The following is a 55041-nucleotide window of genomic DNA, read 5'->3' as shown; positions in this document are numbered from 1 at the left end:
AGCGGCTCGCCGAGGTCGGCCTCGAGGGCGGCCAGGCGCCGGCTGACCGTGGGCTGGGTGACGCCGAGCGCCGCCGCGGCCTTGCTCAGGCTGCCGGCGTCGGCGATCGCGACCACCAGCTCGACCTCGCTCCATGGGATATGCACACGTGTATAGTACCATGCGCTTTCGCGCAGTTACCATGCGCTCACGCAGGCCCCAGAGTGTGGCCATGCAGCACCTCACCGCCACGGTCCTCGCCGCTGTCACCGTCCTCGCCCCCACCGCCACCGCCGCCGCCGACGTCGCCGACGCCGACGTCGCCGCCGCCGCGCCCAGCCTCCGGGCCGACGTCGAGATCGATCCCACCGCCTACGCGCTGGCCGGCCACTCGCTCCACGTCGGCCTCGGCGCCGGGCACTGGCGGGTCGACCTGGGCAACTTCGCGATGGCCATGCCGGCGTTCGCCCACGACGACGACGGCTTCGACGTCGCCTTCACCGGCTACGGCGCCAAGCTGCAGTACTTCGTCGGCCCGACCCAGCGCGGCTGGTTCGCCGGCGTCGACGCTGGCCTGCTCGAGATCGAGGCCCGCCGCCAGGGCACCGACCTCGCCGCGCGCCAGCATCAGCTCGCCGTCGGCGTCAACCTCGGCTACCGGATCGGGCTGCCGCACGACCTCTACGCCACGCCCTGGCTCGGCGTCGGCTACCAGCTCGGCGCCGATCCGATCACGCTCGGCGGCGGCACCTACGAGCCCAGCGCCCTGACCGTGTTCCCCGCCATCCACCTCGGCTACACGATCCGCTGATCACACCGCCGCGCCCGCTCACACGTCGAGGGGCAGCGTCAGGTGCGCGATGCTCTTGGCGTCGGGGGTGTAGACATGGACCATCGTGGCGGCGTCGGCGGCGACGTCGACGTCGAAGGTGTACACCGCCGGCTTCTTGCAGTCGTAGTCGTCGCCCATGTGCAGCGCGAACGTGGCCTTGCCGGGCGGGACCTCGTAGTCGACGTAGCTGGTGCCGCCGAGGTTCAGGCCCTTCTGGCGGCCCTCGCGGCAGGCCTTGCCGTCGCCGACCTTGAACGCGTAGCCCCAGCTGCCGAGCATCGGCTTGAACGCCTCGGCGTGACCCTGGAACGCGCCGGCCTCGAGCACGACCAGGCCCTGGCCCGCGGCCGGCTTCTCGGCCTTGAAGCTCGACAGGCCCGCCGACGGCTTGCCGCTGTCGTTGAGGGTGAGCGTGTGGCTGTACATCTCGCCGTCCTTGCCGTGCGACAGGCCGCCGAGCTCCTTGTCCCGGGCGTCGGGACCGGCGCCGGCCGGCACGATCACCACCGAGTGTCCGTCGGGGGTCGCGAACCACGGCGACGCGGTGCCGGTGGCGACGTTCTCGGCCAGGCGCACCGGGCCGTTCGTGAACGTCCGCTTGGCCCAGACGTCGACCGCCTGGCCCTTGCCGTCACGATCGACCAGCAGGTTGACGACCCGGACCTTGCCCTTGAACGAGTCGGCGGGCGGCGCCGGCTTCTCGTCCGTGGCCGGCGCGCCGGTCGCGGCGCCCGTGGTGCCGCCGGTCGCGGTCGCGCCGCCGGTCGCGGTCGCGCCGCCGGTGGTGGGCGCCGGACCCGCGGCCGGCTTCTTGTCACCCTTGTCGCTCTTGCCACAGCCAAGCAGCGCCGCAGCGCACACGAATCCCAGGACTTTGTTCATCCGGCCATCCTATCGCGGTCGCCGGCGATGTGACTTCTCGCACAGCCCAAAACAACCGCCCATACCGCCGCGCTCAGTCGTAGCGTCGGCGCCGGCGCTGGCGACCGGGGGAGCGCGGCCGGTCGCCGTCGGAGCCCGGCGCGGGACGCGGGGGCATCGGGCGCGGTGCGCGCAGTGGCGGCGGCGCGGGGCGCGGAGGGCGCGGCGACGCGGGGCGGGTGTCGATGCGGGCCGGGCCGGGCGGCTGCGACCTCGACGGCGGGTGGGGCCCGGGCGCGCGACGCGGATCGCCGCGCCGCGGATCGGGACCGCGGAGATCAGGGCCGCGGGCGTCGCCGCGCCGCGGATCGGGACCGCGGAGATCAGGACCGCGGGCGTCGCCGCGCCGCGGATCGGGACCGCGCGGATCGGGACCGCGGGCGTCGCCGCGCCGCGGATCGGGACCGCGGAGATCAGGGCCGCGGGCGTCGCCGCGCCGAGGATCGGGACCGCGCGGATCGGGACCGCGGGCGTCGCCGCGCCGCGGATCGGGACCGCGCGGATCGGGACCGCGGGCGTCGCCGCGCCGCGGATCGGGACCGCGGAGATCGGGACCGCGCGCGTCGCCGCGCCGAGGCTCGGGACCGCGGGCGTTGTCGCGGCGGGGCTCGGGGCCGCCCGCGCGCGGGTCGAGGCGGCGCGGCTCGTGGCGACGCGGCGGCGGCGGCGGGCGCGGGATCGGCGGCACGAACCCAGGCGTCAGGTAGCGCCCGGTGTACGCGCGCCAGATCGCGCTGGCGTCGGCGGCGCGCACCTTCAGCGCCGGGTCGGCGGCGGCGCAGTAGCGCAGCACGTTGTCGAAGTCGCGCTGGAAGAAGTGCTGGGCGCGCGACGCGTGCGCCGCCGACAGCACCTGCGGGAAGTCGATGATCGTCGGGCCGGCCGCGGCCGCGAGGATGTTGTACGGCGACAGATCGCCGTGGATCAGATCGCAGCACAGCATCGCGACCATCTGGCCGCGCAGATCCTCGTAGATCCCTGCCGCGGCGCTCGGCTCGAGGGCGACGTCGATCAGGCGCTTGGCCGCCTCGCCGTCGGCGCCGCGGACCAGCTCCATCAGCAGCACGCCCTCGTAGAACATGATCGGGCGCGGCACCCGCACGCCCTGGGCGACGAGCTTGCCGAGCGCGGTCGCCTCGGCCGCCTTCCACGCCTCCTCGGCGGCGGCGCGCCCGAACGAGCCGCCGCTGTCCATGGCCCGCTGGGTGCGGGTGTTGCGGGTCTTGCGGCCCTCCTTGTACTCGGCGTTGTTCTTGAAGCTGCGGGTCGCGCGGTCCTTGTAGATCTTGGCGGCCACCACGTCGCCGCGGTGCACGACCAGCGAGATGTCGGCCTCCTTGCCGCTCTTGAGGCGGCCGAGGACCTCGTCGATCACACCATCGGCGAGCAGGACATCGAGCGGCGAGCCCATCGGTTCGACCGTACTCTTACGCCCGCTGGGCCGGCGGCACCAGCGGGCGGCCGCGCAGAAGCGCGCGGCATCCGTGCGCGGGCAGGGCGACGGCGGCCCGGCAGAAGCGCGCCGCCGGGGCTGCGGCGGCCCCGCCGAAGCGTGCGGCGCCGGCGCGCGGCGGGGCTAGGGCGTCTCGCGCAGGATGATCAGGCCCTGGGCGATGTCGGCCACGTAGACCAGGCCGTCGGCGCCGGGCCGGACCCCGACCGCGCCCTCGAACGCGTCGCCGGGCGCGGTGGCCTCGTCCCAGGTGTTGTAGTGCGCGATCTCGACCGGGTGGGTCGGGTCGGCCAGCTCGACGATCCGGATGCCGTCCTGGTAGTGCGAGACGTAGGCCTTGGTGCCGACGATCTGCATGTTGTGGATGCCGACCTCGGGCCGGGTGCTCCAGCGCGCCAGCTCGGTCATGAACGTCGCCGACGCGGGATCGCCGTCGAGGATCCGCATGAACGCGCCGCCGGTCGGCGTCATGCCCTCGTCGCCGTGGATCACGATCTGTCGGCCGCCGATCGTGGCGGCCCAGCTGGCGTGGCTGTAGGTCGTCGCGATGCGCCCGCGCTCGACCGCCGGCTGGTCGAGCCCGGCGCTGACGTCGATCGCGATCATGCCGGCGGTGGTGTTGTTGGCGTAGATCAGATCGCCGACGACGTGCAGGTCGTGGATGCCGGCCTCCTCGCCCGGCACCACCGGCGCGCCGAGGCGCATCGGCTGGCGCGGGTTGGTGACGTCGTAGACCGGCACCGCGTTGGTGTAGGTCGCGAGGTAGAGCAGCGTGCGGTTGCCGTCCGCGCGCACGAACACCGAGTGCGAGTACTCGGGCAGGTCGGCCAGGCGCACCGGCGCGGCCGGATCGGTGACGTCGATGACCGCGGTGACGTTGTCCTGCAGGGCCGAGCAGAACGCGACGACCCGGCCGGCGCCGCGGACCACGCGCACGTCGTTGAAGCCGTCCTGCTGGCCGCCGCCGACGTGGCCGAGGTGGGCCGGGGCGGCCGGGTCGCTGACGTCGATCGTGTCGAGGCCCTCGGGCCCGACCACGAACGCGACGTCGCCGTCGACGACGACGTTGTAGCCGACGATCGCGCGGTCGCCGAGCGCGCCCCAGCGCGCCAGCCCGCCCAGCCGGGTCAGGCCCCGGGCCGGCTCGTCCTTGACCCCGAACCGGGTGCCCTGCTCGGTGTAGACGAGCTCGCCCTGGTCGGTGGTGTAGAAGCCGCCGGTGACCGCGAGCGAGCCGTCGGCGCGGACGCACGCGGTCCTGGCCACGACGTACTCGAACGACGCGCCGAACTTGTAGTACGTGCGCGCGTAATACCGGGTGCCGTCGGACCAGGTGTGGTGCGCGAAGCCGTCGCTGACGTCGGGGTCGTCGGCGGGCTCGCCGAACTGCTGGAAGCCGACGTCGCAGCTGCCCTCGAAGCGCGGGTACGCGAACGTGAACAGCCGGGTCAGGTCGGCGACGAACCAGCGGCCCGGCAGATCGCGCAGGCCGCCGGCGACGCAGTCGGTGGGCAGCGGCAGGTCGTCGGGGCTCGCGAACGGGCCCGAGGTCGGCAGCTCGGCCGCCGGCGGCGTGCAGACGAGCGCCTGCGCGTCGGGCTCGAGCGCGGGGCCGGAGTTGTCGCCGCAGGCGGCGAGGAGGGTGAGCGGGACGAGGAGGTGGGGCAGGCGCATGGCGACGTGGACCGTAGTCGATGTCGTCAGCGATGGCCGCGCCGCCGTCGCTGGCACGGCGTGGCAGGCGCGCGCGCGGTCGAGGCGGGGCCGTCACAGCGCGACCGCTTTCCTGTCCTTTCCTCGTAGCGAGCCAGCCTTGACCCTCCTGACGCGCCGCGGTACACAGCCGGCTTCATCGGGCGCGGACCCCGCGACCCACGCATCAGGCTCTACGGAGGATTCGTCCATGACCGCACTGCCCACCAACGCAACCGAGACGTTCGATGTTGCGATCCCCCACGGCCTCAAGGAGCACGCCGACAAGGCCCGCGAGGTGAACGCCATCTACGGGTTCAAGATCAGCGGCGAGGGCGGCGGCGAGTGGACCGTCGACCTGACCAGCGACCCGCCCACCTGCGTGCGCGGCGACAGCGGCACGGCCCAGTGCTCGATCGAGATCGCGCACGACGACTTCAAGACCATGCTGGGCGATCCCAACGCCGGCATGCAGCTCTACTTCCAGGGCAAGCTCCGCGTCTCGGGCGACCCGATGCTCGCGATGAAGCTGCAGCAGCTGTTCGAGCTCGCCAAGGGCTGATCGCTCACCTGGGGCAGGCCTCGTCGAGGTCGCCCCAGCCGCGCGCCGCGATCGGCGCGCCACCTGCCCGCACCCGCCCAGCGCTTCGACGCGCTGCGGCGTGTCGGGCTGTCCGTGTTTTCGGCGTAACCATGATTGCGGTCGCGGCGTCGGTGCAGGATCGTGTCGGCATCCGGGGCCGCGCGCGCGCGTGGCCATGATCTATTCCGTCCGCAGGAGGCTCCATGGCCACGGTCACGCTCAAGGTCAACGGCAAGGAACTCACCGTCGACTGCGCCCCGCGCACGCTCTTGGTCGAGGCGCTGCGCGAGCACCTGCGCCTCACCGGCACCCACGTCGGCTGTGACACCAGCCAGTGCGGCGCGTGCGTGGTCCACGTCGACGGCCGCTCGGTCAAGTCGTGCACGATGCTCGCGGTCGAGGCCGACGGGGCGGCCCTGACCACGATCGAGGGCATGGCCCAGGGCGGCGAGCTGCACCCGATGCAGGCGGCGTTCAAGGAGCACCACGGCCTGCAGTGCGGCTTCTGCACGCCCGGCATGATCATGAGCTCGACCGATCTGTGCGCGCGCAGCGCGACGACCCCGACCGAGGGCGAGGTCCGCCACTGGCTCGAGGGCAACCTGTGCCGCTGCACCGGCTACCACAACATCGTCAAGGCCGTGCGCGCCGGCGCCGACGGCATGCGCGGAGGCAAGTGATGACCACCACCGGCATCGGCGCCTCGGTCCGCCGCAAGGAAGATCGGCGGTTCCTCCTCGGCAAGGGCCAGTACACCGACGATCTGGTGCTGGCCGATCAGACCTACGCGATGTTCGTGCGCTCGCCCCACGCGGCCGCGGTCATCACCGCGATCGACACCGCCGCCGCGCTGGCCGCGCCCGACGTGCTCGCGGTGCTGACCGGCGCCGACGTCGCCGCCGACGGGCTCGGCGGCATCCCCTGCGGCTGGCTGGTCAAGAGCAAGGACGGCTCGAACATGGTCGAGCCGCCGCACCCGGCGCTGGCCCAGGGCAAGGTCCGCCACGTCGGCGATCCGGTCGCGATGGTGATCGCGACCTCGAAGGCCGCCGCCAAGGCCGCGGCCGGGCTGGTCGACGTCGACTACGACGTGCTGCCCGCGGCGGCGCGCCTCGACGACGCGGTCGCCGACGGCGCGCCCCGGGTCTGGGACGAGGCGCCCGGCAACGTGTGCTTCGACTGGCACATCGGCGATCCGGCGTTGACCGACGCCGCGTTCGCCCAGGCCGCCCGGGTGATCGAGATCGACGTCACCAACAACCGGGTCGCGCCCAACGCGATGGAGCCGCGCGCGGCCAACGGCCACTACGAGACCGCGACCGATCACTACACGCTCTACACCACGTCGCAGAACCCGCACCTGACGCGGCTCCTGCTCGGCGCGTTCACGCTCAAGGTCAGCGAGCACAAGCTGCGCGTGGTCGCGCCCGACGTCGGCGGCGGCTTTGGCTCCAAGATCTTCCACTACGCGGAGGAGCTGCTGGTGCTGTGGGCGTCGCGGCGCGTGGGCCGGCCGGTCAAGTGGACCTCCGATCGCAGCGAGGCGTTCCTGACCGACGCCCACGGGCGCGATCACCACTCGGTCGCCAAGCTCGCGGTCGACGCCAGCGGCAAGTTCCTGGGCCTGCGGGTCCACACCTACGCCAACATGGGCGCGTACCTGTCGACGTTCGCGCCGGCGGTGCCGACCTACCTCTACGCGACGCTGCTGTCGGGGCCCTACGACTTCCCGGCGATCTACGCCGAGGTCAAGGCCATCTTCACCAACACCGTCGCGGTCGACGCCTACCGCGGCGCCGGCCGGCCCGAGGCCAGCTACCTGCTCGAGCGGCTCGTCGACAAGGCCGCGCGCGAGCTCGGCCGCGACCCGGTCGAGCTGCGCCGGCAGAACCTGATCCAGCCCGATCAGTTCCCGTACCAGACCCAGGTCGCGCTGCAGTACGACATCGGCGACTACCAGGCCACGCTCGACCTGGCGCTCGCGGCGATCGATCACGCCGGCTTCCCGGCGCGCCGCGCCGAGGCGGCCGCGCGCGGCAAGCTGCGCGGGCTCGGCATCTCGACCTACATCGAGGCCTGCGGCATCGCGCCGTCGGCGCTGGTCGGCGCGCTCGGCGCCCGGGCCGGCCTGTACGAGGCCGCCAACGTCCGCGTCCACCCGACCGGCGGCGTGACCGTGTTCACCGGCACGCACTCGCACGGCCAGGGCCACGAGACCACGTTCGCGCAGCTCATCTGCGAGCGCCTCGGCGTGTCGATCGACAACGTCGAGGTCGTCCACGGCGACACCGACCGGATCCCGTTCGGCATGGGCACCTACGGCTCGCGCTCGCTCGCGGTCGGCGGCTCGGCGATCGTCAAGGCGCTCGACAAGATCGTCGACAAGGGCAAGAAGATCGCGGCGCACCTGCTCGAGGCCAACGTCGCCGACGTCGAGTTCAAGGACGGCCAGTACCGCGTCGTCGGCACCGATCGGGTCAAGGCGTTCGGCGAGGTCGCGTTCGCCGCCTACGTGCCGCACAACTACCCGATCGAGACGGTCGAGCCCGGGCTCGAGGAGTCGGCGTTCTACGACCCCAAGAACTTCACGTTCCCGGGCGGCACTCACCTGGTCGAGGTCGAGATCGACCCCGAGACCGGCGTGGTCGAGGTGGTCGACGTGGCCATCGCCGACGACGTCGGCGTGATCGTCAACCCGATGATCGTCGACGGTCAGGCCCACGGCGGCCTGGCCCAGGGCATCGGCCAGGCGTTGCTCGAGGAGGCGGTCTACGACGCCGAGGGTCAGCTCCTGACCGGCTCGTACATGAGCTACTGCATGCCGCGCGCGGCCGACCTGCCGAACTTCAAGGTCGGCAACCACGTCACCGCGTGCACGCACAACCCGCTCGGCGTCAAGGGCGTCGGCGAGGTCGGCGCGATCGGCTGTCCGCCGGCGGTCATCAACGCCGTGCTCGACGCGCTCGCGCCGGTCGGCGTCACCGACATGTCGATGCCGGCCACGCCCGAGAAGGTCTGGCGCGCGATCCAGGCCGCGAAGAAGGGAGCCTGACCATGAAGGACTTCGAGTTCCACACGCCCACGACGATCGTCGACGCGGTCGCGCTGATGACGAGCAAGGACAGCGGCAAGTTCCTGGCCGGCGGCCAGAGCCTCCTGCCGGTGCTCAAGCTCGAGCTGGCCGAGCCGAGCGATCTGATCTCGCTGGCCAAGATCCCGGGGCTGGCCGAGATCCGGGTCGACGGCGCCACCGTCGCGATCGGCGCGCTGGTCACCCACGACGCCGTCCACCGCTCGGCCGAGGTCGCCCAGGCCATCCCGGCGCTGGCGGCGCTGGCGGGCGGCATCGGCGATCCGCAGGTGCGCAACCGCGGCACGCTCGGCGGCTCGGTGGCGCACGCCGATCCCGCGGCCGACTACCCGGCGGCGCTGGTCGCGCTGGGCGCGACGGTCGTGACCGATCGGCGCTCGATCGCCGCGGCCGACTTCTTCACCGGGCTGTTCGAGTCGGCGCTCGCGCCCGATGAGCTGGTCACCGCCGTGCGCTTCCCGGTGCCCAAGCGGGCTGGCTACGTCAAGTTCGCGCACCGGGCGTCGAAGTACGCGCTGGTGGGCGTGATGGTGGCGGACACCGCCGACGGCGTGCGGGTCGCGGTCACCGGCGCTGGGCCGGTCGTGTTCCGGGTGCCGGCGATGGAGGCGGCGCTCGCCGCGTCGTTCACGCCCGGCGCGCTCGACGGGATCACCGTGCCGGCCGACGACCTCAACGGCGACGCCGAGGCCAGCGCCGAGTACCGCGCGCACCTGATCGGCGTGATGGCCAAGCGCGCGGTCCAGGCCGCGCTGGCGTGACGGTCCCGGCCTCGGTCACCGAGCTCACGGCCGCGCTGGCCGGTCAGCGGTACCTGACCGACGCCAGCCTGGCGACGGTGCTGTTCCTCGGGCTCCGGCTGGGCAAGCCGGTGCTGCTCGAGGGCGACGCCGGCGTCGGCAAGACCGAGGTCGCCAAGGCCCTGGCCGCGGCGCTGGGCCGCAAGCTCATCCGCCTGCAGTGCTACGAGGGCCTCGACGTCACCTCGGCGCTGTACGAGTGGGACTTCGCCAAGCAGATGCTCGAGGTCCGCCTGGCCGAGGGCGGCGGCGACGCGCGCGCCGATCTGTACAGCGAGCGGTTCCTGCGGCGACGGCCGCTGCTCGAGGCGCTGGCGCCGGACCCGGCCGGGCCGCCGGTGCTGCTGATCGACGAGCTCGACCGCACCGACGAGCCGTTCGAGGCGTTCCTGCTCGAGCTGCTGTCGGACTTCCAGGTGACGATCCCCGAGTACGGCACCGTGCGCGCGGCGGCGCCGCCGATCGTGATCCTGACGTCGAACCGCACGCGCGAGATCCACGACGCGATCAAGCGCCGGTGCCTGTACCACTGGATCGGGTATCCCAGCGCCGAGCGCGAGCTGGCGATCCTGGCGGCGCGCGCGCCCGAGGTGCCGGCGGCGCTGGCGGCGCAGATCGTCGGGTTCGTCCAGCGCCTGCGCGCGAGCGACCTGTTCAAGCTGCCGGGCGTGGCCGAGACCCTCGACTGGGGCCACGCGCTGGTGGCGCTGGGCTCGGTCGAGCTCGACCCGGCCACGGTCGAGGCCACGCTCGGGGTGCTGCTCAAGTACCAGGACGACCTGGCGCGCATCACCGGCGATCGGGTCCGGGCGCTGACCGACGCGGCCCGCACCGGCGCGCCGTGAGCGACGCCGAGGCGCGGGGCCGGCCGGCCCCGACCGGCGCGCGCCTGGCCGCCAACGTCACGCACTTCGTGCGGCTCTTGCGCCGGGCCGGGCTGCGCCTGGGGCCGGGCGACGCGCTCGACGCGCAGCGCGCGGTGGCGGCGATCGACGCGACGGTGCGCGACGAGTTCTACTGGGCGCTGCACGCGGTGCTGGTGCGGCGCGCCAGCGAGCACGAGCTGTTCGACGAGGCGTTCCGGCTGTTCTGGCGCGATCCGATGGGCGCCCACAGCGCGCTGGCGCTGCTGCTGCCGCAGATGAAGACGCCGATCAACCGCTCGGTGTCGCGGCGGCTGAGCGAGGCGTGGCGGCCGCCGGCGCCGCCGAGCCCGCCGCCACCGACCGCGCCGGCGCCGCGGATCGACACGTTCCTGGCGTACTCGTCCGACGAGGTGCTGCGCCACCGCGACTTCGATCAGCTCAGCGCCGAGGAGCTCGACCGGGCCCGGGCGCTGGTGCGCCGGCTCGAGCTCGACGTGCGCCCGCTGGTGACCCGGCGGACCCGGCCCGACGCCCGCGGCCGCGAGATCGATCGTGCGCGCACGGTCCGGACCGCGCTGGCCCGGGGCGGCGCGCTGCTCGAGCTGCGCCGGCGCCGACGCCTGACCCGCCCGCCGACGGTGGTGGCGCTGTGCGACATCTCGGGCTCGATGGGGCGCTACAGCGAGATGGTGCTGCGGTTCCTGCACACGCTGCTCGCGCACCGCGGCCGCGGCCACGTGTTCGTGTTCGCGACCCGCCTGACCAACGTGACCCGGGCGCTGCGGCAGCGCGACGTCGACCTTGCGCTGGCGCGGTGCGGCGCCGAGGTCGGCGACTGGTCGTCGGGGACGCGCCTGACCGCGTGCCTGCGCGAGTTCAACCGCGCGTGGTCGCGGCGGGTGCTCGGGCAGGGCGCGGTCGTGCTGCTGGTCACCGACGGCCTCGACCGCGACGATCCCGGCGAGCTCGGGGCCGAGGTCGCGCGGCTGCGCCGCTCGTGCCGGCGGCTGATCTGGCTCAACCCGCTCCTGCGCTACGCCGGCTTCGAGCCGCGCGCCGGCGGCGTGCGGGCGCTCTTGCCCAACGTCGACGAGCACCGGCCGGTCCACGACCTCGACAGCCTCGACGCGCTGGCGGCGGCGCTCGCGGCGGGCGCGCCGCGGCGCTGACCGCGGCTCGCGGTTCAGCCGAGGGCCGCGACCAGGGCCCGGAACGGCAGGGTCGCGCACGCCTGGCGCGAGCGGAACTGGCGCACGCCGACGAACGCGGTCAGGTCGCCGAGGTCGGTCGCATCGGTGACCGCGTCGACCGCGTCGGTCCGCACGAACCCGGCGAAGCGCTCGACCAGCGCGGCGACGGCGGCGCGGTCGAGGCCGCGCACGCGCTCGGTCATCAGCGACGCCGCGGCCCGGGCCAGCGCGCAGCCGCGGGCCTCGAACGTGACCGCGGCGATCGCGCCGGCGCCGTCGACCTCGACGTGGACGGTGACCTCGTCGCCGCACAGCGGGTTGTCGACCGCGCCGTGGTGGGTCGCGGTCGCCAGCGGCCCGGCGTTGCGCGGGTGGCGATCGTGCTCGACGATGATCGCCTGGTAGAGCGCGCGCGCGTCGGTCACGGCGCCAGCATAGCCCGCGCGGTCGCGATCGCGGCGCACAGCTGGTCGACGTCGGCCGCGTCGCTGTACAGGCCCAGCGACGCCCGGGCGCTGGCGGCGACGCCGAGCGCGCGGTGCAGGGGCTCGGCGCAGTGGTGGCCGCTGCGCACCGCGACGCCTTCGCGATCGACGATCGTCGCGAGGTCGTGCGGGTGGACCCCGGCGACGGTGAACGCGACGACCGCGGCGGTCGGGCGGCCGAGCACGGTCACGCCCGCGGTCGCGGTCAGGCGCTCGACCAGGTAGGCGTGCAGCGCGGCCTCGTGGGCGGCGACGGCCGCGCGATCGAGGTGCGCGAGGTACGCGAGCGCGGCGCCCAGGCCGATCACCGCGGCGATGTCGGGGGTGCCGGCCTCGAACCGGTGCGGCGGCGCCCGGAAGCGCGCACGGGTCGCCTCGACCGACGCCACCATCTCGCCGCCGGTCTGCCACGGCGGCATCGCCGCGAGCAGCGCCCGCCGCCCCCACAGCGCGCCCGCGCCCGGCGGCGCGTAGAGCTTGTGGCCGGAGCAGGCGTAGAAGTCGCAGCCGAGCGCGGCCACGTCGACCGGCAGGTGCGCGACCGCCTGGGCGCCGTCGACCAGCACCAGCGCGCCGACCGCGTGCGCGGCGGCGGCGATCGCCGCGACCGGCGCGATCGTGCCGAGCACGTTCGACAGGTGACACACCGCGACCAGCTTGACGCGCGGGTCGAGCAGCGCGCGCAGCGCCGGCAGATCGATCGCGCCGGCGGGATCGAGCGGCGCGATCCGCAGCTCGGCGCCGCGGGCCGCGCACAGCACCTGCCACGGCACCAGGTTGGCGTGGTGCTCGAGCGCGGACACGACGATCGCGTCGCCGGGGCCGAGCGCGGTCGGGCCCCAGGCCTGGGCCACCAGGTTGATCGCCTCGGTGGTGCCCCGGGTGAAGACGACCTCGTCGGGCGCGCCGCCGAGGAAGCCCGCGACCGCGGCCCGGGCGTCGTCGAACGCGGCGGTCGCGGCCTCGGCCAGCGCGTGGACGCCGCGGCCGACGTTGCCCGCCTGCGCGGTGAACACGCGCACGACAGCGTCGATCACCGCCTGGGGCTTGAGCGTCGTCGAGGCGCTGTCGAGGTACGCGAGCCGACGCCCGTGCGGGCGCTGCGCGAGCGCGGGAAAGTCACGCCGCCACGATGCCGGGTCCGAGGCCACGGGCTACGCTAGCGCAGGTGACCGCGACCGCGCACGATCTCGACGCCGTCCTGGCCCAGGCCGCCGCGTGGCGCGCCGAGGGGCTGGGGGTCGCGCTCGCGACCGTGGTCCGCACCTGGGGCAGCTCGCCGCGCCCGGCCGGGTCCAAGCTCGCGGTCAATCAGCGCGGCGAGTTCGTCGGCTCGGTGTCGGGCGGCTGCATCGAGGGCGCGGTCATCACCGAGGCGCTCGAGGTCATGGCCGGCGGCGCGCCGCGCGTGCTCGCCTTCGGCGTCAGCGACGCGACCGCGTGGGAGGTCGGCCTGGCCTGCGGCGGCAAGGTCGAGATCTTCGTCGAGGCGGTCGCGTGAGGGCGGCGCTCCTGGCCGAGCTGCGGGCGGCCCGCGCCGCCGGCCGCCCGGTGGTGCTGGCGACCTGGCTCGACGGCAGCGACCAGCGGCTGTGCACGCCGGCCGACGCGCCCGCGGCGCTGACGGCGGCGGTGGCCGACGCGCTGCGCACCGATCAGGCGACGGTGCACGACGCGCCGACGCCGGTCCTGCTCGAGCCGCACAACCCGCCGCTGCGGCTGATCATCGTCGGCGCGGTCCACGTCGCCGAGCCGCTGGCGCAGATCGCGGCCGTGGCCGGGTTCGCGATCACGATCGTCGATCCGCGGCGCGCGTTCGCGACCGCGGCCCGGTTCCCGGGCCGGGCGCTGGTGACGGCGTGGCCCGACGACGCCCTCGCCGCGCTGGCCCCCGACGCGCGCACGGCCGTGGTCACGCTGACCCACGATCCCAAGCTCGACGATCCGGCGCTGATCGCGGCGCTGGCGACGCCGGCGTTCTACGTCGGCTGCCTGGGCTCGACGAAGACCCACGCCGCGCGCCGGACCCGGCTGGGCGAGGGCGGCGTCGCCGCGGCCGCGCTCGATCGCCTGCACGGCCCGGTCGGGCTGCGGATCGGCGCGCGCACGCCGGCCGAGATCGCGGTGTCGATCCTGGGCGAGATCGTCGCGACCCTGCGGGGCGCGGCGTGAGGTTCGGCGCCGTGGCCGCGGCCGAGGCCGTCGGCGCGGTCCTGGCCCACACGCTCCACGCCGCCGACCGCGTGCTCAAGAAGGGCACGGTCCTGACCGCGGCCGACGTGGCCGCGCTGGCCGCGGCCGGCCACGCGACGGTGGTGTGCGCGCGGCTCGAGCCGGGCGAGCTCGACGAGGACACCGCGGCCGCGATCGTGGCCGCGGCGCTGGTCGGGCCCGGCGTGCGCGCCGCCGCCGCGCGCACCGGCCGCGCCAACCTGCACGTCACCGCCGCCGGGCTGGTCACGATCGACGGCGCCGCGATCGCCGGTGCCAACGCGATCGACGAGGCGATCACCGTCGCCACGGTCGCGGCCCACGCGCCGGTCGCGGCCGACGAGCTCGTCGCCACGGTCAAGATCATCCCGTTCGCCGCGGCGGCCGCGTCGGTCGCGGCCGCCGCCGCCGCGGTGCGCGGCGCCGTGACGCTCCACCCGTGGCGCGCGCGCCGGGCCGGCCTGGTGCTGACCCGGTTCGCCGACACCGCCGCGGCCGCCCTCGAGCGCACGATCGCGGTGCAGCGCGCGCGGGTCGCGGGCTGCGGCGGCGCGCTGGTGCAGACGCTGCAGGTCGAGCACGACGTCGGCGCGGTCGCGGCGGCGCTGGCGGCGCTGCGCGCCGACGGCTGCGATCTGCTGCTGGCGCTGGGCGCGTCGGCGATCATGGATCGCCGCGACGTGATCCCGGCGGCGCTGGTCGCCGCCGGGGGTGCGCTGGTCCGGCTCGGCATGCCGGTCGACCCCGGCAACCTGCTGCTGCTGGGCGCGCTCGGCGACGCGACCGTGATCGGCGTGCCCGGCTGCGCGCGCTCGCGCAAGCGCTCGGGCTTCGACTGGGTGCTCGAGCGCGTGTGCGCCGACGTGCCGATCACCGCCGCGGACCTGGCCGGGCTCGGCGTCGGCGGCCTGCTCGACGAGCCGGCGGCGCGGCCGTCCCCGCGCTCGGGCGACGCGGCCGCGGCTGAGGCCCCGCGGGTCGCGGCGATCGTCCTGGCCGCGGGTCGCGGCACCCGCATGGGCGGCGGCAAGCTGACCGCGCTGCTCGACGGCGAGCCGCTGATCCGCCGCACCGTCGCCGCCGTCCAGGCCTCGGCCGCGCGCCCGGTGGTCGTGGTCACGGGCGCCGACGCCGACGGCGTCCGCGCCGCGCTGGCCGGCCTCGACGTGACCTTCGCCCACAACCCCGACTTCGCCGACGGCCTGTCGACATCGCTGCGGGTCGGCGTGGCGGCGGTCGCCGCCACCGACGCGGACGCCGCGCTGGTGTGCCTGGGCGACATGCCGCGGGTCACCGCCGCGCACCTCGACGCGTTGATCGCCGCGGCCGCGGCCGCGCCCGCGCGCTCGATCATCATCCCGACCTGCGCGCGCAAGCGCGGCAACCCGATCCTGTGGGCGCGCCGGCACTTCGCCGACATGATGACCCTGACCGGCGACGTCGGCGCGCGCGCGCTGATCGACCGCGACCCCGACCGCGTGCAGCTGGTCGAGCTCGACGACCCGGCCATCCTCCTCGACGTCGACACCCCCGCGGCCCTGGCCGCGGTGCGGGCCGCGCCCCCTGCTCGGAGCTGACCCATGTCCACCCTCACGATCGAAGAGCGCATCGTCATCAACGCCCCGGTCGAGCGGGTCTGGCAGTTCCTGCTCGATCCCGAGCGGGTCGTGCAGTGCCTGCCGGGCGCGACCTACGACGGCGCCGAGTCCGAGCACGTCTTCCTCGGGCACATGAAGGTCAAGGTCGGCCCGGTCACGACGCTGTTCGCGGGCAAGGCCACGATGTCGGAGATCGATGGCGACGGGCACACGGTCAAGATCCTCGGCGAGGGCAAGGACAAGAACGGCGCTGGCACCGCCAAGCTGACGATGACCGGCGCGGTGGTCGCGGTCGACGGCGGCAGCGAGCTGCGCGTCGTCGCCGACGTCGACATCGCCGGCAAGCTGGTGACGTTCGGCCGCGGCCTGATCAAGGCGGTGTCGGCGCAGCTGTTCAAGCAGTTCTCGGCCCGGGCCCAGGCGATGCTCGAGCAGGAGCCCGAGGCCGCCGCGGAGGCCGCGCCCGCGGAGGCCGTCGCCGCGGCCGCGCCCGCGGAGGCCGCTGAGCCCGCGCCCACGGGCGCCGCCGAGGTCGCGCCCGATGCGGCGCCCGCGCCCGCCGCGGCGGCGTCGACCGACGCGCCGACGGGGCCGGCGACCGGCGATGACGCACCGGTCGAGGCCGCGCCGACCGCGGCGCCCGCGCCGGCGACGAAGCCCGTCCCGACCGACCTCACGACCACGGCGTCGCCGTTCCCGGGCCCGCAGCCGGCCCGGTCCATCGCCAAGCGGCCGCCGTCCGAGGAGGCGACGCTCAACGCCTTGCCGCTGCTGGTCCGCGCGATCGGCGCCAGCATCGCTGGCTTCTTCCGGCGGCTGTTCCGCTTCGGCCGCAAGCCCAAGGGGCCCAAGCAGCCTTGAGCCCCGCGCGCGCGGTCACGCCAGCGACGTCATGCACGCGTCGGCGCCGCTGACCTCGAGCTTGCCCGGGGCCTCGACCGCGACCAGCGCCACGACGCCGTCGCGGAAGGTGATCAGCGCGCGCCGGGCCCGCTCGCCCAGGTGCGCCGCCGACAGGTCGGCCTCGAGGCCGAGCGCGCGCGTGAACGCGCCGTTGCCGTCGGCGAGCAGGACGATCTTGGTGAGCGCGTCGTGGGCCTCGCCCCAGGCCTGCATCACCCAGGCGTCGTTGACCGCGAGGCACACGACCAGGTCGACGCCGCGCGCGACCAGCTCGGCGTGGCGCGCGACGTAGCCCGGCAGGTGCTGGCTCGAGCAGGTCGGCGTGAACGCGCCCGGCAGCGAGAACATGACGACGTGCTTGCCGGCGAACAGCGCGGCCGGGTCGACGTCGCGCGGGCCGTCGCCGGTGGCCTGCTTGATCATCACGGACGGGACCGGGTCGCCAGCATGGATCATGAGGTGACCGTAGCAGGGCCCGGCACGACCGCGGGCAGCGGCGCGGCCAGGTCGTCGCGGTGGCGCGTGGCCAGCTCGACGTTGCCGATGTGCGGGGTCCGACGCGTCCGCCGCGGCTGCACGTCGAAGGTCGCGCCGATCGCGAAGTGGCGGTCGACGTAGCGCGCGATCTCGGGCCGCGCCACCGCCCGGGTCGCGGTGACGTGCCGGACGCCGGTGATCGGCGCGCGCGCCAGCGCCCACACCCGCCGGGCGCCGTCCGCGGCCCACACCGCCGAGCGGACCTCGTCGGTGACCACCGTCATCGGGAGCCCGCGCCGGTGACGGTGGCGCAGCCAGTCGAGGTGGCCGATGCGACCGGTCGCCGACGGTCCGATCCACAGGCCCGAGCGCACGACCAGCGTGTTGGCCCGGGCCAGCACCAGGCGCTCGGCCGCGACCCGGGTCCGCCCGTAGACGCTGATCGGCGCGACCGCGGCGTCCTCGTCGTAGGGCCCGGCGTCGCCGCCGAAGACGTGGTCGCTCGAGCAGTAGACGATCCGCGCGTCGGCCGGCGCGTGCGCGAGCAGCAGGCGGGTGCCGTCGACGTTGACCTCGTGCGCGAACCCCGGCGAGGTCTCGCACGTCTCGACGTCGCACACGCCGGCGCAGTGGATGATCAGCCGCGGCCGGGCGACGGCGAACAGCGCCGCGACCGCGGCCGGGTCGTTGAGGTGCAGCCCGCGCTCGATCCCCGCCGGCCAGCGCGCGCGGTCGCGGTTGCCGAACCCGACCACGTCGAGGTCGCCGCGGGCGCACCAGATCGACCAGCCCAGCATCGAGCCGGCGCCGAACAGGAACACCGGATCGGGCACGGCCGCGAGCATACCGGCTACTGCGCCGCGATCGCGGCGTGGCCGGCGCGCAGCACGTACTTCTGGATCTTGCCGGTCGCGGTCTTGGGCAGCTCGTCGACGAACCGCACCGACTTCGGCGCCTTCCAGTGGGCCAGGTTGGCGCGCGTGAACGCGCGCAGCTCGTCGGCGGTGGCGGTGGCGCCGGCCCGCAGCACGACGAACGCGTGCGGCGCCTCGCCCCACTTCTCGTCGGGCAGGCCCACGACCGCGGCCTCGAGCACCGCCGGGTGGCGCAGCAGCACGCCCTCGACCTCGACCGACGAGATGTTCTCGCCGCCGCTGATGATCACGTCCTTGAACCGGTCGCGGATCTCGACGTAGCCGTCGGGGTGGACCACGGCGGCGTCGCCGGAGTGGAAGTAGCCGCCCAGGAACGCGCGCGCGGTGGCCTCGGGGTCCTGGTAGTAGCCGGCCATGACGACGTTGCCGCGCACGACGATCTCGCCCAGCGTGGCGCCGTCGTGGGCGACCTCGTGGCCGGCCTCGTCGACGACCAGCAGCTCGCCCGACGTGATCAGCTCGACCCCCTGCCGGGCCTTGTGGCGCGCGCGCTCGGCCGCGGTCAGGCCGGCGTGCTCGGGCCAGGTCTCGCTGATGCTGATGAACGGCGCGGTCTCGGTCAGGCCGTAGACGTGGGTGATCGTCCAGCCGAGCTCGTCCTCGACCCGCTCGATCGTGGCCGCGGCCGGCGGCGCGCCCGCGGTCAGCACCCGCACGCCGCGCGGCGCCCCGGTCCGGACCTCGGCCGGCGCGCTGGCGATGCCGATCAGCACCGTCGGCGCCGCGCACAGCATCGTCACCTGCTCGGCGGTGATCAGCGCGAAGATGACCTTGGGGTCGATCTTGCGCAGGCACACGTGGCGGCCGCCGACCGCGGTGACGGTCCAGACGAAGGTCCAGCCGTTGGCGTGGAACATCGGCAGCGTCCACAGGTAGTGGTCGGCCGGCGACATCGGCACGTGCACGAGCGTACCGACGCTGTTGAGGTAGGCGTTGCGGTGGGTGATGACCACGCCCTTGGGCTGGGAGGTCGTGCCGCTGGTGTAGTTGATCGAGATCGGATCGTCCTCGTCGACCTCGACCCGCGCGAACGCCGTCGGCGCGGCCGCGATCAGCGCCTCGTAGTCGGCCCAGCCGGCGCGGGCGCCCTCGTACGCGACGAAGTGGCGGACGCCCGGGACCTGATCGCGGATCTGATCGACGAGGTCGAGGTAGTCGGGGTGCGCGCACACGATCGTCGCGCCCGAGTGCGTGATCACGTACGCGAAGTCGGCGGCGGTCAGCCGGTAGTTGACCGGCACCAGCACCGCGCCCAGCTGCGGCACCGCGTAGTAGGCCTCGAGCTGGGCGTGGGTGTTGGGCGCGATCGTGACGACGCGATCGCCGCGGGTCACGCCGAGGTCGGCCAGCGCCGCCGACCAGCGATCGCAGCGCGCGCCCAGCTCGGCGTAGGTGAAGCGCAGCGCGCCGTCGACGACCGCGGTGCGGGCGCCGTGCAGGCGCCGGGCCCGGCGCAAGAACTCGAGCGGGGTCAGCGCGATCTTCATGGCCCGACGATACCGCCACGGCCGGCGCCGCGGTGGTCTACCCTCGCGGCATGGTCCGCACACCGCGTCGAGCGCGGCTGTCGATTGGCGCCGCGCGGCGGATCGCGCTGGCGGCCCAGGGCTTCGATCGGGCGCGGCCGGCCCGCGCGACCGCGACGACCTTGCGGGCGCTCCTGGCGCGGGTCCAGCTGGTGCAGCTCGACTCGGTCAACGTGCTGGTGCGCGCGCAGGAGCTGCCGCTGTGGGCGCGGCTCGGGCCGCACCCGCGCGACCTGCTGTCGGCGGCGGTGGCGCGGCGCGAGCTGTTCGAGTACTGGGGCCACGAGGCCAGCCTGTGCCCGGTCGCGCTGCACCCGCTCTTGCGCTGGCGCATGACCGCGGCGCGCAGCGGCGACAACGTCTGGGGCGCGGTCGCGCGCACGGGCCGCGACGAGCGCGCGCTGTGCGACGACGTGCTGGCGCAGATCCGCGAGCGCGGCCCGCTCGCCGCCGGCGAGCTCGCCGGCGGCGGTCCCCGGATCAAGAGCGGCTGGTGGGCGTGGAGCCCGCACAAGCGCGCGGTCGAGTTCCTGTTCTGGTCCGGGGAGCTGACCGCGACCCGCCGGCCGGGCAGCTTCGAGCGGCTCTACGATCTGCCCGAGCGGGTGCTGCCGGCCGAGGTGCTGGCGACGCCGACGCCGTCGGTCGACGAGGCCCACCGCGCGCTGCTCCGGCGCGCCGCCCAGGCGCTGGGCGTGGCCACCGCCGCCGATCTCGCCGACTACTTCCGGCTCAAGCGGCCGGCCGCGGCGCCGCGCATCGCCGAGCTGATCGAGGCCGGCGCGCTGGCGCCGGTCGAGGTCGAGGGCTGGGCCCAGCCGGGGCTGCTCGACCCGGACGCCGCCACGCCGCGCGCGATCTCCGCCGCCGCGCTGCTCGGTCCGTTCGACTCGCTGGTCTGGCACCGCGAGCGGGCGCTGCGGCTGTTCGACTTCCACTACCGGCTCGAGATCTACACGCCGGCCGCGCGCCGCCAGCACGGCTACTACGTGCTGCCGTTCTTGCTCGGCGATCGGCTGGTGGCCCGGGTCGATCTCAAGGCCGACCGCGCCGCCGCGACCCTGCAGGTCCACGCCGCGTTCGCCGAGCCCGACGTCGACGCGCCCGCGGTGGCCGCGGCGCTGGCGCGCGAGCTGCGTGCGCTCGCGACCTGGCTCGAGCTGCCCGAGGTCCGGGTCGGGCGCCGCGGCGACCTGGCGCGCGCGCTTGCCGCCGAGGTCCGGGCGGCGGTCCCAGCGGCGCGCCGACGCCTGTCCCTGCTGCGGCCCCGGGCCCGGGCGTAAAGAGGGGCATGGCCCGTCCGCGCTACGTCGCGCTCCACGTCCCCAGCGCCGGCCGCCGGGTCGGCGCCGCCGCCCTGCGCGAGCTCGGCGCCTGAGCGCGCATCCTCGTCACCGAGCCAGCCGTCAGAACTGGCCAGCGACCGCGACGCCGAGCTCGTCGGGGCTCAGGCGCGGCACCAGCGTCACGCGCTGCGGCGGCGGCGCGGCCCCAGCGTCGGGGGCCCAGCCACGCGTGATCAGTACGCCGGCGCCGAAGCCGGCCCACATCCCGGCCAGCACCGCCGCGCCGACCACGTCGGGATCGGGCTCGTCGCCGCGGTCGGTGGCGCCGACGGCGATCAGGCTGCCGGCGAAGAAGCCCGCCAGGCTCGCCGCGCCGACCCAGCGCGCGCGGCGATACGACCAGTCGACCTGAGGTGCCAGCACCAGCCCGGCGACGACGCCGGCGTCGAGGCCGATCTGCAGCGCCACCAGCTCCCCGCCGTCGGCGGTATCGTCGCGGTCGAACAGGCCCGACGTCAGCACCGCGCTACCGGCCGCGAGCAGCCCGAGATCGGTCGCGAACATCACCTGGCCACGGGTCAGGTCGAGGCGGTCGCCGACCGCCAGCCCGGCGCCGGCGCCGACGACGGCGCCAGCGAGCACGATCGGCAGCACCTCCTCGCTGCTGTCCGTGCGCCCGAGCGGCCGGAGCAGCAGCGCCGCGTTGGTGACGCCGAGCGTCAGGCCGGCGACGGTGGCGTAGGCGCCCGAGCGACGTACGTGCAGGCCGTCGGCGAGCAGGTAGCCGAGCGCGCCGCCGCCGAGCGCGCCACCGACGACCAGCAGCGACGCCGACTTGTCCCCGCCCGAGTCGGCCCGATCGATCAACGTGATCGAGGTCAGGACGCCGAGCGACGCGCCGACGGCGATCAGCTCGCCCTCGCCGCTCGGCTCCGGCGCCGGCGCCGGCGCCGCGACCGCGACCGGAACCGGAACCGGCGCCGGCGCCGGAGCCGGAACCGGAGCCGGAACCGGAACCGGAGCCGGAACCGCGACCGGCGCCGGAACCGCGACCGGCGCCGGCGCCGCGACCGCGACCGGAACCGGAACCGGAGCTGGCGCCGGAACCGGCGCCGGCATCATCGCGATCGTCGGCGGCGGGCCGGCCCGGAGCTCACTGCAGCGCCCGGTCTCGCGAAACCCGACGTAGCTCGAGTACAGCAGGCCGAGCCCCGCGATGCCGTACAGCGGCGCCACCACGTTGCGCGCGTCGGGATCGATCTCGGCGCGGCTCACGCCGACCGCGCCGATCACCATGGCGGCACCGACGATCGCGTCCGCCACCGGCAGGGCCCGGGTGTCGGTGCACGCGACCTGCGGCCCGGGCGCTGCGGCCGCCGGCGCCCGCTTCACGAACGCCAGCGAGCACCCGCCCGTCAGCGCGACCAGCGCCAGCACCGCGATCGACCTCGTTGTCCCCATGACCAACGGTCGCACGCACGCGCAGGCGCCGTCCGTGAGGCCCGCGTGAGGCCCGGGCGCGACGCCCGACGCCGTCGGTCCTCGCCCTCGGTCGAGGCGGGGCTCACGTCGCCCCGCGCGTTGGTGCGAGCGGTGCGGGCGCGCCCGCGCCGGTTGGGGCAAGATGCCGACGTGCAGCGCTCGCTCGAAGGCATCCGCGTCCTCGATCTCTCCCGCCTGCTCCCGGGGCCGTTCCTCACGATGGTGCTGGCCGATCTCGGCGCCGACGTCGTGAAGATCGAGGACCCGAAGGTCGGCGACTACCTGCGGGTGTTCCCGCCCAGCAAGGGCGGCGTCAGCGGCCGCTACCTCGCGGTCAACCGCGGCAAGCGCTCGCTCGCGCTCGATCTCAAGCAGCCGGCCCACCACGCCGCGCTCCTGCGCCTGGTCGACGGCGCCGACGTCGTCGTCGAGAGCTTCCGGCCCGGCGTCATGGCCAAGCTCGGCCTCGGCTACGATGTGCTGGCGGCGCGCAATCCGCGGATCGTCATGTGCTCGATCAGCGGCTACGGCGCCACCGGCCCGTACGCGCACCGGGCCGGCCACGATCTCAACTACGTCGGCCTGGCCGGCGTGCTGGCGATGGGCGCCGAGGCCGCCGGCCATCCGCCGGCGATGCCGGGCGTGCAGATCGCCGACCTCGCCGGCGGCGCGCTGTGGAGCGCGACCGGCATCCTGGCCGCGCTGCTCGGCCGCGAGCGCACCGGCCGCGGCGCCCACCTCGACATCTCGATGACCGAGGGCGCGCTGGCGCTGCTGGCCGCCGAGCTGGGCAACCTCGACTGCGGCGCGCGGCCGACCCGCGGCGCCGAGACGCTCAACGGCGGCGTCGCCTGCTACGGCGTCTACCGCACCGCCGACGACCGCTACCTGTCGGTCGGGGCGCTCGAGCCCAAGTTCTACGTCGCGTTCTGCGCCGCGATCGGGCGCAAGCCCGACGTCAGCGACCTGGTCGCGCCGCCGGCCCGGCAGGCCGAGATCCGGGCCGAGATCGCCGCGACCCTGGCGACCCGGACCCGCGCCGAGTGGATCGAGGCGCTCGCCGCCCACGACTGCTGCTGCGAGCCGGTGCTCGAGCTCGACGAGCTGGCCGGGCACCCGCTCCATGTCGCGCGCGAGGTGTTCTTCACCCTCGACGGCGGCGCCGCCGGGCCGATCGCCCAGGTCCGCACGCCGCTCGGGGCGCCGACCGCCGCGACCCTGCCGCCGACCCTGGGCCAGCACAGCCGCGAGGTCCTGGCCGAGTACGGCCTGGGCGCCGACGAGATCGCCGCGGTGTGCGGATGACGCGCGCGCGGGCGTGACGGTCGCGGTCCGCGGTCGTATCGTGCGCGCATGATCGACCACGTCAGCGTCTACGTGACCGACCCCGCCGCCGCCGCCGCGCTCTACGCCAAGGCCCTCGCCCCGCTGGGCTACGAGGTGATCATGTCGTTCCCCGACGCCACCGCGCCGGTCGCGGTCGGCCTGGGCGAGAAGGGCAAGCCCGACCTGTGGCTGATCAAGGGCGATCCGACCCAGAAGCAGCACGTCGCGATCCGCGCCGCGACCCGCAGCCTGGTGCGGAAGTTCTACGACGAGGCCCTGGCCGCGGGGGCGCGCGACAACGGCGCCCCCGGCGTGCGGCCGTACCACCCCGACTACTACGGGGCGTTCGTCCTCGACGTCGACGGCCACAACCTCGAGGCGGTCTGCCACGATCCCTACCTCGAGTAACGGTCGGACCTGCGTCGACCGAAAGTCCTGAGGCCCTGCGGCGCCGGTGAGGTCCCGGGGTGGCGACGGGCCCGCGCGAGAGGATAGGATGCCGAGATGGCGCCGGGATCCCGTCCAGCCACGTTGCCCCTCGGCGCCGTGGCCGAGTTCCTGGCGTCGACGACGCTGTTCCGGCAGGTCGATCGCGGGGTCATCGACAAGGTCGCCCCGCACCTGCCGTTGCTCGAGCACGACGCCGGCGCGGTGATCGTCCGGGCCGGCACCCTCGACGGCGCGATGGGCGTGCTGGTGTCGGGGCGGGCGGCCGTCCGGCAGATCAACGCCGCGACCGGCGCGGCCACGGTGCTCGAGCAGGTCCGGGTCGGCGACTCGTTCGGCGAGGTCGCGGCGCTGCTCGGGACCGCGCAGGCGTACGAGCTCGTCGCCGAGGACACCTGCACCACCCTGACCGTCGGCAAGGACGTGATGGCGCAGCTGCTCGGCAAGGTCGCGCCGTTCGCCCACGCCCTGGCGCGCCGCAGCGCGATGCGCTCGGTCCAGGCCTCGGTCGCGGCGCTGCGCGGGGGCGGCGAGCCCGCGCCTACGGTGTCGCCGAGCGGGCGCGACCTGGCCCCGGTGGCCGCGGTCGACGACGGCTCGCTGCGGATCGTCCGGGTCTCGGGCTTCGAGATCAACGACAAGCTCCTGGCGCTGATCCCCAACCGGACGATGGCCATGCACCGGCTCTTGCCGCTCGAGCTGCGCGGCACGTCGCTGACGGTGGGCATGGTCGATCCGTGGAACGGCCCGGTCCAGAACGAGCTGCGCCGGCTGCTGGTCTCGGTCGAGCTGAGCTTCGTCGCGATCTCGGTCGACGACTACAACGAGGCGTTCGTGCGCCTGCGGATCGATCCCGGGACCTCGGGCCGGGTCCAGGTGGCGGCCATCAGCCCCGACTCGATCCAGTACGACCTGAACGTCGACGAGCCGCCCGCCAAGCAGGCCGCGGTCATCGGCGACGAGGTGGTCCAGCTCGCCAACCGGATCATCGCGGCCGCGATCGATCGGCAGGCCTCGGACGTCCACATCGAGGGCGAGCCGACCGCGGTCCGGGTGCGGTTCCGGATCGGCGGCGTGCTCCAGGACTGGGAGTCGCTGGTCGCGGCCTCGTTCGCCAAGGGCCTCGTGGCGCGGTTCAAGGTGCTGGCCGGCCTCGACATCACCGAGCGCCGGGTGCCGCAGGACGGGCGCATCGGCCTGCGGGTCGCGCGCCGCGAGATCGATCTGCGCGTGTCGACGATGCCGACCCTGCGCGGCGAGAAGATCGTGCTGCGCGTGTTCGAGGCCGCCAACATGACCCGGCCGCTCGAGCAGATCTTCATCGAGCCCCGCACGCTGGCGATGGTGCGCAGCGCGCTCGATCGGCCCTACGGCGCGATCGTCGTGGCCGGCCCGACCGGCTCGGGCAAGAGCTCGTCGCTGTACGCGTGCCTGAACGAGCGCCGCAAGGCCCGCCCCGACACCAACACCGTCACCGTCGAGGATCCCATCGAGTACCGGCTGGGCGGGGCGTCCAGATCCAGGTCAACACCGGCGCCGACCTGACCTTCGCGCGGATCCTGCGCGGCATGCTGCGCCAGGACCCCGACGTGATCATGGTCGGCGAGATCCGCGACGGCGAGACCGCGCAGCTGGCGCTCGAGGCCGGCATGACCGGCCACCTGCTCCTGACCTCGATGCACGCCAACAGCGCGATCGCCGCGCTGCAGCGGTTCGAGAACCTCGGCTGCGCTCGGCCGCTGATCGCGCAGTCGCTGGCGCTGGTGCTGGTGCAGCGGCTGGCGCGGCGGCTGTGCCCGCGCTGCGTCAAGACCGAGATCCCGCCACCGCTGTTGCTCGACAGCCTCGCCGCGCGCGGCCTCGTCGACAAGGGCGCGCCCGTGCCGATGCCGCGGCCGGTCGGCTGCGCCGAGTGCGGCGGGACCGGCATGAGCGGCCGGATCGCCGTGGTCGAGGCGTTCGAGTTCAAGGACAGCGCGCGCACGCAGGTCATGGCCGGCGGCTCGCTGGTCGACCTCGAGAAGGCCGCGATCGACGGCGGCGCGCTGTTGCCGTTCCGCCGCTACGCCGGCGTGCTGATGGCCCGCAACCTGATCGCGCCGACCGAGGCGCTCCTGGTCGTGGCCTGATGGACGTGCTGTCGACGCCCGGGGGCATGGCCGCGGCCGGCGGCGTGGTCCTGGTCCTCGTCGTGCTCATGGTCGCCTCGCGGCGCGGCCGGGGCGTGGCCGCGCGCAACGGGCTGATCAAGCGCGGGCGCTACAGCGAGGCCGCGCGGCTGGCGGCCGACGCCAACGATCTGGCGGCCGCGTTCGATCTGTACGTGCGAGCGCAGGAGCCGGAGAACGCCGCCGCGATCGCGATCAAGCGCGGCGAGGTGCGCCACGCCGCCGAGCTGTACGAGCGCGTCGGCAACCTCGAGCGCGCCGCGCACTTCTACCAGCGCGCGAACATGGCGGCCAAGGCCGAGGAGCTGCGGGCCCGGATGGCGCCGACCCCGGGCCTGCCCCAGCGCACCTCGGGTGTGGCGCCGGTGCGGACCCGGGCCCAGGAGCTCGAGGACCGCTACCGCGAGGCCGCCGCCGGCGCCACCAGCGCCGCGGCCCGGGCCGAGGTCCAGCGCCTCGCGCGCGACGCCGCCGACGCGTACCTGGCCGACGGCGAGCTCGCCACCGCCGCCGAGATCTACGCGGACGCCGGGCTCGAGGACGAGGCCGTGCACCTGTACGTCAACGTGCTGGGCCAGCCGGGCCGGGCCGCGCCGCTGGTCGCGCGCCGCGGCAACCACCAGCGCGCCGCCGAGCTGTACGAGCTGGCCGGCGAGCTCGAGCGCGCGGCCACGACCTGGGTCGACGTCGCCCGGGCCTCGCCGCGGCCCGACAGCTTCCTCGAGCGCATCGCCGATCTGTCGCCGAAGGTGGCGCTCGGCTTCGTCGAGCAAGAGGTCGCCGCGCGGCCGCTGTCGAAGGCCACCGCCGAGTGGCACTACCAGCGCGCCAAGCTGACCGCCGCCGGCGGCGACGCCGCGCGCGCGCAGTCGTACTTCGAGCAGCTCCAGGCGCTGGTCGGCCCCTACCGCGACGTCGACGCGCGCCTGCGGGGCCTGGTCGCCGAGCCGGCGCCGGCCGCGCGCGGCGACACGCTGCCCGGGCCGGGCTCGAACCTCGACGCGACCCAGATCGAGCTGCTCGCGAGCCAGATCGCGGAGGCGGCGGCGCAGCAGCTCAAGCGGCGGGTCGAGCTCTCGGCGCTGCCCGAGGCGTCGGCGTCGCCGTCGGTGGTGGTCCGCACCGAGATCCGCGTGGTCGGGCTCGAGCAGGCGCCGTTGATCGCCGGGCTGCTCGACGACACCGCCGTGGCGGCGGCCCGCCACGGCGCCAGCCTCGAGACGCTCAAGCGCTTCACCGGCGGCCGGCCGTGCGACCTCGGCAACATCGAGGTCTACTACCGGCTCGGGCTCTACTACCTGGCCCACGGCGCCTACGAGGACGCGCTGGTCGCGTTCGACGCGGTCGAGGACACCTCGCCGGCGTATCGCGACGGCTGGAAGCGGGCCGAGGAGATCCGCGCCTGGAAGAAGGCGCTGGGCAAGGCCACGCGCCTGGCCGAGAGCGACGCCGCGCCGCAGCGCGATCGCTACGAGCTGCGCGGCGAGCTCGGCCGCGGTGGCATGGCGGTGGTCTACCGCGCCTTCGACACGCTGCTCGGGCGCGACGTCGCGCTCAAGTTCCTGTCCGAGGAGCTGTCGACCCAGACCGGCATCCGCGAGATGTTCCAGCGCGAGGCCCGGGCGGTCGCCGCGCTCAACCACCCCAACATCGTCACGGTCCACGACACCGGCTACCTGCAGGGCCGCGCGTTCCTGTGCATGGAGTTCGTCAGCGGCGAGTCGGTCGAGGCGCTCCAGAACCAGGGCACCGGCCTGACGATCATCGAGTCGTTGCGGATCGTCACGCAGGTGCTCGACGCGCTGACCTACGCCCACGGCAAGCAGATCATCCACCGCGACATCAAGCCGGCCAACATCATGCGCACCCCCGAGGGGCTGGTGAAGCTGATGGACTTCGGCCTGGCCAAGTCGCTGGCCGAGGGCAAGAAGCAGTCGGTGATCGCCGGGACCCCGGCCTACATGCCGCCCGAGCAGCTCGGCGGCGGCGAGATCGATCACCGGTGCGACGTGTTCGCGGTCGCGGTCAGCCTGTACGAGATGCTGACCGGGCGCATGCCGTACGAGGGCTTCGATCGCGGCACCAAGCCGACGCCGCTGTCGGCGCTGGTGCCGGCGGTGCCGGCCCCGCTCGAGGAGGCGGTGATGCGCGGGCTCGCGGCCCGGCCGGCCGAGCGCTGGGCCTCCGCCGCCGAGATGAACCAGCGCATCAAGCTCGTGCTCGACGCGGTCAACCAGGCCGTCGCGGTGAAGTCGGCCGGCGCCAACCGCAAGATGGCCCAGGCCAAGACCGACATCCTGTGACCGCGGCGCTCCGCCCGTGACGCACACCACCCGCCGCGGCGAGGGGACGATCCGCTCGGCACGCCGGCGGGCTCGATCCGCGCGTGGCCCACGCCCGCAGCTGGCCACGGCACGCACCCGAGACGGGTGAGCCGGGTCCACGGGTGAAAAGGCGCGGCCCGACGGTCACCTGTGTACAATCGGCGCCTCGCATGAGCCTGCCCCGCCTAGCCTCCGTCGTGCTGTTGCTCCTCGCCGGTCTGGCCGCGCCCGCGCGCGCCGGCTCGCTGGCCCTGATCGTCGCCGGCGAGCCCGCCAAGCAGCCGGTCATCGAGACCACGCTGGGGCCGTGGCTGAGCGCGCGCGGCTACCAGGTGCAGATCGGCGTCGCCGACGAGTCGGTCGGCGCCAAGCTGGTCGACTGCTTCGTCCTGACCGACCAGGGCTGCGCGGAACCGGCGGTGGCCAAGCTCAGCTACGACAGCACGCTGTTCGTGATGGTCGAGGTCCACCACGACACCAAGGCCCAGACCGACGAGATCAAGCTGACCGGCTGGCTCTACGGCGCCAACGGCAAGGCCATCGTCGCGCAGAGCGTGTTCTGCCGGGCCTGCCGCAACGACACGCTCGGGCCCACCGCCGAGGATCTGGCCGAGGCGTTGTTCGCGGTCCAGGGCCAGGGCACCGGCATCGTCAAGATCACGTCGACGCCGCCGGGCGCCAAGGTGTTGATCGACGGCGCCACCGCGGGCGCCACGCCCTGGGAGCAGGGCCTGCGCACCGGCCCGCACACCGTCACCCTCGAGCTGCCCGGCCACCGTACCCAGACCCTGCCGATCGAGATCAAGAAGGACGAGACCGTGCCGGTCGACGTCGCGATGGTGCCCGACCGCGGCGGCGGCGGCGGCGGCAAGCGCGACCCGTTGTGGCTCGGCGTCGCGGGCGCGGGCGTGGCCGCGCTCGTCGGCGGCGCGGTCCTGGTCGCGCTCGACGAGGATCCGGTCCCGACCCAGCAGTTCTACTTCGACAGCGCCCCCGGCGGCTTCGCGCTGATCGGCGTCGGCGCGGTCGCGGTCGCGGCCGGCACCTACCTGTACCTGCGCAGCGGCAAGCCCCGCGCGCGCGCCGCCACCGCGTGGGTCGTCCCCAGCGGCGGCGCCGGCGTCGGCCTCGCCGGTTCGTTCTAGGCTCCGGTGTGACGACGATCGCGTCCCGACGTCGTCCTTGACCCACCCGTCGGTTCGGCCGACGATCGTGCCTGTCACCTCGAGGGATCCATGCGCCTGACTTCGTTCGCCTGCTCGCTCTCGCTCTCGCTCGCCGCCGTCGTCGCGCTCGGCGCGTGCTCCAAGGAGAACGGCGACTTCTGCGGGTCGGATCCGTGTCCGCTCGACGCGCCGCCCGCGATCGACGGCATGACCGGCTGCACCGCCAACCCGGGCCTGTGCGTCGCGCCGGCCAGCTCGTGCGTCATGGACGAGTGTCGGGACTGCGCGACCCCGAACGACCACCAGGCCGCCGACTGCGACGTCGCGAGCATGCCGGTGTGCGGCGCCGGCAACGCCTGCCGGCCGTGCGCGGCCGACGGCGAGTGCGACAGCGGCGTGTGCGACGGCGGCAGCTGCATCCCGACCGAACAGGTCATCTACGTGACGACGACCGGGACCGCGACCTCCACCTGCTCCCAGGCCACGCCGTGCTCGACCCTGGCCCAGGGCCTCACCGAGGTCGGCGGCGGGCGCACGTACCTCAACGTCGCGCCGGGCACCTACGTCGCGCCCGGGGCGACGACGATCAACGCGACCGTGACCATCCGGGCCGAGGGCGTCACGCTCGGGCGGTCGACCAACGACCAGATCCTCGACATCACCGGCGGCGACGTGACCATCATCGGCGCGACGATCCACGACGCGGTCGGCGGGGGCAACGCCGACGGGATCAAGTGCGCCAACGCGACGCTGAGCCTGATCCACGTCACGGTCGACAACAACGCGGATCGCGGCGTCGAGGTCGCCGACTGTCAGCTGACGGTCGCCCGCAGCGTGGTCTCGGGCAACCGCAAGGGCGGCGTGCGGCTGGTCGACGGGCGGGCCGTGGTCACGAACTCGTTCATCATCAACAACGGCGACACCAACACCAACACCGGCGGCGGGCTGTCGCTGACGCCGTCGGTCGATGGCAGCCTGGTCGAGTTCACGACGATGCGCCGCAACAGCGCGATGACCGGCACCGCCGGGGCGCTGTTCTGCCAGGGCTCGGCGATCACCGCGCGCAACAACCTCATCTACGGCAGCAACAACACCGACGTCGAGGTCGGCGGGGCCAGCTGCACCCACAGCTACTCGATCATCGGGCCGATGAACGCGCCGGCCGGCACCGAGGTGCGCATGCTGACGTTGACCGAGGTCGGGTTCGTCGACGCGGGCATGAACACCGTCGCCGCCTGTCACATCACCGCCGCGAGCCTGGCCCGGGCCAGCTCCGATCCCGGCAGCAGCGCGAGCGACCCGATCGTCGACTACGACGGCGACCTGCGGCCGAACCCGGCCGGGCGCGCGGACCTCGGCGCCGACGAAGTGCCCTGACCAGCCCCCGGGCGCGCGCCCCGAACGCCTGCGCTATCCTGCGCGCGACATGCAGCGGCCGCGCCCGGCGACGATGGTGGCGATCGCGATCAGCGCGGCGGTGGCGCTGGCGGTGATCGTGCCGCACCGGCGCGCGCGCGACGACGGCGGCCGGGGCATGGCGGACCTCGCCGAGCGATCGCTGCGCGAGGGCGACCGGGCCGAGGTGATGGGCGCCGCGAGCGTGTATCGCGTCAAGCACGACGACGCCGCGGCGCTGCGGCTGGTGGTCGACGCGTACGCGCGGGTCGGCGCGGTCGACGAGGCGTGCGCCGTCGGCTGGGAGCTGGCGCGCCGGGGCGACGCGACCGCGGCCGATCGTCGGCGCGCGCTCCGGCAGGGTCGCGGCTGCGCGGGCTGCGGTGACGGGTGCTACGCCGACGGCCTGGCCTGGCTCGACGCCCTGCTCGCGGCCGAGCCGTGGTGCGAGACGTTCGGGCTGCGGGTGACGTGGACCGCGGGCCACGCCGAGCACGCCGACGCGCTGGCGCGGGCGCTGGCCGGCTGTCCGCGCGACGACGACCGGCGTCCGTGGCTGGCTGAGCGGGCGCGCGGCGCCGACGCCGTGCCCGGCGACGCGTGCCAGGCGGTGGTCTACGGCGAGGTCGACCTGGCCCGGGCCTGCCTCGAGGAGGTCGAGGTCGCGCCGCTCGGCCAGGTCGCGGCGGCGCGGCTGGTGCTGGGCATCGAGCCGATCGCCAACGGCCGGATCGCCGTCGGCGCCGCCGACGCGACCGCGTTCGTGCTGCTGGCGTTCGCGCGCACGCCCGGGGCGCCGCACGACGAGGCCTGCGCCGCCGTCGCGCGGGCCGAGGTCGGTGAGCGGCGCTGGCTGCCGGGCGGCGGCGACGACGGCGCGATCGCCGCGCGCTACTTGACGCTGCGCCGCGAGCTCGGCTGCGGCGGGTGAGGCGGCCCCCGCGGCGGTCTCGCAGCGCGCTCGCGGTCACGGGGCGGTGACCGCGCGGGCGCGCGCGTCGCTCAGCCCAGGCGGGCGCGGGCGGCGGCGGTCTCGATCCAGCCGCGGACCGCGGCGGCCGGGATCGTGTCGGTCGCGGTCAGCTTGAGGTGGCGGCCGGTCTTGCCGTCACCGGACAGGAGGCCGCCAGGATCGGCGAAGGTGCCGGGCGGGCCCGAGAGGATCAGGTTGACGTGGGCCTTGTGCGCGCCGATCGCGCACACGATCGAGTCGCCGATCATGAAGAACGGCATGCCCCACTTGATCGACGAGGTGGCGTCGGGCGCGACCGCCTCGACCAGCGCGCGCAGCGCGCGCGCGATCGGCTGAAGCACCGCGGCCTGGCGCGCGAAGAAGCCGTCGATCGGCTTGCCGAGATCGGTGCGCGGCGCGGGCTTCTTGGCGGCGGGCTTGGCCTTGGCGGCGGGCTTGGGCTTGGGCTTGGCCTTGGCGGCGGGCTTGGCCTTGGCGGCGGGCTTGGCCTTGGCGGCGGGCTTGGCCTTGGCGGCGGGCTTGGCCTTGGCGGCGGGCTTGGCGGCGGTGGCCGACGTACGGCGCGCGGTCGGCTTCGCGGTGGTGCGCTTCACGTGATGATGATGCCACGCGCCGGCCGTCATCGCGTCGGCGCGCGCCGGGGATCGCGACCGCCCACGTCGCGCGGCGCGCGGCGCGCGCGGTGGTGTAGCGTCGTCGACGCGATGTCCGCGACCGTGCGCACGCTGACCGCGGCCGACCTGCCGGTGCTGGCGCGGTTCTACGACGAGCTGTACCTGCCGGCGTTCGCGCACCAGCGCGAGCCGCGCGCGGTCTGGGACGCGGCGTTGTTGACACCGGCCGCCGACCTGCGCCGGGTGATCCTGCTGGCCGGGACCGACCTCGACGACGCGACCGCCGCGCGGCTCGACGGCGGCGTCGTCGCCGAGTGGTACCCGCGCTGCCGGTGCGGCCTGCTCACCTATCTGGTGGTGGCGCCGGGGGCGCGCGGGCGCGGGCTCGGGCGCGGGCTGCTCGACCGTGCCCGGGCGACCATCGCCGACCACGCGCGCGCGGCCGGGGCCGAGGTCGTGGCGGTCTTCGGCGAGGTCGCCGATCCTGCGCGCGGCGGCGATCCCGACGCGGCGGCGCGGCTGGCGCGGTTCCGGCGCTGGGGCGCGCGGGTGGTCGAGCACGGCTACGTGCAGCCAGCGCTCGGCCCTGGCCTGGCGCGCGACCGGCACCTGCGGCTGATCGCGTTCTTCGACGGCGCGGCGCCCACGCACCTCGCCGGCGCGGTCGTCGCGGGGTTCCTGCGCGAGTTCTACGCGGTCACCGAAAACCGCGACCCCGACGCCGACTCCGAGCTGGGGCCGATCGTCGGGGCGGTCGCGACCGCGGTCGCGCTGACGTGACTACTTGGTCGCCGGCGGCGCCCCCGGTGGCGGCGCCATCATGCCCATCTGGATCGCCATCGCGGTGGAGTCGAAGAAGCGCCACAGCTGCTTCACCTTGCCGCCGTCGAGCTTGGAGATCTCGGCGACGGTGAGCTTGACCGGCTTGCCGGTCTTCTTCATCGGGCCCATGTCGCCGTCGTTGGTGCCGGTGAAGGTCGACACGCCGACGACGTAGTCGCCCGCGGCCCACAGCGAGATCGGCGTGATCTTGCCGTCGGAGAACGCGTCCATGAACATCTTGGTGCCCGCGGCGATCTTGGCCTTGCCGACGGTGTCCGCGGGCGACGCCTGGTCGCTCTCGATCGCGTCGTCGGTCCAGCCCTCGGTCAGCGCCGCGAGGTCGCGCTTGTTGAAGTCGTCGTTGCCCTTCTGCGCGGCCACCAGGTTGCCCTGCTCGAGCGCGGCGCCTGACGACGCCACGATCACCGGCGTGGCCGCGCCCTGCTCGATGATCGGGCGGCCCGGCTGCGGCGACATGCCGAGCTGGTTCATCATCGTGTTGCCGTCCATGATGAACCACTCGTCGGCGATCTGGTTGGCGTCGTCGAACGTGACCATGTGGAACAGGAGCTGGCCGATCTTCTTGCCGGTCGGCGGCATCTCGCCCATCGGCGACGGCATCGCGCCGGTGTTGGTGCCGGTCGTCAGCCAGACGCCCGCGACCGTGCGGCCGTTGACCAGCACCAGCTGCGCGGTCGACCTGGCGTCGGGGAAGCCGGCCCGGAAGTGGAACGCCTCGTCGACGATGGCGGGGCCGCCGCGGCGCTCGGGCGTCGGGTTGTCGGGCCAGTGGCTGACCGCGTCCTTGGCGTACATCGCGCCGAACTTCGCCTTGTCCCCGGCGTTCCACGCGTCCCAGCCGGCCAGGTAGATCCTGGCCAGCGCCTCGCCGGTGACCGGCGTCGGCGTCGGCGGCGTCGCGGTCCCGGCGGCGGTGCCGCTGCCGGTGGCGGTCGTGGGCGGGGCCGCGTGGTCGTCGGCGGGCTTCTTCTTGCAGCCGGTCAGCGCCAGGGCCGCCGTCAGCGCGATCGCAACAGTCGAGAGCTTCATCGTCGCCTCCATGAGACGACCCATGTATCGCGGTCGCCCGCGGCGCCGCAAGCGCGGCTCAGGCGATGGTCGCGGCGCGCCCGCGGCGCGTCCGTCGAGCGCCGCCGGCATCGCGGCGCCGCAAGCGCGGCTCAGGCGGCCGTCGCCGCGGCGATCGCGCCGCCGCCGCCGTCGAGCTCTGCGAGCATCGCGTCGCCGGTGAGCTGGTCGGCGGACAGCCCGCCGGCGTACTTCAACAGCCCGACCTCGTCGTAGCGCCGCGCGATCCGCGGCGACAAGAGGCCGATCTCGCGCAGGTTCGGCACCAGCCGCGAGAACATGACGTGGCGGAACTCCTCCATGCCCGGCGCGGCCATGATGAACTCGCGCCACGCCGACCGCGGCAGCGCGCCCGCGAACCACTCCTCGTAGACCTCGTAGCCCATGAAGCGGTTGCGCATCAAGAGCGCGACCTCGAAGCTCCAGTCCTCGCGCTCGCGGCGCTCGCGCTCGTCGAGGTGCTTGGTGATGTGCTCGCGCAGCGCCAGCACGCCGTAGTGGACGTGGCGGGCCTCGTCCTGGATGACCATCTTGAGCAGGTGCCGCAGGAGCGGCTCCTTGGTGATCTTGTAGAGCGTGCCGAACGCGCCGAGGGCCAGGCCCTCGACCATGATCTGCATGCCGAGGAACTTCATGTCCCAGCGGCTGTCGCTCATCAGCGCGTCGATGATCACGAACAGGTTGTCGTTGATCTGGTAGACCTTCTCGAGCTTGGTGTCGAGGTAGCGGTGGAAGACCTCGACGTGGCGGGCCTCGTCGACGACCTGGGTCGCGCCGTAGAGCTTGCCGTCGAAGAACTGGACGGCCTCGGTGACCTGGGCCGCCGCCATCAGCGCGCCCTGCTCGCCGTGCAGGAACTGCGACAGCATCCAGCCGACCATGCTGGCGAGGAAGCGCTGGCGCTCGCGCGCGTCGAGGCGGATGCCGTGGGCCTCGAGGCGCGAGAAGTCGACGAAGCGCTCGGGCAGCATCGGCACGGTCGGGTCCTCGGGATCGACCGACGTGTGCCACGGCAGGAGCGTGGCGCCGTCCCACTGGCCGGCCTTGGCGCGCTCGTACAGGTCGCGCATGTCGCCGTGGTCGGCCGGGTAGGTCCAGTCGAAGTAGGCGCTGTGGCTGGCCGGGAACGTCGTCGGCGTGCCCTGCTTGCCGCGCTGGAAGATCAGCCCGCGCACGCCCGGCGGGCCCAGCGCGCGCGCGACCCGCGGGTCGTGGATGGCGCGGAACACGTCGACGATCTCGACGTAGCGATCGACGGTGTCCTTGACGCGCTTGGGCAACTTGGCGAGCAGGCTAGACGGCAGCATCGGGCCTCCGAGGCGTGGGCGTGGGCAGCTCCGCGGCGGCGAAGAACGCGCGCACCGCGGCCTGGTGGAAGTGGATGACCGTGGCGTGGACCAGCGGCAGCGCGCGCTCGAGCAGGGGCGCGGCGTCGGCCGCGGGGAGGTCGCCGAACCGGCCCAGCAGGATCTTGGTCTCGACCGCGACCAGGCGGTCGGCCACGTCGGTGAAGATCGCCAGATCGGCCGGGTCGAACCCGCGGGCCTCGGTGAAGCCGAGCGCGCGCCACTGCGCCCACAGGGTCAGCAGCCGCTCGCTGTCGACCGGGAGCTCGCGCGCGTCGCCGCTGCCGCGCACCGGCAGGAGGCCCAGCTCGATCAGCCGCTCGCCGTCGGCGGGCGTCACGCCGTGCCGGGTCAGCGCGTCCGAAAAGCGGACGGTGCGATCGTGGCGGCCGGCGACCTCGGCCGGCAGGCGCGCGGCGATCTCGGCCAGCAGGCTCTGCTGGCTGGCCGGCAGCGCCGTGGTGTCGTCGGTCAGCATCGCCCGGATCGCGTGGAGCGGCAGGAACCGCTCCTCCTGCAGCCGGCGGATCAGCTGCAACCGCTCGACGTGGGCCGGCCCGTACCAGGCCATGTTGCGGCCGGTCTTGGTGCCCTCGGCGACGAGGCCCTGCTGGATGTAGAAGTGGATCGCCTGGCGCGACAGGCCGGTCGCGGCGCACAGGTCCTTCATGCGCAGGCGCGCGGCGCCGGCGCGGGGCGCGCGCGGGGTGCGCGCGGCGCGGGGCGTGCGCGCGGCCGGCTTCACGTCGGCGCCTCGACGGTGCTGCAGGGCGCGGTCGTGCGCGCGGCCGGCGTCACGTCGGCGCCTCGACGGTGCACGGCGCGGTCGGGCGCGCGACGCACGCCAGGATCTTGCCGCCGGCGCGCTCGCCGGCGGACAGGCAGTTGGGCTCGTCCATCGTCACGTCGCCCTCGACCAGCGTGACCGCGCACGCGCCGCAGCCGCCCATCGCGCACGACAGCTTGAGCGGGACACCGGCGGCGAGCCCGGCCTCGAGCAGCGTGTCGCCCGGGCGGACGATCGCGCGGGTGACGACGCCGGCGCGGCGGATCGTGACCGGCTGCGCCGCGGTCGGCGCGCTCGGGCGGGCCGGCGCGTAGAAGCGCTCGGCCCGGATCAGGTCGGCGGCGACGCCCCGCTCGGCCAGGGTCGCCTGCGCCAGCGCCATCATCGGATCGGGCCCGCACAAGAGGTACGCGGCCCCGGCGCCGGGCGCGGCGGCGTCGAGGTGCGCGGCCAGGGTGGCCGGGGTCAGCGCGCCGTCGACGTCGTCGAGCGCGTGCGCGATCGTGAGCCGGCCGGGGTAGCGCGCGGCCAGGTCGGCCAGCGCGTCGGCGAAGATGATCGCGGCGCGGGTGCGGTTGCCGTAGATGAGCGTCACGCGCGCGCCGGGCTCGTCGGCCAGGGCCGCGCGGGTGATCGCCATGATCGGCGTGATGCCGCTGCCGCCGGCGATCGCGATCACGTCGCGGGGCGCGGTCGCCGGCGCCAGCGCGAAGTCGCCCGAGGGCCCGAGCAGGCCCAGCGCCTGGCCCGGCCGCGCCTGCTCGGTGAGGAACGTCGACATGCGCCCGCCGGCCACGCGCTTGACCGTGATGGTCGCGCGGTCGCGATCGCGCGGGTCCGAGCTGGCCGAGTACGCGCGCCGCACCCGCTCGCCCGCGATCGTCGCCTCGATCGTGAAGAACTGCCCCGGCGTGAACGTCAGCGGCGCGCCGCTCGGATCGCGCAGGGTGATCGACACCGCGTCCGCGGTCTCGCGCGTCACCGCCTCGATCACCACCGCGCGCGCCGCGCCCGCCACCGGCCGCGCCGCCGCCCGCGGCGGCCGCGCCACCAGCGGCGACGGCGTCAGACCCACCAACCCCCGCGCCACCATCGTCACGTCACGTCGCGCCTGGGTGAGCCAGCTCATGGCCAGACAATGCCCGTCCTCTTGCAAAGTGTCAAGTGACGCTTTACATGGGGCCGGATCCTATATCTCAATAATCCGTAATCGTTGGTCAATTTTGGAATACCGCGCCAGATTGATGGGCGGATATCGGACAAGGTTTGACGCGGCAGGTCTGAAAAGGTCAACAGTTATGAACCTTTGAAGGGGTAGATCCGGTCCCTGCTGGCGACAGGACAAGGTTTGACGCGGCAGGTCTAAAAAGGTCAACAGTTCTGAACCTTTGAAGGGGTAGATCCGGTCTCCGGTCCGGCGACAGTTCTGAACCCTTGAAGGGGGTAGATCCTGTCCCCGCCTGCGGTCCCCGCCTGCGGGCCCGTCCCCGCCGGTGCTCCGCTGACTTCTCGCGTGCGCTCCCGACGGGTGGTCTCGGACGCTGGCGAGTCCCGGCCGGCGATGGGCGAAGGTGGCTGCTAGGCTCGGGTCGACATGCGCAACGCGCTGCTGCTGCTGGCCCTGGTGGGGTGCTCCGAGTCGAACAGCGGGCCGGCGCGAACGCCGGTGCCGGCGCCGACGCCCACGGCCCCCGCGCCGGCCGCGCCGACGGATGACGCGGCGGTGTTCCGCGCGCTCGATGCGGTCGGCCCGATCGAGAGCGACCGCTACGATCCCCGGCCGGTGATCGCGGCGATCAACGCGCTGCAGCCGCTGGGGCGGGGCGAGGGGACCCGGGTCCTGGCGGCCTACCTGGCGGCGCGAGGCCACTCGGTCGACGAGCGCGGCGGGCTGTTCGCGGTGCTGCGGGTCCTGTACGAGCCGCCGGCGGCGCGCCCGCCGTACCCGCCCGACGCGTGCACGCCGCGCCAGCGCGAGCTGATCTCGGGGCCGTGCGTGCGGCCGCCGATGCTGGGCTCGCCGTCACCGGCGCCGCCCGAGGACCTGCGCTCGCTGCGCTATCCGTTCTTCGTGCTCGGCGGCGTGCCGCTCAGCCTGGTCTCGGGCTACACGCTCGCGGGCAAGGCCGAGACCGTCGCGATGCACCTCGAGGCGCTCGCGACCGCGCGCACCGGCTGGCTGGCCGCGCCGCTGGCGCCGTCGAGCCCGGGCGAGATCCGCTACCTGTTCATCCACTACGGCGCGTGGAGCCTGACCGACGAGGTCGGCCGCGGCGTCGAGCTGCAGCTCGCGCGCCTCGAGTAGCCGCGCGCGCGCGTGACGGCGCTACACTCCCCGGCGATGAAGCGACTCACCGTAGTGTTCATGCTGCTGTCCGGGGCGTGCGTGGTGCGCCAGTCGACCCACGACAAGGCCCTGACGCACATCAAGGAGATCGAGGCCGACCTGGAGGCGTCGCGGCGCGCGGCCGCGGCCGACGAGGCGCGGGTGCGCGACCTCAACGCGACGCTCGAGCGCGAGCGCGGCGAGCGCGAGGCGTCGGCGCGCACCAAGGACGAGGAGCTGGCGCGCATCCGCGGCGAGAAGGAGACCACGGTGGCCGAGCTCGAGGAGCTGCGCCGCCAGCGCGATGCGCAGGAGCAACGCCTGGCCGCGTACCGCGAGCTGCAGCAGAAGTTCCGCGCGTTGGTCGACAGCGGCAAGCTGGCGATCGGGTTCCGCAACGGCCAGATGGTCGTGAAGCTGCCGTCGTCGATCTTGTTCTCGAGCGGCTCCGACAAGCTGTCGAAGGCCGGCGAGACCGCGCTGGCCGACGTCACCGCGATCTTGCTCGAGTTCAAGGATCGCCGGTTCCTGGTCGCCGGGCACACCGACAACGTGCCGATCAAGACGCGCACGTTCCGCAACAACTGGGTGCTGTCGACGGCGCGCGCGGTCGCGGTGCTCGAGTTCATGATCGGCGCCGGCATGTCCCCGGCGGCCATCGCCGCCGCCGGCTACGGCGCCGAGGATCCGGTCGCGCCGAACGACAGCGAGCCCGATCGCGAGCTCAACCGCCGCATCGAGATCATCCTGGTGCCGAACCTGTCGGAGCTGCCACAGCTCACGACCGATCAACCGTGAGGGCGTGACCGACGACGGGCCCTACCGCGCGCCGGCGCACGATCGCCTGGGTGAGGTGGTGCGCGTGTTCGCGGTGCCGCGGCGGCCGCGCTACCTGGGCGCCGGGCGGGCCGTCGGGCGCGCCACGCACATGACGCTGGGCTCGGTGGCGCTGCCGCCGGCGGCGACCAGCTCGCTGTCGTGGCTGCGGGCGCCGCGCAGCGAGGCCGTCGAGGTGTGCGCGCGCGGGCTGCGCGTGCGCAGCGCCGCCGGCGTGCTGGAGCTCTGCTGGGAGCAGATCGCCGAGTGGACCGCGGTCACCGTCGACGGCGCGGTCGTCGCGATCGACCTGGTCGGGGTCCACGGCGAGCGCCAGCGCCTCGGCGGCGCGCTGCGCGACAAGGATCAGCTGTACGCGCTGGTGGCCGCGGGCCGGGCCGCGCCAGCGCCCTGACGCCTCACGGAGCGCCGCACGCGAGCCACTCGCCGAGCTGCTGCCGCTCCGCCAGCGTCGGGCGCTCGCCGTCGGGCGGCATCGACGTGTTGACCGCGGCCGGGCCCGCCGCGCTGGTCTCGTCGATGTGGGCGCGGACCACGCGCACGCCGAAGGGCGTGTCGAAGTCGTGGAACGACGGCGCGCCGTGGCGATCGGCGCCGACCAGGTCGGTGGCGTGACAGCGGGTGCAGTAGCGCGTCATGAACGCCTCGCCGAAGCTGACCCAGGTCGTGGTCGACGTCGGCGGACACGTCGCCTCGGTCGGGGGGCCGAACAGCGCCGAGTCGGAGCACGCCACCGCCAGCGCCGCGACGACCGCCGCGACGGTCCTCACAGCCAGCCGCTCCACGTGATCGCGCCGTACAGCTCGATCCGGGCGGTGACCTCGAGCGGCGCGGCGCCGCTGTTGCGCAGGAGCACGAACCACTCGCCCGCGGCGCTGGGCGTGAACGCGTACTCGACCGTGAGCTGGTTGAGGCCCTCGGCGACGGTCTGGGTGCCGCTGCCGGCGTGGCCGTGGATGTTCCAGTCGAGCTCGGGCGCGGTCGCGCTGAGGTAGAGATCGGCGCGGTCGGCCGGGCCGCCGAACAGCGTGCCCTCGATCAGCTCGCCGACCCCGAGCGTGCGGGTGTCGGTGACGATCTGGCGCGGTGCCGCGTCGGGGCCGGGCGCGGCGTCGACGGGCGCCGGGTTGTCGTTCGCGTCGCCGCACCCGGCGACGGACGCGGCGACGAGGAGGGCGGCGATGACGATGGTGCGGTGCATGGAGCCTCGTGCGAGCGGTGCCCGGTGGATCAGTAGCGATACGCCAGCTCGAGCTGGCCGCGGGCGATGAAGGCGTCGCCGACCGCCGGCGCGCTCACGGTCGCGCCGGCGCGGTAGCGGCCGCGGTCGAGGGTGGCCCCGACGCTGGCGATCACCCGGCGCTCGCCATGGGCCAGGGGTTCGCCCAGGAGCGCGCCGACCCGGGCCGAGACGCCGGGCGGGCCGATCACGGCGCTGGCGCCGACGTCGACCGTGACCTCCTCGGCGCCCATCGGGTCGATCAGCGGCCACAGCTCGGCGCCATGGGCGTGGGCCGCGTGGGCGGCGCCGTCGCCGAGCGCGCGGGCGTAGGTGACCGTCGCGTCGGCCGCGAGCCGGCCACGCCCGGCGTGGGCGCTGGCGCCGCCAGCCACCATCACGTGGCCCATGCCGCGGCCCGCGTCGGCGTCGCCGGTCGGCAGGCTGGCGCCGCCGATCGCGCTCACGGTGATCGGCGCGGCGGCGGGGGTCAGCCGGACCGCCAGCGACGCGCGCAGATCGTCGAGGCCGGTGCCGTCGTCGGCGACGTGGAACGCGCCGAGCGCGGCGGCCCCGGTGACGCGGCGCCAGCCGACGCTGACGAACAGGTCGCCGCCCTGGTAGGCGCGCTCGGCCATCGCGGTCGAGGTGGGCACGACGACGCGGCCGGCGCCGGCGGTCCAGCGCGTGCCGACGGTGACGGCGACCGCGCGGTCGGACGCGGGCGCCGCGGTCGGCGTCGGCGTGTCGATGTGACAGTGCTGGGCCGCGGCGGCCCCGGCCTGCGCCATCGACGCGGCGGCGATCGTGATCGGGATCAGCGCGCGGCGGACGGATCGACTCATGGCAGCTCCTGGGCCCCGGCCGGCGCGAACGGGTCGCCGAGCGAGGGATCGGTGAGGAAGGTGTCGTCGGTGAGGGCCCGGAGGAACGCGAGCAGATCGGCGCGCTCGTCGACGGTGAGCGTGAAGCCGTTCACCAGCGGGCTCTTGTTGGGGTTGGTGCGGCCGTCGCCGGCGTCGGGCCCGGCGGTGACGAGGCGGCCGCCGCGCTCGTAGATCGCGACCACCTCCTCGAGCGTGGCGACGCTGCCGTCGTGCATGTACGGCGCGGTCAGCGCGACGTTGCGCAGCGACGGCGGCCGGAACCGCCCGCGATCCTCGTCGAGGAACGTGAACTCCCACAGGCCCTGGTCGGTGACCGGGTACGCGGCGTAGAGGCCGGTGTTGAAGAAGTGGCTCTCCTGGACCGGCACCGCGGCGTGGTCGACCGCGATCGTGAAGTTGAAGCCGCCGTGGCAGTGGTGGCACTCCAGGACCTCGCTGAAGAACAGCGCCTGGCCGCGCTGCGCCGAGGCGCTCAGCGCGTCGCCCTGGCCGCGGCGGAACCGATCGACCGGCGCGTCGCCGGAGATCAGCCGGCGCTGGAACCCGGCCAGGGCCCGGATCACGTTCGGCCACGAGATCGGCTCCGCCTCGCCGGGGAACGCGGCCCCGAACCGGGCGGGGTAGTCGGCGTCTGCCGCGAGGCGCGCGAGGATCTCGAGCTCGTGGCCGACCACGCCGAGCTCGACCGGGTGCTTGCCGTAGAGCGGGATCGGCGCCTGGGCCTCGAGGGTGCGGGTCACCGGGCTCGCCCACGTGTACGACGGGTTGTACGCGACGTTGGTGAGCGTCATCGAGTTGCGGCGCAGCGGGTCGCCGGTCGAGCCGCTGGCGGTGACCTTGCCGTCGGAGAACGCTCGGGCCTGGAGGTGACAGCTGCCGCACGCCTGGGTGCCGTTGCCCGACAGGCGCACGTCGAAGAACAGGTAGCGGCCGAGCTCGGCCAGCGCCGGCGTCAGCGTCTGATCGGGCGGCACGCGTGGCACCGGGAAGCCGGCGGGCAGCGCGAACGGCCACATCGGCGGCGCCGCGTCGAGCGCGGCGTCGACCGGGCTCGCGCCGTCGCCGCCGTCGGGCGTCGACGAGCCCGCGTCGCCGCACCCGACGGGCCCGAGCGCGAGCGCGGCGGCGATGAGCGCGAGGGTGCGCACGTCACTCCACCTGGAACAGCGCCTGGGCGGCGGCCGGCATCGCGCCGTACGGCAGCGCGAGCTTGGGGAAGATGGTCTCGCACTCGGGATCGCCCGGGAACGACATGCACCCGGGCGCGGTCATCGCGGTGTTGACCGCGACGTCGACGCCGGCCAGCACCGGCGCGATGTCGGCGACGATCGTGCTGGTCGGCCCGACGCCGGTGAGCGTGATCGCGGCGCGGTTGGGGTTCACGCACGGGCCGGTCGGCGGCTCCTGCGGGTTGGTCCCAGGGCAGCCGGTCGAGCCGACGTGCAGGTTGAACCCGGCGCCGCCGACGACGCCGTCGATCTTGACGAACTTGTGGCCCGACTGCCACGCCCACAGCATCCCCGAGGCGTTGTAGGGCGCGAGCTCGCCGGTCGGGTCGAGGTGGTTCTGCGCGTCCGGGATGCCGAGGTCGAACGTGACGCCGTCGTAGCTGCCCACGGGCACGGTGCCGGTCAGCGTGGTGTAGGTCGCGGCCGTGCCGGTCTGGCACGCGGAGGTGGCGTCCTCGAAGTCGAGCAAGGCCACGCCCTCCGCCGACTGGTTGTCGTTGACGGTGAGCGTCACCGGGACCGGCGCGCCGCCGCCGACCGGCACGAGCGCGACGCTGGACACGAAGAAGCGGAAGTCGGCGCCCACGTAGGAGGCGGCGGTGGTGCCGACGCCTGGGTACGACTGGCCGCACACGAACGCGGTCCCGCCGACGCGGGCGGCGAACTGGAGCGACACCGCCTGGGTGGTGGCGGCGTCGACGGTGACGGCGTCGACCGCGACGGCGGCGTCGGTCGTGTCGTGGACGTGGTCGTGGTCGTCGCCGCAGGCGGCCACGACGAGCAGGGACGAGGTGAGCGCGCAGGCGCGGGCAGAGGTGACGAGGAACGAGCGCGTAGACATCAGCTGGAACTCCAAGAGAGAAGAGCGTGAACGAGACGTGCGGGCGCGCGCCGACGCGAGTTCGGCGTCAGCACAGGCGCACGCACGGGACGTGCGCGAGGCGGTGGCCGAGCGAGCTCGGGCGGTCGCCCCGTCGCGGGGGCGGCTACGATGATCGCGCCGCGCGCGTCACACGACCGATCGCGCCGCGTGGACGCGGCGAGAGCTGACGGCGAGCGCGGGCGCGGCTACGCGCGCGGCGGCGGGCTGGGCGGCGGCTCGGGCGCGCGATCGTCGAGCGGCGGCACCCGCGGCGGGCCGGCCGGCGTCGTCAGCTCGCGCGTCGGCGCGATCACCGGCGGCGGCAGCAGCGACGCCGACGTCAGCGTGAGCTCGCCCGAGCGGGTCTTGCAGCCCTTCACCGACGGCGTCGAGGGGCCGTCGTCGCCGGCGTGGCCAGCCGGGCAGTCGACGCAGCCGCAGTCGGTGTGGGCGTCGTGGTCGCCGCAGCAGCAGGTCACCATCGCCGCGGTCGCGCTCGGCAGCGCCACCACGCCGACCGCAGCGATCACCAGCACCACCAGGGCGCGGGACGCAGCTCGGCGCAGGGAGGAGCCCACGTCTCTGTACTGGCACGGGCGCCGCGACCCGTCAACCCTGGCTGCGCGCCTGCGACCATGAGGCGCACGCGTCAGCGCTCGTCGAACGGCCCGAACACCTCGACCTCGACGCCCGGCGAGAAGTGCACCGTCTCGAGCGCGCCGTCGTCGGGCAGGCCGGCGGCGGCGACGAGCGTCTGGTCGAGCGACGCGATCGTCGCGGCGTGCGCGGGGTACGGCGCGTGGTGGACCTGGCCCGTGCGCACGCGCCCGCGGCGCAGCGCGAACAGGTAGTAGCGCTCGAGCAGGAAGTGCTCGAGCGTGCCGACCGCCGACGGCCCGAGGGCCGCGCCGATCTGGTAGCGCACGTCGAGCGTGGCCGGCCGATCGCCGCCGCGGCGGCGCGCCTGGTACGCGACGACGTCGTCGGTCCGGCCGGCGGTCATCGCGCTGTGGAAGTACGGCAGGCTCCACAGCAGGCGCGCGGCCCGGACCGCGAGCCACGACGCGGCCTCGAGCGAGAAGAAGTACACGCCCGGCGCGCCGCGCCGGTGCACGTAGGTGCGCAGGTTGGTCTCGAGGAACTCGAGGCCGGTGCGTCGCGGCATCCACGCCGCGCGCGTCGCCTCCATCCGGAACGGCACCAGGCCGACCCACGCGCGGCCGCGCCACAGATCGAGCTCGAGCTCCGGCGGCACCAGCGCGCGCACCGCGGCCGGATCGAACGACCAGTGCACGAACAGGAGCTCGCGCCAGCGCTGGGTGCCGGCGGCGCGGCCCGGCGGCCGCCGCGTCGGCGCGACCCGGTCGAGCTCGAGACAGTCGCGCCCGTCGCTCATCGGCCCGCGCCGCGGGGCGCTACTCTTCCTTGAGGCCGAGCGCCTTGGTCGGCAGCGGTGGCGGCTTGGGGTCGGTCACCCCGACCACCTCGAGCTCGTAGTTCAGGTCCTTGTCGGCGAGCGGGTGCACCAGGCGCACCTCGATGTCATCGCCGCTGACCTTCTCGAGCGCCAGCACGACGTCGGAGCCGTCGGCGCCCTTGGCCGCGAACCGCTCGCCGGCCTTGAGCTTGGCGTCCTTCGGGAACTCGGTGCGCTTCATCTTCTTGACCGGCGGCGCGAGCTTGGGATCGCCGAAGCCGTCCTTGGCCTTCAGCACGCCCTTCTTCTTCGCGCCCGTCTCCAGGCCTTCGATCAACCGCTCGACCCCGGGCAACATGGCCCCGCCGCCCTGGATGAACTCGACCACCTTCTTCTCGAGGGTCTCGCCGCCGACCACGGACAGATGAACCTTCAGACGTACCCGGACGCCGGCGCTGATCTTCACGGATCCACAATACACCGCGCCCGGAGATCGGATGGTGGCCGCGGCGAAGAACCGCGACACCATCGCCCGCGATCCGTGAATGCGCGTTGACGAGCCGCGTCGAACCACCGCACAAGCCCCCGCTACGAAATGGCTTTCCGAATCTTGCGCGCCGGCACGGATCCCGCATAACAGTCAGGTCGCACCGATGTCACGCAAACTCCTACATGTCGCCGCCCTCGTGGCGGTGGCCGTGCTTGCAGGCTGTGGCGCCGGCCGCCAGCCGCAGCTCAAGGTGCTCTCGGTCGAGCACGCCACCAGCGGGCCCCGCGACATGGTGCTGTTCGTCGAGGTGACGAACCCCGCGGCGCGGCCGCTCGAGCTCCGGCGGCTGCAGTACCGGTTCGAGCCCTCGGTGCACGTGGCCGGCGTCGAGCCGATCCGTGGCGAGGTGATGCTGTCGCGCACGGTCGACGCCGGCGCGGCGGTCGTGGTCGAGGTGCCGGTGCCGTTCGACGAGTCGCTGCCGCGCGGCGAGGAGCTGATGCTGGCCGGCCGGCTCTACGCGACCCAGGACCAGCTCCAGCGCAGCTTCGACGTGCGCGCGACCGTCGTCCGCTGAGTTTCCGGGAGGCCTGCCGCCAGCCCCCCCCCCCCCCCCCCCCCCCCCCCCCCCTCCCCCCCGGCGGGGCCCCGCCCCCCCCCCCCCCCCGCGCCCCCCCCCCCCCCGCCCCCCCCGCCCCGGCGCTGACCATCCCGCGCTGCGCGTTCGCGCGCCGGCGTCGAGACAGCGCGTGTCGGCGCGCGCGCCTGCCGGGCCCGCGGGTTTCGTGTAGTGTCCGCGCCGATGATCGAGTCTCGCTCTCGCTGGCACGACCTCGCCGCCCGCGCGCTCGCGGGCGAGCTGCCCTCCCGAGCCGACGCCGCCGCCGTGCTGACGGCGCCGCCCGAGGACACGCTCGCGCTGCTCGACGCGGCCTATCAGGTGCGCCGTCACCACTGGGGCCAGCGCGTGCTGCTGCACGTGCTCGACAACGCCAAGGCCGGCGCCTGCCCCGAGGACTGCGGGTTCTGCTCGCAGTCGTCGCGCCACGGCTCGCCCGGCGGCGAGGCGCCGATGAAGTCGGTCGACGAGCTGGTCGAGGGCGCGCGCCGCGCGGTCGCGGCCCAGGCCCGGCGCTACTGCATGGTGACCGCGACCCGCGGCCCGTCGCAGCGCGACCTCGACACGATCTGCGCCGCCGCCGAGCGCATCAAGGCCGAGGCGCCGATCGAGCTGTGCGCGTCGCTGGGCCTGCTGACCCAGGCCAAGGCCGAGCGCCTGCGCGCCGCCGGGGTCGATCGCTTCAACCACAACCTCGAGACCAGCCAGCGCTACTACGATCAGATCGTCTCGACCCACACCTGGGCCGATCGGGTCGAGACCGTCAAGCTGGCCCGCGCCGCCGGCATGCAGACCTGCGTCGGCGGCATCGTCGGGCTGGGCGAGCGCGACGACGATCTGCTCGACCTCGCGTTCGCGCTGCGCGACCTCGACGTCGACTCGGTGCCGGTCAACTTCCTCGACGCGCGCCCGGGCACGCCGCTGGCCGAGCGGCCCCAGGTCGCGCCGGGCTATGCGCTGCGGGCGCTCTGCATGTTCCGGTTCGTGCACCCGCGCACCGACCTGCGCATCGCCGGCGGCCGCGAGCTCACGCTGCGGACGCTGCAGGTGATGGCGCTGTACCCGGCGAACTCGCTGTTCACCCAGGGCTACCTCACCACCACCGGCGCCAGCCCCGCCGCCGATCACCAGATGATCAAGGACGCGGGCTTCACGCTCGAGCTCGGCGACGGCACCGAGGCCGTGGCCGATCCGGTCGCGGTCGCCGGCGTGCTGGCCCCGCGCAAGCCCGAGCCGCGCCGCCTGCCGGTGGCGTGATCACGCGCCGGTGGCGACCGGCAGGTCCAGCGTGAAGGTGCGGCCGCGCCGCCTGCCGGTGGCGTGATCACGCGCCGGCGGCGACCGGCGGGGCCAGCGTGAAGGTGCGGCCGCGCCGCGTGCCGGTCGCGTGATCACGCGCCGGTGGCGACCGGCAGGTCCGGCGTGACGGTGCGCCCGCGCCGCCTGCCGGTGGCGTGATCACGCGCCGGTGGCGACCGGCAGGTCCGGCGTGAAGGTGCGGCCGCGCCGCCTGCCGGTGGCGTGATCACGCGCCGGTGGCGACCGGCAGGTCCAGCGTGAAGGTGCGGCCGCGCCGCCTGCCGGTGGCGTGATCACGCGCCGGTGGCGACCGGCAGGTCCAGCGTGAAGGTGCGGCCGCGCCGCCTGCCGGTGGCGTGATCACGCGCCGGTGGCGACCGGCAGGTACAGCGTGAAGGTGCTGCCGTCGCCGGGCTGGCTGTCGACGGTGATCGTGCCGCCGCTCTGCGTGACCACGCCGAACGCGACCGGCAGGCCCAGGCCGGTGCCGGCGCCGGCGGCCTTGGTGGTGAAGAACGGCTCGAAGATCCGCGCCCGGGTGGCCGCGTCCATGCCGACGCCGGTGTCCGAGACCCGGACCGCCAGGTAGCGCGCGGCTGGCAGCAGCGCCGGCTCGTCGGTGGCCGCGGCGCCGGCGATCGTCAGCGTGCCGCCCCGGGGCATGGCGTCGCGGCCGTTGAGCGCCAGGTTGAGGAGCACCAGATCGATCTGGCCGCGATCGACGTGGACCGGCGGCAGGCCCGGCGCGACCTCGGTGACCAGCGCGATCGTGTCGGGCAAGGTCCGGCGCAGCAGCACGACCGCGTCGTCGATCAGCTCGGCGACGGTCACGACCGTAGGCGACAACGTCTGCTGGCTCCCGAGCGCGAGCAGGCGCCTGGTCAGGTCGGCGCCGCGCCGGGCCGCCGACTGGATCTCGGCGAGCAGCCCGGCGGCGTCCTCGCCGACCCGGCGCTGGGCCAGCTGGCTCGAGGTCTGGATCACCGTCAGCAGGTTGTTGAAGTCGTGGGCCACGCCCGCGGCCAGGCGGCCCAGCGCCTCGAGCCGCTGGCCCCGGCGCAGGTGCTCCTCGACCCGCCGGCGCTCGGTGACGTCGTGGATGATCGACAGCAAGAGCGTGCGCCCGCCGACGGCGATCGGTCCGGTGTAGATCTCGACGTCGGCGATCGCGCCGCGGGCCGTCCGGTGGCGGAACTCGAAGTGGGTGCGGCGGGCGGTGCGGGCGCGCTCGAGCTCGAGCTGGATCTCCGTCGGCGACAGCGTGTTGATGTCGAAGATCGTCCGGGTCCGGAGCTCCGCCAGGGTCCAGCCGTAGAACCGCTCGGCCGCCGAGTTGGCGTCGACGAGGTGGCCGTCGTCCGGATCGATCAGCAACATCACCGCCGCGTTGACGTCGAACAGCGTGCGGAACAGGCTGGCGCTGTCGCGCGCCGGGGTCAGGAACCAGATCCGGTGCGGCGCGCCGTCGAGGACCACGGCCTCACCGCCGGTCGCGCCGTCGGGCGGCGTCCACGGCGCGCCCACGCGGGCCGCGGCCGGGCTGGCCCAGACCACGACGCCGGCGCGCTCGATCACCGCGCCGCCGGGGTGCCCCGCCAGCGCGCGGCCCGCCGCGCCCAGCTCGGGGCCGACCGCGGGGGCAGCGGGCGTGTCCACGGCCGCAGGATACCAGGGTCCCGGCGCCGTGACGCTGCGCCACCCGCGCGCTAGGGTGGCGTCGTGCGCATCGACAAGGTCTACACCAAGGGCGGCGATCTCGGGCAGACGTCGCTTTTCGGCGGCGAGCGGGTCAGCAAGGCCGCGCCGCGGATCGACGGCTACGGCACCGTCGACGAGCTCAACGCGACGCTGGGCCTGGTCCGGACCGCGCTCGAGAGCTCGGCCGCGGGCGAGCACCTGCTCCCGATCATCCACCGGGTCCAGAACGAGCTGTTCAACCTCGGCGCCGAGCTGGCCACGCCCGACCCCGAGCGCCGGGCCAAGCTGCCCCGGGTCGAGGCCCGCCACGTCGAGGCGCTCGAGCGCGACATCGACGCCGTCAACGACAGCCTCCCAGCGCTGACCAGCTTCGTGCTCCCCGGCGGCGGCGCCGCGAGCGCGCACTTCCACCTCGCGCGCACGGTGTGTCGCCGGGCCGAGCGCCTGGTCGTGGCGCTGGCCGAGCACGAGGACGTCGGCGAGCTGCCGGTCACGTACCTCAACCGCCTGTCGGACGCGCTGTTCGTGTTCGGTCGCTGGGCCGCGCTCAAGGACGGCCGGGCCGAGCCCCTGTGGCAGCCGTCGACGACCTGACGGTCGGTCCCCCGCCGACGGGCGCGCCGTCGACGACGTGGCGGTCGGTCACCCGCCGACGGGGGCAGCCGTCGACGACCTGACGGTCGGTCACCCGCCGAACAGCGAGCCGACCACCCACACCAGCTGGGCCGCGGCCGCGGTCATCATCGCGCCGGCCTCGAGCCGGTAGCGCCACGACCGGCCGCGGTGGCTGTGGCGCAGCTCGGCCAGCGCGTCGGCGCGGGTCGCGGCGCCGCGCAGGTCCGACTGATCGTACGGCCGCAGCGCGGTCCGCAGCAGATCGTCGATGGGAGCGCGGTCGTCGGTCATGCGGCACCTCCAGGATAGCGCGTCAGGTCGCCGAGCGTGGCCTCGATCATCGCCCGGGCGCGCGACAGGCGCTGGCGCGCGGCCTCGGGGCTGAGCCCCAGGACGGTCGCGGCGTCGCGCGGCGCCAGCCCCTCGACCGCGCACAGGAGCAAGATCTCTCGGTACGTCGCCGGGAGCGCCGCGATCGCGCGCTCGATCCGGGCCGCGGTCTGGGTCTCGGCGGCGGCCTCGAACGGGCTGGCGGCGACCGGCTCGGGCGGCAGCAGATCGCCGGCCAGCGCCCGCGCGGCCTGGGCGCTGCGCCACTGCGACACGTACAGGTTGCGGGCGACGGTGAACAGCCACGGCGCCAGGCGCGTGTCGTCGGCCAGCCGGTGGGCGTTGCGGGCCAGCCGCAGCCACACCTCCTGCGCCAGGTCGTCGGCGGCGTCGCGGCGCCCGGTCAGGCGCGCCAGGAAGCTCCACACCCGCGGCCGCATCCACGCGTAGACCTCGTCGAACGCGCCGGCGTCGCCGCGGCGGAGCCGAACGATGAGCTCGCGCTCGAGGGCCGCGTCCACCCCCCGATAACGCCCGAGGACCGCGGTCGTGACAAGCGATTCGCTCCGTCACGATCCCCCGCCGGACCGAGGTCGTGACCAGCGCTTCGCTCCGTCACGATCGCCCGGCGGCGGCGTTGTACCCTCGACCCTCCAACCAAGGACGCCCAATGCCTTACTACCTGCGCGCGGGTGGCTACACCACCTGGCTCCTCCTCCTCCTCGGCGTCGTCCTGCTGGTGGCCGCCGTCAACTTCCTGCGCAGCGCGACCCCGCGCCGGCTGGCGTTCCTGCGGGCGCTGAGCGCCGCGTACCTGCTGTTCACGTTCGGCGGCATCGCGACCAACACCACCGTCGTGCTGTGGGCGGTGGCGCGCGAGCACAAGCCCGGCGAGCCCTACGACCTCGACATCCTGTTCCAGGGGCTGGGCGAGGCCATCACGCCCGCCGGCGTCGGGCTCACGATCCTCGGCCTGGTCTGGTTGATCATCGCGATCGGCGTCCGCCGCGCCCACGACACCGAGGCCTGAGGCCGCGGGCAGCGTGCCAGCTGGCGCGGAACGTGTCGAAACCCGGCGCACAGGTCCGATTGCCGCGTCGGTCGGTTGCCCCCGGCGCGCGCTTGGATACTCTCGCAGGCCGTGTCGGAACCGGATAAACCAGCCGCGCCGAAGAAGCAGTCCGAGAGCGCGCAGCAGCTCGCTGCGACCGAGGCGGCCGCCCAGGCCCGCTTCGAGAAGGCCATGACCGAGCTGCGCGAGGGCAGCCACCGCTTCGCGTCCAAGATGCGCGGCGAGACCGAGATCGATCTCGAGGAGCTGATCGATCCCGACGGCGACGTCGTGCCCCACATCGCCGACGTCGAGGGCGACGCCGGCGCGATCGCGCTGGCGGTGCCGATCGAGCTCATCACCTTCGACACCTGGCTGTTCGGCCAGATCGGCGACAAGGACGAGCTCGACCTCAAGGACGAGGGCCACTGGGACATCTGGTTTTCGTTCGGCGCGTGGATCGGCGAGACCCTGCGGCGCCGCCACGGCGGCCACTGGATCCTGTTCGGCGACGATCCCCACACCTGGCGGATCGGCTTCTCGAAGATCTTCCTCGAGATCGCCCCGTTCGTGTTCGGCGAGCAGCTGCTGCGCATGGGCTCGGGCGCGATCAAGAAGATGGTCACCGAGATCGAGAAGATCCGCGAGCAGCACGAGGAGGCCAAGGACAAGGATCCCCACGCCGCGCTCGACCGGTTCCTGCCGCAGCACTACCTGCGCCTGCACACCGTGCCGCTGGGCCAGTGGATGGCGATGGACTTCGCGAGCGTGTCGCGGCTGTGGAACGAGGCCCCGACCAAGGACCTGATCGCCGCGGTCCGCGAGGCCGGCCCGCGCCTGGGCCCGCAGAACCAGCAGATCGTCGAGCGGGTGTGCGAGGCGCTCGGGCGCGGCAACCAGGACAAGCCGGTCAACGAGCAGACCAACGACCGCGGCCTGTTCGAGGCCGTGGCCCAGATCGTCGGCCTGCGCCGGGCCACCGCGCCGATCGCGATCGACATCCTCGAGCGGGTCGTCGTGCCGGCGATGCACGTCGGCCTGCCCGACACGTTCCCGCCGCTCGACGAGGACGACCTCGCCAACCTGCGCAAGGGCGTCGAGCTGTTCGTGTTCTTCTGCGAGGTCGTGCCGCACCAGCACCAGGCCGACGACGAGGGCTTCCTCGGATCGATCCCGCACGAGCACCTGTCGACGCCGTACGCCGATCGCAACACGCTCGAGATCGGCAAGGGCGACTGGGTCGTGGTCAACCCGACCTACCTGGCGCCGATGCTCAAGGATCTCGACCCGGGCAAGCTGCTCGACAAGTACGACGAGTTCGTCACGTACGTCGGGTCGCAGCCCGAGGTTTCGCGCCGCCGCGACGACGGCCGCATGCTGGCCGAGACCGCGGTCCGGGCCCTGGGTGACATCAAGGCCTGCGTCGGCGCCGCGCTCGAGACCAACGACGCGCTCCTGTTCCGGCTGCTGCCGCCGCCGGGCTGAGCCGACCCGCCGCGCCGCGGGCGCGGTACGGTGCGCGGGCGACGCCCCGGCGCGCCGCGAGGAGCCCCATGTCGAATCCACGGATCCCGACGGCGCGCAGCGACGAGTCGTCACCCTGCGCGGTGTGCGGTCAGGCGCGGATCGGCCGGCCGCTCGGGTCGCTGCCGCCGTCGCTGGTCGAGCGCCTGCGCAGCGAGGACGTCGACGTCCGCGCGGTCGACGCGGTCGTGTGCGCGCCGTGCCTGACCGCGGTCCGGGTGCGCTACGCCCGGGCCGCCCTCGAGCGCGAGCGCGGCGAGCTGTCCGAGGTCGAGCACGACATCGCGCTGCGCGCCGCGAACCACATCGCGATCGCCGACGAGGTCGAGCGCGGCACGGCGCCGTCGCCGGGCCAGCGCGCCGCTGATCGCGTGGCCCTGATCGGCGGCTCCTGGCGGTTCGTGCTCGGGTTCTCGGCCTTCATCGTGTGCTGGTGCGTGGTCAACGGCGTGGTGCTGGCGACCGGCGCGTTCGACCCGTTCCCGTTCATCCTGCTGAACCTGATGCTGTCGTGCCTGGCGGCGCTGCAGGCGCCGATCATCATGATGTCGCAGGCGCGCATGGCCGAGATCGATCGCGCCCGGGCCGCCCAGGACTTCAGGATCAACCTCAAGTCGGAGCTCGAGATCGCCGGGCTGCACGAGAAGCTCGACCACGTGCTGCACCAGCAGTGGGATCGCATGGTCGAGCTGCAGGACCTGCAGCTCGAGATCCTCGAGGAGCTGCGCAAGCCGGACTGATCGCGCGTGGTGATCAGCGGTTGCGCGGGTGGTCGGCGGCGGTGCGCTCGTTGCCGCGGCGGTAGTTGCCGGTCACGCGGGCCATCAGCTCCTGGGCGTCCTCGTCGGCGCCGCCCGCGACCTCGGCCAGGAACTCGACGGCGGCGTCGCCGCGCAGGGTCGTGGCCAGGCGGCCGCGGTGGTGGATGAGCACCTCGCCGCGCGCGCGCGTGACGTACGTGAACCCCGACGGCGGCGGCATGGCGGCCATCGTAGCGGCCCGCGGCCTGGCCGTCATCGGTCCAGGCGCGGTGCCCACCGCCCGTGGGCCGCTCAGGCGCGCGCGCGCCGCGCTCGCCACGCCGCCAGCGCGCAGCCGACGACCACGATCGACAGCCCGCCGGCCTCGCGCATCTCCTCGACCTTGCCGCCCTTCTCGCTCATCTTGCGCCACAGGTCGCTGGTCTCGACCGACCCGGCGACGCCGGTCCACAGCGCCACGGCCCAGGCCACCGCGCCCAGCGCGACCAGCGTCGGCAGCCACCACCACCGCGGCTGGACCAGCGCCGCCACCGCGGCCGCGCCCGCCGCCAGGTACATCGCCGCCCACCGCACCGGATCGGGGTCGTTGTACTGGAGCGCGGCCGAGGTCGCGCATAGCACGGCGAACACCGCCGTGGCGGTCGAGGCGAGCGCGGACCGCCGGGGCATCGACGGATCGTCGCACCCGGCGACGCCGATTGCACGCACCGGTGGCGCCGTGCAAGAGTCCGGCGACTTCCCCGAGGACACCTCAATGCGCATGATCCTGGTCGGCCCGCCGGGCGCGGGCAAAGGCACCCAGGCGGCACGCCTGGTCGACAAGTACGGCATCCCCCACATCTCCAGCGGCGACATGCTGCGCGCCGCCGTCAAGGCCGGCACGGCCCTCGGCGTCGAGGCCGACCGGTACATGAAGGGCGGGCAGCTCGTGCCCGACGACGTCGTCATCGGCATGATCCTCGAGCGGATCGCCGCGCCCGACTGCGCCAAGGGCTTCATGCTCGACGGCTTCCCGCGGACGATCCCGCAGGCCGAGGCGCTCGACGCCGCGATGACCCGGGCCGGGTTCGCGATCGACATCGCGCTCCTGTTCGAGGTGCCCGACGCGTT

59 protein-coding genes (1 of these 59 only partly in view) are annotated in these 55041 nt (G+C 74.5%); 31 read left to right on the top strand and 28 right to left on the bottom strand.

Annotation, left to right across the window (positions count from 1 at the left end):
• Positions 1-146 carry the 5' portion of a LysR family transcriptional regulator gene (locus tag IPL61_23925; protein MBK9034275.1) on the bottom strand. The gene continues 769 nt to the left of window position 1, outside the view, so the window shows 146 of its 915 coding nt (coding positions 1-146); it begins with the start codon at positions 144-146; its stop codon lies beyond the left edge, outside the window.
• Positions 147-211: 65 nt separating this feature from the next.
• Between IPL61_23925 and IPL61_23920 the strand changes: the two genes are divergently transcribed.
• The gene (locus IPL61_23920) at positions 212-790 is read left to right on the top strand and encodes a hypothetical protein (GenBank protein ID MBK9034274.1); all 579 of its coding nucleotides are present in this window, start codon (positions 212-214) and stop codon (positions 788-790) included.
• An 18-nt stretch (positions 791-808) separates the two neighbouring features.
• Here IPL61_23920 and IPL61_23915 read toward each other — a convergent pair whose 3' ends face one another.
• From IPL61_23915 to IPL61_23905, 3 genes are all read right to left on the bottom strand, one after another.
• Positions 809-1693, bottom strand: a complete 885-nt coding sequence (locus tag IPL61_23915) for a hypothetical protein (protein MBK9034273.1) — start codon at positions 1691-1693, stop codon at positions 809-811.
• 73 nt (positions 1694-1766) lie between these two features.
• The gene (locus IPL61_23910; protein MBK9034272.1) at positions 1767-3143 is read right to left on the bottom strand and encodes a hypothetical protein; all 1377 of its coding nucleotides are present in this window, start codon (positions 3141-3143) and stop codon (positions 1767-1769) included.
• 165 nt (positions 3144-3308) lie between these two features.
• The gene (locus IPL61_23905) at positions 3309-4859 is read right to left on the bottom strand and encodes a hypothetical protein (GenBank protein MBK9034271.1); all 1551 of its coding nucleotides are present in this window, start codon (positions 4857-4859) and stop codon (positions 3309-3311) included.
• Between the two features lie 229 nt (positions 4860-5088).
• Here IPL61_23905 and IPL61_23900 point away from each other — a divergent pair, with 229 nt between their 5' ends.
• The 6 genes from IPL61_23900 (at position 5089) to IPL61_23875 (ending at position 11386) form a co-directional block, all read left to right on the top strand.
• The gene (locus IPL61_23900; GenBank protein ID MBK9034270.1) at positions 5089-5439 is read left to right on the top strand and encodes an SCP2 sterol-binding domain-containing protein; all 351 of its coding nucleotides are present in this window, start codon (positions 5089-5091) and stop codon (positions 5437-5439) included.
• A 224-nt stretch (positions 5440-5663) separates the two neighbouring features.
• Complete coding sequence (locus IPL61_23895) at positions 5664-6140, top strand: (2Fe-2S)-binding protein (protein ID MBK9034269.1); 477 nt, start codon at positions 5664-5666, stop codon at positions 6138-6140.
• Positions 6140-8512 (top strand): xanthine dehydrogenase family protein, encoded by a 2373-nt coding sequence (locus IPL61_23890; GenBank protein MBK9034268.1) that lies wholly within the window; start codon positions 6140-6142, stop codon positions 8510-8512. Before IPL61_23895 ends, IPL61_23890 begins: the two co-directional genes overlap by 1 nt.
• Before the next feature lie 2 nt (positions 8513-8514).
• Positions 8515-9312: an FAD binding domain-containing protein gene (locus IPL61_23885; GenBank protein ID MBK9034267.1), complete on the top strand. Its 798-nt coding sequence runs from the start codon at positions 8515-8517 to the stop codon at positions 9310-9312.
• Entirely contained in the window at positions 9309-10196 is an 888-nt protein-coding gene (locus IPL61_23880) for a MoxR family ATPase (protein MBK9034266.1), read from the top strand. Before IPL61_23885 ends, IPL61_23880 begins: the two co-directional genes overlap by 4 nt.
• On the top strand, positions 10193-11386 hold the full coding sequence (locus IPL61_23875; GenBank protein ID MBK9034265.1) for a VWA domain-containing protein: 1194 nt from the start codon (positions 10193-10195) through the stop codon (positions 11384-11386). The genes IPL61_23880 and IPL61_23875 overlap by 4 nt, the downstream gene beginning before the upstream one ends.
• Positions 11387-11400: 14 nt before the next feature.
• Here the strand turns inward: IPL61_23875 and IPL61_23870 are convergent, their stop codons facing one another.
• Positions 11401-11832: an SUF system NifU family Fe-S cluster assembly protein gene (locus IPL61_23870; GenBank protein MBK9034264.1), complete on the bottom strand. Its 432-nt coding sequence runs from the start codon at positions 11830-11832 to the stop codon at positions 11401-11403.
• On the bottom strand, positions 11829-13043 hold the full coding sequence (gene sufS / locus IPL61_23865; GenBank protein MBK9034263.1) for a SufS family cysteine desulfurase: 1215 nt from the start codon (positions 13041-13043) through the stop codon (positions 11829-11831). Before sufS ends, IPL61_23870 begins: the two co-directional genes overlap by 4 nt.
• On the opposite strand from sufS, the gene IPL61_23860 reads away from it, so the two are divergent.
• From IPL61_23860 to IPL61_23845, 4 genes are read left to right on the top strand one after another with little or no spacing between them, the layout of a single operon-like run.
• Positions 13025-13393, top strand: a complete 369-nt coding sequence (locus IPL61_23860) for an XdhC family protein (GenBank protein ID MBK9034262.1) — start codon at positions 13025-13027, stop codon at positions 13391-13393. The two genes, sufS and IPL61_23860, sit on opposite strands and share 19 nt — an antisense overlap.
• Positions 13390-14064 carry an XdhC family protein gene (locus tag IPL61_23855; protein ID MBK9034261.1) on the top strand — a complete coding sequence of 225 codons (675 nt, stop codon included), beginning with the start codon at positions 13390-13392 and terminating at the stop codon, positions 14062-14064. The genes IPL61_23860 and IPL61_23855 overlap by 4 nt, the downstream gene beginning before the upstream one ends.
• Complete coding sequence (locus tag IPL61_23850; protein MBK9034260.1) at positions 14061-15680, top strand: NTP transferase domain-containing protein; 1620 nt, start codon at positions 14061-14063, stop codon at positions 15678-15680. Before IPL61_23855 ends, IPL61_23850 begins: the two co-directional genes overlap by 4 nt.
• 3 nt (positions 15681-15683) lie before the next feature.
• Positions 15684-16562, top strand: coding sequence for an SRPBCC family protein (locus IPL61_23845; protein ID MBK9034259.1), 879 nt, complete (start codon positions 15684-15686; stop codon positions 16560-16562).
• A 15-nt stretch (positions 16563-16577) separates the two neighbouring features.
• Here the strand turns inward: IPL61_23845 and IPL61_23840 are convergent, their stop codons facing one another.
• From IPL61_23840 to IPL61_23830, 3 genes are read right to left on the bottom strand one after another with little or no spacing between them, the layout of a single operon-like run.
• Entirely contained in the window at positions 16578-17060 is a 483-nt protein-coding gene (locus tag IPL61_23840; GenBank protein MBK9034258.1) for a peroxiredoxin, read from the bottom strand.
• The gene (locus IPL61_23835; GenBank protein MBK9034257.1) at positions 17057-17914 is read right to left on the bottom strand and encodes a sugar nucleotide-binding protein; all 858 of its coding nucleotides are present in this window, start codon (positions 17912-17914) and stop codon (positions 17057-17059) included. The genes IPL61_23840 and IPL61_23835 overlap by 4 nt, the downstream gene beginning before the upstream one ends.
• A gap of 17 nt (positions 17915-17931) precedes the next feature.
• Positions 17932-19503 carry a long-chain-fatty-acid--CoA ligase gene (locus IPL61_23830; protein ID MBK9034256.1) on the bottom strand — a complete coding sequence of 524 codons (1572 nt, stop codon included), beginning with the start codon at positions 19501-19503 and terminating at the stop codon, positions 17932-17934.
• 50 nt (positions 19504-19553) lie between these two features.
• On the opposite strand from IPL61_23830, the gene IPL61_23825 reads away from it, so the two are divergent.
• The gene (locus IPL61_23825) at positions 19554-20825 is read left to right on the top strand and encodes a YcaQ family DNA glycosylase (protein ID MBK9034255.1); all 1272 of its coding nucleotides are present in this window, start codon (positions 19554-19556) and stop codon (positions 20823-20825) included.
• Between the two features lie 123 nt (positions 20826-20948).
• Here IPL61_23825 and IPL61_23820 read toward each other — a convergent pair whose 3' ends face one another.
• On the bottom strand, positions 20949-22289 hold the full coding sequence (locus IPL61_23820; GenBank protein ID MBK9034254.1) for a hypothetical protein: 1341 nt from the start codon (positions 22287-22289) through the stop codon (positions 20949-20951).
• A 171-nt stretch (positions 22290-22460) separates the two neighbouring features.
• Between IPL61_23820 and IPL61_23815 the strand changes: the two genes are divergently transcribed.
• The 8 genes from IPL61_23815 (at position 22461) to IPL61_23780 (ending at position 32067) form a co-directional block, all read left to right on the top strand.
• Complete coding sequence (locus tag IPL61_23815) at positions 22461-23615, top strand: CoA transferase (GenBank protein MBK9034253.1); 1155 nt, start codon at positions 22461-22463, stop codon at positions 23613-23615.
• A gap of 48 nt (positions 23616-23663) precedes the next feature.
• A complete protein-coding gene (locus IPL61_23810; GenBank protein MBK9034252.1) occupies positions 23664-24044 on the top strand; it encodes a VOC family protein in 381 nt (126 codons plus the stop codon).
• A 96-nt stretch (positions 24045-24140) separates the two neighbouring features.
• Positions 24141-25628 (top strand): Flp pilus assembly complex ATPase component TadA, encoded by a 1488-nt coding sequence (gene tadA, locus IPL61_23805; GenBank protein ID MBK9034251.1) that lies wholly within the window; start codon positions 24141-24143, stop codon positions 25626-25628.
• Positions 25511-26212 carry a Flp pilus assembly complex ATPase component TadA gene (tadA, locus tag IPL61_23800; protein ID MBK9034250.1) on the top strand — a complete coding sequence of 234 codons (702 nt, stop codon included), beginning with the start codon at positions 25511-25513 and terminating at the stop codon, positions 26210-26212. The genes tadA (IPL61_23805) and tadA (IPL61_23800) overlap by 118 nt, the downstream gene beginning before the upstream one ends.
• The gene (locus tag IPL61_23795) at positions 26212-28554 is read left to right on the top strand and encodes a serine/threonine protein kinase (protein ID MBK9034249.1); all 2343 of its coding nucleotides are present in this window, start codon (positions 26212-26214) and stop codon (positions 28552-28554) included. The genes tadA (IPL61_23800) and IPL61_23795 overlap by 1 nt, the downstream gene beginning before the upstream one ends.
• 191 nt (positions 28555-28745) lie before the next feature.
• On the top strand, positions 28746-29720 hold the full coding sequence (locus IPL61_23790; GenBank protein MBK9034248.1) for a PEGA domain-containing protein: 975 nt from the start codon (positions 28746-28748) through the stop codon (positions 29718-29720).
• Between the two features lie 90 nt (positions 29721-29810).
• On the top strand, positions 29811-31118 hold the full coding sequence (locus IPL61_23785) for a hypothetical protein (protein MBK9034247.1): 1308 nt from the start codon (positions 29811-29813) through the stop codon (positions 31116-31118).
• A 49-nt stretch (positions 31119-31167) separates the two neighbouring features.
• Positions 31168-32067, top strand: a complete 900-nt coding sequence (locus IPL61_23780) for a hypothetical protein (protein ID MBK9034246.1) — start codon at positions 31168-31170, stop codon at positions 32065-32067.
• Positions 32068-32138: 71 nt separating this feature from the next.
• Here the strand turns inward: IPL61_23780 and IPL61_23775 are convergent, their stop codons facing one another.
• Positions 32139-32702, bottom strand: a complete 564-nt coding sequence (locus tag IPL61_23775; protein ID MBK9034245.1) for a DUF1801 domain-containing protein — start codon at positions 32700-32702, stop codon at positions 32139-32141.
• Positions 32703-32813: 111 nt separating this feature from the next.
• On the opposite strand from IPL61_23775, the gene IPL61_23770 reads away from it, so the two are divergent.
• Positions 32814-33503 (top strand): hypothetical protein, encoded by a 690-nt coding sequence (locus IPL61_23770; protein ID MBK9034244.1) that lies wholly within the window; start codon positions 32814-32816, stop codon positions 33501-33503.
• On the opposite strand, the gene IPL61_23765 is transcribed toward IPL61_23770, so the two are convergent.
• The 4 genes from IPL61_23765 to IPL61_23750 all read right to left on the bottom strand — a co-directional run bounded on the left by IPL61_23765 (position 33504) and on the right by IPL61_23750 (position 37896).
• On the bottom strand, positions 33504-34595 hold the full coding sequence (locus tag IPL61_23765; GenBank protein ID MBK9034243.1) for an ester cyclase: 1092 nt from the start codon (positions 34593-34595) through the stop codon (positions 33504-33506).
• A 131-nt stretch (positions 34596-34726) separates the two neighbouring features.
• Positions 34727-35941, bottom strand: a complete 1215-nt coding sequence (locus tag IPL61_23760; GenBank protein MBK9034242.1) for a ferritin-like domain-containing protein — start codon at positions 35939-35941, stop codon at positions 34727-34729.
• A complete protein-coding gene (locus IPL61_23755) occupies positions 35928-36725 on the bottom strand; it encodes a MerR family transcriptional regulator (protein MBK9034241.1) in 798 nt (265 codons plus the stop codon). Before IPL61_23755 ends, IPL61_23760 begins: the two co-directional genes overlap by 14 nt.
• A gap of 49 nt (positions 36726-36774) precedes the next feature.
• The gene (locus IPL61_23750) at positions 36775-37896 is read right to left on the bottom strand and encodes a ferredoxin--NADP reductase (protein MBK9034240.1); all 1122 of its coding nucleotides are present in this window, start codon (positions 37894-37896) and stop codon (positions 36775-36777) included.
• Between the two features lie 465 nt (positions 37897-38361).
• On the opposite strand from IPL61_23750, the gene IPL61_23745 reads away from it, so the two are divergent.
• The 3 genes from IPL61_23745 to IPL61_23735 are packed head-to-tail and all read left to right on the top strand — an operon-like array spanning position 38362 to position 40324.
• Positions 38362-39072 carry a hypothetical protein gene (locus IPL61_23745; protein MBK9034239.1) on the top strand — a complete coding sequence of 237 codons (711 nt, stop codon included), beginning with the start codon at positions 38362-38364 and terminating at the stop codon, positions 39070-39072.
• A 36-nt stretch (positions 39073-39108) separates the two neighbouring features.
• The gene (locus tag IPL61_23740) at positions 39109-39891 is read left to right on the top strand and encodes an OmpA family protein (protein MBK9034238.1); all 783 of its coding nucleotides are present in this window, start codon (positions 39109-39111) and stop codon (positions 39889-39891) included.
• Between the two features lie 4 nt (positions 39892-39895).
• Positions 39896-40324 (top strand): hypothetical protein, encoded by a 429-nt coding sequence (locus tag IPL61_23735; protein MBK9034237.1) that lies wholly within the window; start codon positions 39896-39898, stop codon positions 40322-40324.
• Positions 40325-40328: 4 nt separating this feature from the next.
• On the opposite strand, the gene IPL61_23730 is transcribed toward IPL61_23735, so the two are convergent.
• The 8 genes from IPL61_23730 to IPL61_23695 form a co-directional block, all read right to left on the bottom strand.
• Entirely contained in the window at positions 40329-40700 is a 372-nt protein-coding gene (locus IPL61_23730) for a hypothetical protein (protein ID MBK9034236.1), read from the bottom strand.
• Positions 40697-41131: a hypothetical protein gene (locus tag IPL61_23725; GenBank protein MBK9034235.1), complete on the bottom strand. Its 435-nt coding sequence runs from the start codon at positions 41129-41131 to the stop codon at positions 40697-40699. The genes IPL61_23730 and IPL61_23725 overlap by 4 nt, the downstream gene beginning before the upstream one ends.
• Before the next feature lie 29 nt (positions 41132-41160).
• On the bottom strand, positions 41161-41994 hold the full coding sequence (locus IPL61_23720) for a hypothetical protein (protein MBK9034234.1): 834 nt from the start codon (positions 41992-41994) through the stop codon (positions 41161-41163).
• On the bottom strand, positions 41991-43184 hold the full coding sequence (locus IPL61_23715; protein MBK9034233.1) for a di-heme enzyme: 1194 nt from the start codon (positions 43182-43184) through the stop codon (positions 41991-41993). The genes IPL61_23720 and IPL61_23715 overlap by 4 nt, the downstream gene beginning before the upstream one ends.
• A gap of 1 nt (position 43185) precedes the next feature.
• On the bottom strand, positions 43186-44106 hold the full coding sequence (locus tag IPL61_23710) for a metallo-mystery pair system four-Cys motif protein (protein MBK9034232.1): 921 nt from the start codon (positions 44104-44106) through the stop codon (positions 43186-43188).
• A gap of 227 nt (positions 44107-44333) precedes the next feature.
• Positions 44334-44705 carry a hypothetical protein gene (locus IPL61_23705; protein MBK9034231.1) on the bottom strand — a complete coding sequence of 124 codons (372 nt, stop codon included), beginning with the start codon at positions 44703-44705 and terminating at the stop codon, positions 44334-44336.
• 71 nt (positions 44706-44776) lie between these two features.
• A complete protein-coding gene (locus tag IPL61_23700; protein MBK9034230.1) occupies positions 44777-45523 on the bottom strand; it encodes a DUF2071 domain-containing protein in 747 nt (248 codons plus the stop codon).
• 19 nt (positions 45524-45542) lie between these two features.
• Complete coding sequence (locus tag IPL61_23695) at positions 45543-46010, bottom strand: hypothetical protein (protein MBK9034229.1); 468 nt, start codon at positions 46008-46010, stop codon at positions 45543-45545.
• Positions 46011-46197: 187 nt separating this feature from the next.
• Here IPL61_23695 and IPL61_23690 point away from each other — a divergent pair, with 187 nt between their 5' ends.
• Together IPL61_23690 and bioB are read left to right on the top strand one after the other, a co-directional pair.
• On the top strand, positions 46198-46611 hold the full coding sequence (locus IPL61_23690) for a hypothetical protein (GenBank protein ID MBK9034228.1): 414 nt from the start codon (positions 46198-46200) through the stop codon (positions 46609-46611).
• 225 nt (positions 46612-46836) lie between these two features.
• The gene (bioB, locus tag IPL61_23685) at positions 46837-47910 is read left to right on the top strand and encodes a biotin synthase BioB (GenBank protein MBK9034227.1); all 1074 of its coding nucleotides are present in this window, start codon (positions 46837-46839) and stop codon (positions 47908-47910) included.
• A gap of 402 nt (positions 47911-48312) precedes the next feature.
• Here bioB and IPL61_23680 read toward each other — a convergent pair whose 3' ends face one another.
• Positions 48313-49608, bottom strand: a complete 1296-nt coding sequence (locus IPL61_23680; GenBank protein ID MBK9034226.1) for a PAS domain S-box protein — start codon at positions 49606-49608, stop codon at positions 48313-48315.
• Between the two features lie 63 nt (positions 49609-49671).
• Between IPL61_23680 and IPL61_23675 the strand changes: the two genes are divergently transcribed.
• Positions 49672-50244 (top strand): cob(I)yrinic acid a,c-diamide adenosyltransferase, encoded by a 573-nt coding sequence (locus tag IPL61_23675; protein MBK9034225.1) that lies wholly within the window; start codon positions 49672-49674, stop codon positions 50242-50244.
• Positions 50245-50334: 90 nt separating this feature from the next.
• Here the strand turns inward: IPL61_23675 and IPL61_23670 are convergent, their stop codons facing one another.
• A complete protein-coding gene (locus tag IPL61_23670; protein MBK9034224.1) occupies positions 50335-50556 on the bottom strand; it encodes a hypothetical protein in 222 nt (73 codons plus the stop codon).
• A complete protein-coding gene (locus tag IPL61_23665) occupies positions 50553-51116 on the bottom strand; it encodes an RNA polymerase sigma factor (protein MBK9034223.1) in 564 nt (187 codons plus the stop codon). The genes IPL61_23670 and IPL61_23665 overlap by 4 nt, the downstream gene beginning before the upstream one ends.
• A 149-nt stretch (positions 51117-51265) precedes the next feature.
• On the opposite strand from IPL61_23665, the gene IPL61_23660 reads away from it, so the two are divergent.
• The 3 genes from IPL61_23660 to IPL61_23650 all read left to right on the top strand — a co-directional run bounded on the left by IPL61_23660 (position 51266) and on the right by IPL61_23650 (position 53910).
• On the top strand, positions 51266-51625 hold the full coding sequence (locus IPL61_23660) for a hypothetical protein (GenBank protein ID MBK9034222.1): 360 nt from the start codon (positions 51266-51268) through the stop codon (positions 51623-51625).
• Positions 51626-51736: 111 nt separating this feature from the next.
• A complete protein-coding gene (locus IPL61_23655; protein ID MBK9034221.1) occupies positions 51737-53131 on the top strand; it encodes a hypothetical protein in 1395 nt (464 codons plus the stop codon).
• A 68-nt stretch (positions 53132-53199) separates the two neighbouring features.
• Complete coding sequence (locus IPL61_23650; protein ID MBK9034220.1) at positions 53200-53910, top strand: DUF1003 domain-containing protein; 711 nt, start codon at positions 53200-53202, stop codon at positions 53908-53910.
• A 13-nt stretch (positions 53911-53923) separates the two neighbouring features.
• Here IPL61_23650 and IPL61_23645 read toward each other — a convergent pair whose 3' ends face one another.
• Both IPL61_23645 and IPL61_23640 read right to left on the bottom strand, forming a co-directional pair.
• Positions 53924-54151: a hypothetical protein gene (locus tag IPL61_23645; GenBank protein MBK9034219.1), complete on the bottom strand. Its 228-nt coding sequence runs from the start codon at positions 54149-54151 to the stop codon at positions 53924-53926.
• 71 nt (positions 54152-54222) lie between these two features.
• Entirely contained in the window at positions 54223-54600 is a 378-nt protein-coding gene (locus tag IPL61_23640; GenBank protein ID MBK9034218.1) for a hypothetical protein, read from the bottom strand.
• 85 nt (positions 54601-54685) lie between these two features.
• Here IPL61_23640 and IPL61_23635 point away from each other — a divergent pair.
• Positions 54686-55041 (top strand): nucleoside monophosphate kinase (locus IPL61_23635; GenBank protein ID MBK9034217.1); only part of this gene is annotated, 356 nt, incomplete at its 3' end.

This window comes from Myxococcales bacterium, from assembly GCA_016717005.1.
Lineage (GTDB): Bacteria > Myxococcota_A > Polyangia > Haliangiales > Haliangiaceae > UBA2376.
The sequence above is the reverse complement of the archived record's forward strand: the minus strand, read 5'-3'. Positions and strand labels throughout refer to the sequence as shown.

Coding starts and splice junctions, on each gene's coding strand:
- IPL61_23640 (MBK9034218.1), bottom strand. CDS start 54,600: ATGCCCCGGCGGTCCGCGCTCGCCTCGACCGCCACGGCGGTGTTCGCC.
- IPL61_23785 (MBK9034247.1), top strand. CDS start 29,811: ATGCGCCTGACTTCGTTCGCCTGCTCGCTCTCGCTCTCGCTCGCCGCC.
- IPL61_23670 (MBK9034224.1), bottom strand. CDS start 50,556: ATGACCGACGACCGCGCTCCCATCGACGATCTGCTGCGGACCGCGCTG.
- tadA (MBK9034251.1), top strand. CDS start 24,141: ATGGCGCCGGGATCCCGTCCAGCCACGTTGCCCCTCGGCGCCGTGGCC.
- IPL61_23915 (MBK9034273.1), bottom strand. CDS start 1,693: ATGAACAAAGTCCTGGGATTCGTGTGCGCTGCGGCGCTGCTTGGCTGT.
- IPL61_23895 (MBK9034269.1), top strand. CDS start 5,664: ATGGCCACGGTCACGCTCAAGGTCAACGGCAAGGAACTCACCGTCGAC.
- IPL61_23750 (MBK9034240.1), bottom strand. CDS start 37,896: ATGAGCTGGCTCACCCAGGCGCGACGTGACGTGACGATGGTGGCGCGG.
- IPL61_23745 (MBK9034239.1), top strand. CDS start 38,362: ATGCGCAACGCGCTGCTGCTGCTGGCCCTGGTGGGGTGCTCCGAGTCG.
- IPL61_23650 (MBK9034220.1), top strand. CDS start 53,200: ATGTCGAATCCACGGATCCCGACGGCGCGCAGCGACGAGTCGTCACCC.
- IPL61_23890 (MBK9034268.1), top strand. CDS start 6,140: ATGACCACCACCGGCATCGGCGCCTCGGTCCGCCGCAAGGAAGATCGG.
- IPL61_23765 (MBK9034243.1), bottom strand. CDS start 34,595: ATGAAGCTCTCGACTGTTGCGATCGCGCTGACGGCGGCCCTGGCGCTG.
- IPL61_23810 (MBK9034252.1), top strand. CDS start 23,664: ATGATCGACCACGTCAGCGTCTACGTGACCGACCCCGCCGCCGCCGCC.
- IPL61_23820 (MBK9034254.1), bottom strand. CDS start 22,289: ATGGGGACAACGAGGTCGATCGCGGTGCTGGCGCTGGTCGCGCTGACG.
- IPL61_23780 (MBK9034246.1), top strand. CDS start 31,168: ATGCAGCGGCCGCGCCCGGCGACGATGGTGGCGATCGCGATCAGCGCG.
- IPL61_23825 (MBK9034255.1), top strand. CDS start 19,554: ATGGTCCGCACACCGCGTCGAGCGCGGCTGTCGATTGGCGCCGCGCGG.
- IPL61_23860 (MBK9034262.1), top strand. CDS start 13,025: ATGCCGGGTCCGAGGCCACGGGCTACGCTAGCGCAGGTGACCGCGACC.
- IPL61_23725 (MBK9034235.1), bottom strand. CDS start 41,131: ATGCACCGCACCATCGTCATCGCCGCCCTCCTCGTCGCCGCGTCCGTC.
- IPL61_23690 (MBK9034228.1), top strand. CDS start 46,198: ATGTCACGCAAACTCCTACATGTCGCCGCCCTCGTGGCGGTGGCCGTG.
- IPL61_23700 (MBK9034230.1), bottom strand. CDS start 45,523: ATGAGCGACGGGCGCGACTGTCTCGAGCTCGACCGGGTCGCGCCGACG.
- IPL61_23795 (MBK9034249.1), top strand. CDS start 26,212: ATGGACGTGCTGTCGACGCCCGGGGGCATGGCCGCGGCCGGCGGCGTG.
- IPL61_23760 (MBK9034242.1), bottom strand. CDS start 35,941: ATGCTGCCGTCTAGCCTGCTCGCCAAGTTGCCCAAGCGCGTCAAGGAC.
- IPL61_23900 (MBK9034270.1), top strand. CDS start 5,089: ATGACCGCACTGCCCACCAACGCAACCGAGACGTTCGATGTTGCGATC.
- bioB (MBK9034227.1), top strand. CDS start 46,837: ATGATCGAGTCTCGCTCTCGCTGGCACGACCTCGCCGCCCGCGCGCTC.
- IPL61_23905 (MBK9034271.1), bottom strand. CDS start 4,859: ATGCGCCTGCCCCACCTCCTCGTCCCGCTCACCCTCCTCGCCGCCTGC.
- IPL61_23790 (MBK9034248.1), top strand. CDS start 28,746: ATGAGCCTGCCCCGCCTAGCCTCCGTCGTGCTGTTGCTCCTCGCCGGT.
- IPL61_23740 (MBK9034238.1), top strand. CDS start 39,109: ATGAAGCGACTCACCGTAGTGTTCATGCTGCTGTCCGGGGCGTGCGTG.
- IPL61_23660 (MBK9034222.1), top strand. CDS start 51,266: ATGCCTTACTACCTGCGCGCGGGTGGCTACACCACCTGGCTCCTCCTC.
- IPL61_23840 (MBK9034258.1), bottom strand. CDS start 17,060: ATGATCCATGCTGGCGACCCGGTCCCGTCCGTGATGATCAAGCAGGCC.
- IPL61_23885 (MBK9034267.1), top strand. CDS start 8,515: ATGAAGGACTTCGAGTTCCACACGCCCACGACGATCGTCGACGCGGTC.
- IPL61_23645 (MBK9034219.1), bottom strand. CDS start 54,151: ATGCCGCCGCCGTCGGGGTTCACGTACGTCACGCGCGCGCGCGGCGAG.
- IPL61_23910 (MBK9034272.1), bottom strand. CDS start 3,143: ATGGGCTCGCCGCTCGATGTCCTGCTCGCCGATGGTGTGATCGACGAG.
- IPL61_23770 (MBK9034244.1), top strand. CDS start 32,814: ATGTCCGCGACCGTGCGCACGCTGACCGCGGCCGACCTGCCGGTGCTG.
- IPL61_23920 (MBK9034274.1), top strand. CDS start 212: ATGCAGCACCTCACCGCCACGGTCCTCGCCGCTGTCACCGTCCTCGCC.
- IPL61_23710 (MBK9034232.1), bottom strand. CDS start 44,106: ATGTCTACGCGCTCGTTCCTCGTCACCTCTGCCCGCGCCTGCGCGCTC.
- IPL61_23845 (MBK9034259.1), top strand. CDS start 15,684: ATGTCCACCCTCACGATCGAAGAGCGCATCGTCATCAACGCCCCGGTC.
- IPL61_23830 (MBK9034256.1), bottom strand. CDS start 19,503: ATGAAGATCGCGCTGACCCCGCTCGAGTTCTTGCGCCGGGCCCGGCGC.
- IPL61_23720 (MBK9034234.1), bottom strand. CDS start 41,994: ATGAGTCGATCCGTCCGCCGCGCGCTGATCCCGATCACGATCGCCGCC.